Here is a 57671-nt window from a genome sequence, read left to right as displayed (position 1 = left end):
AACCAACAGGATACGCCATCCTTTCAGCCTGCTTCCATACACCAGAAATCACCATAACTCTGCCCTTGCGGCGAATAACCAAGTTTTGATTTTCTGCCACTCTAACTCATCTGTCATTGAGGGCGAAACTGCATTGCCCAGCAGTAGTATTGACTGTGCTGAAGGGAGCTCCGCACCTCTGGACCAAGAAGCGAGCATATCCTTCTGTTCTTTACTCAAATCTGAGAAATACGAATTCCAACCTGTGAAGCTGTCCTTGATCCAATCGAGTATTGTGCTGACAGTGCTTGCTTGGCTCGAAAACCAAATGCTCAAGTGAGGGCCCCCAAGGCGCGCATGCAGTTCCTGCATCAACTCGATCACTCGGTCTTTGAAGGTCGCTGTTGAAAGTATTGAAAGAGTAGTGTCTCGGCTTACTCCATCTACAGATATTTTACCTACGGTGCCATGCATATAGCTTTCAAGGAACCTGGTTAAGTTTTTTGATGCAATTGCTGCGGTGGGCTGCCCCATACATTTTTCTATAGGCGCAGAAACGTAAAGCTGAATGGCTTGGTCAAGCTCCCTTGGATCATAAGCCCGTTGGGCCACAAGCTCGTCTAACCGTTTGTTAGACTGCTTTAGGTCCAGAGACCGCAATACGAATCGCAAAATTTCAAATGGATTGGGATAAGGGTGTTCTTCGTGCATTGTGCTATCCATGTCGGCTGCTTATATGCTTTATGTCTCGGTTAAAGTTATACCATGCCCTATAGTCGCTCGGCGTTGAAGGGATGCAAAGGCGAATTCCACTGGGTGAAATGACAGATGAATGCTTTCGCCCGTTTCTGAAGGACCAACCGGACTTGATCAAACTGCGAATCGTTTGATTGATGTTTTTGTCGCTACTGTACCGCTTCACACTTCACCTCGCAGAGAAAGCCGGCTTCTCGTGAGAAGCCGGCAATATCATCAAGATTTATTTGTTTTTAGAGGGAGCGTTGCCTCGCCCACCGCCGGACTTGTTTCCTGTTGTGGCGGGCCAGTTACCACCTGGTCCTGGATGGTTTGATGGGCCGCGACTGCCTTTGTTTGATCCTGATTTGGCCATTTTCATATCCTCTTCGTTCAGTACCCGGGATTGGGTAAACGCAGATTACGATGTGAGGCTAAGCTCATCAGCTAGGCGAGTGGCGGGAAAATTTTGATTTTTGCAAGTGCGAAGAAAACGCCAAAATAACAGATGGTTAGATTTCTTAGGTCAAAGTGTGTGGATTAGTGTCAGCTATACCCGACGTGCTATTGCCTCTAATGCTAGGATGGGAGGCATCCTGCCGAGACAGGCAATACTAAAAATTATTGGAGATTCACGGGTGACCGCGACAGAGCAGTGCTACGGATTGCAAAGCATCATTCTTCATCATTCCTTCGACCAGGTTAAAGGCCGTACCGTCCGAATAAACTGCGCTGAACGGACACATATCGGCGGTGTTAACGGGGCAGGCAAAACCTCCGTACTTTCCCTGATCCCTGCATTTTTTGGTGAAGAGCCAGAGCGAATTGTTAGCAAGGGTTCCGGGCGTCTTTCTTTCGTGGATTACTACCTGCCGTCCCAACAGAGTCTGGTGATTTTCGAGTACACCCGATACTCGGGTGTTTGCTGCGCAATTATGTATCGCCACCCAACAGGTAAGCTCTGCTACCGATTCGTTGAAGGGGCTGCCGACGAGACGTTTTTCGCACCCGGCGTGATTGAAGAGCTGCAGGCGGGATCAACCCACGATCTGATATTCAGCAAGCTGCAAGAACTGGGCAAAAAACCGTCCCAGATGGTCGACACCATCACCAATTACCGAGCCATCATTCAACGCAATCAAAAACTAATTAAGCGGAACCCGGCTGATGCACGGAAGTTACGTGCCCTGGCTGCGGATTACGGGCTGGGCAGTGCCAATACGCAAATGAGTCACATTGACCGGCTCACCCATGTGGTTCTGAACAAGAACCGGCTAATGTCCAGCTTCAAGACCATGATCGTTGAAACCCAGTTCGAGAACATCCACCTTCACGGGCGCCCGAGGGCTATTGATGAAAAGGACCTGGTCAAAGACATAAAGAGCCTCAAGGCCTTTGAAAAGCAGGAGCCGAAAATTCGGGACTGTTTGGTAAAGGAGGCGGAACGAAAAGCCATTGAAACTCGGATGGGGCAAACGGTTTCCAACTTAGTTGAAACAGTGGATGTCGAGGAAGCAAAGCGGAAGGAATATTTACAGGTTGCAGAGCAGGTTGAAGAAGCGCTCCGAACCAAGGAAGACGCATTTAATCAGCAGGACGGGGAACTTGGTCGTCGGCAAGCTGAAAAGGAGCATCAATGGGAAGTCAAAGACAAGGACCTTCAAAGCATCTATGAGGCTCGCGATCAGTTCGAGACGGCTCAATTGCCGGAACTTGTGCAAGCCGCAACAACGGTAGGAGAGCTCCGAACTCGTCTCAGGAACGCGGAAGCAGATTTAGCCTCCCTCACTGACAAAGTTACTCAAATTGATTCTGAATATAACACCGAGACTGCGGCGATCACTCATCAGCACACCAAAGCTCAAGCCGGAAGGCAGTCGCGTATAGATGGCGCGAGCAACGCTCATAAAGATGCCAAAGGCGCTCACGAAAGCGCTATCGGCAAACTCGAAAGGGAAAAGCTCGAAAAGGTAGCTGAGTATAAAGAATCCCGTCGTGCTGACGAGCATGAGATCCGTGACGGTCTATCTCGAGGTAAAACTCTCCTAGAGCATCAAGGGCCTACGCAGCAGGAGCAGGGTAGTATTGAAGAGGCTGAGTCTGCGCTCAACCTCGCTAACGAGCAATTGACCAAAGTAGTTGATGAATTCAACGAAGCGAGAGAGCAATCCCAACATGCCAACCGCGATAGGGAGCACTCTCAGCGTTCACTTGGCGAAGCAGAAGACGCTCTCGAGGTGTTGAATCACAAGGTCGATTCTCTACAGCGCCAGATCACACCGGACGACAGTTCTTGGTTATCTTCGCTTCGAAAGGAGGACCCCAAATGGGCGCTCGGGCTTGCCAAGGTGATCAATCCCGACTTGCTGGAACGTAAAGACCTGAATCCTCAGTTTGAGCACACTGCACCAGAACAACAGAGTGCAGTGATGGGATGGAACCTGGATCTTACGGTTCTGCCAGTCCCAGAGTTCGCAGTCTCGGAAGAAGAGCTACAGGAGCGTTTGAAACAACTCGACGACAGACGCAATCAGGCACGAAAGGCCCGTGACGCAGCAGAGAAAGATGCTGAAACTTGTAATAAAGCTCATCAAGAGCGGGTGAGAGAAGAGGACCGGTTAACGACCGAACGTCGCCTGATGGACGACATGGTGGGTCGCCTTCGTGGGGAACTTAAGCAGATCCGCTCCGACGTTAAAACTGCCATTACCGACAGGCGTAGGTCTCAACAAGAGCTGGTGGCTGAGCTAGAGAAGCGGCTTGCCAGCTACAACGATGAGACGATATCCGAGGCAAAATCGATTGAAGGCAGATTCAGTCAACGCAGGATGGATTTAATCGGGCTTTGGGCTGATGAAGAAGAAAAACTCAAATCGCAGATCGCCGATGCTCAACGGCTATTCGATGAGGCAGAGGTTGATCATGAGCAACGACTGGCATCAAAGAAAACCGCATATGAGCAGCGACTGAGCGAAGAAGGCATTGACCCATTAGAAGTCAGGAAAGCAAAAAATAAGGTCGATGCCCTGAAAGCCCAATTGCAGCGGATCGAATCCGCTGAGGACGATATTCGAAGGTATCAGCATTGGCTGAAAAATGACTGGGCCAGGGTCGATGGCCTGACGGCAACCTGCCACCAGCTAAAAACGGAAGAGGAGCAACTTGCGCAGAAGCGGAAGGCCGCTGAGCTAGCCCAAGTAGACGTGCGAAAGGAGCATTACGCAAAGATTAAGAGTGCAAAGGAGCAAGCTCGAACTATCAAGGGCCAAATTGAAGAGGCAAACGGGATTCTGGGGAAAGTTCAGATTTCGACAGAGCTCCCTGGCTTACCCGGTAATATTCAGAACCTAACGCGGGAGCTCCAAGATGCATTCGGTAAGCTGACCGAGCTCAGACGGGACGTGCTAGCTGCGTTTAGGAGTGCCCAGGGCGTCCTCAATCAATACCCAGACTCCCAGATTCAGAAATCCTGGCAAAAACTGAGAGAGCTCCGCCGGAGTCGATTGTCTCCATCTGAAAGCGAGTTCGATGAGCCATTTATGTTGGCCCAGGTTGAGGATCTCCGCTATTTGCTAGACCAGGACATTCCCCATCTCCGACAGACGTTGATTGAACAGTTCTCGAATGAAGCCGGAAAAGTTTGTGATTACTTCGATGGCCTGGAAACGGTCATGCGGGAGGTGAGTTCTGTATCGCGCACACTGAGACAAAAAATTAATACTGACCAGCAGATTGATTCCCTAAGCGACATCCAGGTTGTGCTGAAACCACGAATTGAGGACGATGACAGCTGGGCACCGCTAAAGGCCTTTACCGTTCAGTGGCGCGACTGGCAGGCTTCTCACCGTAGGGAAATCCCCAGCGACGCAGTACTGTCTGCCTTCCAGTTGGTCACGGCCACGTTGAGTTCTGCCAATTTAGGTGAAAGCATAGAGTCCATGGTGGATATGCACCTCACCATGAAGGAAAACGGTAGGGATGCTGTCATTCGCAACGATAACGATTTCTTAAATGCCAGCTCTCAGGGACTAACCTATCTTGCCATCATGGCGGTATTCATGGGGCTAACGAGGTATCTCTGCCCCGATAACAATACCCGGATAACCTGGCCAATTGATGAGCTGGGCACATTAAGCCCGAATAACATTGCCCGTTTGGCTGACATGCTGGAGCACAACAACCTCACCATGGTCTCGGCTTGCCCCAAACTCGATCGACCACTGCGTAAATTCTTCGAGAATAAAGTCAGCATCCAGAAGGGACGTATTCACAACTTCGAACAAGCGGCGCCGGGAACGTCTCAAAAGGCGCTGTTGAGTCGCCTCACCAAACCATCCGCCAGCGCTGTATCAGAAGGAACCGACTATGCAGAATAATCCTTTGTTTGAGCAGACGGTTACGGCGTTGCTTGGTGGGAAAATCATCTGTGAATACAATTACAGCGATCTCTACAACTACTTGTCGTTACCGAATCATCAGCAAAAGGTTGCGGATTTTTTGCAACAGATGAACCGCACTCTGCGTCAAACCAGTAGCCATGATGCCTGGCTGTGCGCCTATAACGAGCTGAATACTCCAGATGCACAGGCTGCTGTCCGTCAGCAGTTCCGGGATGCAACCATGCATTTTGAAGCGCTGGTCCAGTTCCTGCGCCTACACATGATGGTGGAAGCTAGCCAGCGACCAATTGCGCCTGGCGAGGAGGTGCGGGAAGGGCAACTACTTGAAAGAATTTCATCAGCACCCTCTCTCGAAGCCAAGTTGAGATCCTTGACCACAAAGCAACCATTCAAGACGACTCGTACGGATAGTGCCGGCCAGATTCGAATGGTGATGACCCGGTTAGTGGAGGACGGCTATCTAAAACAGGTAGGCACCAGCGGAAGTGTTTATCAGGCGACGGCCAAATGGTCCTGGCTTTACGATTTGATGACCTTCATTAAAACCCATGAAGGCATCCGGGATGATAGCGATGAAGAAGACCCCCAGATGAGGTTGGCGTAATGGCTCGGACGCACGATGCTCAGTCAACACTTCGGGCACTCAATACCCACGCCGAAGCCATCCTGGAAGCTCATTTGAGTCAAGGGAACCGGATACCGGTGACCGATGACAACGTAGGGATGCTAGAGACTTTGGAGCATCATCGGCTGATCTGGCGGCTAGCCGAGGATGAAGATCCCCAATTGAAAAAGGTATTGGCTCACTTTCTCGACCATATCACTGAGTCAGACCGTAGACGCAAAGCCAGTGAACACGTCGACCAACTCTGGAACGAGTTGAATCAGTTGTTCGCGGAATACCGGGAGGCCAAGCGACTCGCCGCGTTCGAAGACAAAGAGCGAGTTGAAGGCACGATCAAAGAGGTCCTATCCGAAATCATTGAAGATATACGCATGGCTACTGTCACCTTTTCGGCATACATCACTAGCGGATTTAGCTATATCACCGACATTGAACTTCGCATACGCAAGAACGAGGAAGTGATCGATCAGGCTCATCGCCTGAGTAATCTTTTCGATAGCTTCAAGATCCGTGAACTGGAAGACCAAGCTGGAAACGACCCTTTCCTGAAGCGATTGTTGCTAAAGCATCTGCCAGCCACTTTGGAAGAGGGACGGCGGAACCTGTCGTATGCACTGAATCAGTTGCGAATTCTCTTAGTGCGTATGCGGGAAGATCAGCGGCTAAGCAAATTGATCGGTGGCTTTGAATCACATTACGCCAATAATCGTGGGTTTGAGCCGTCTATCGACGATCTGGACCTGGCGTACTGTCCACCAGTGTTAAATACAGTGGCACCGTTCAGGATTGTTTCCTATGGCGACATTTATGATCCAGCAGATGATCAAGACCTCATAGAAATCGCCCGTTGGGCCCGCCCCCTTGACTCCCAAGTGAATGAGCCCCATGCAGACGCAAAGGCGGTTTCATCCGTTGAATTTGACGTAGATGGAGCGACCGAGCAAGAAGAAGTTGATCCGGTAGACGAACTTGTCGAGCAGCTGCTCCAGCATTTACTGGATGGTGATATTGGCGGTTGCGAAATTCGGGCATTGGAAGTCCTCGCTCACAGCGATCTGGATCTCGATGCAGCAACGTGGCTACACACATTGGAGTCCGAATTAGATGCGTTGGCGCCGAACGATTACGACCTGATTGAAGTGGATTACCAAAGTGAGCCAGATCCACTCTACCCAGACAACCTTTATATCCTGGACATGACATTGAGGCGACGTAGTGACAGCCGACTTTAACGCCATCAAACGCCTTCTGGTCTCAGGGAAGAAAACCGCTATTAAGAACCAAACTTGGGCTCGCATTCACGAAGAAACATGCTGTGGAACCTTAGTGGGACGCGAATACCAATTCACGGAAGACGAGCTACACCGCCTGCGAAACCACGCACAAGCCTTAACTGGCCTGGACCCTCTATTTGACTCAATGGCTGTCAGTCGTTTGGAGATGGCCGAGAAAGTGCCGGACGAAAAGCTTGCCAGAGACTCGGTATTTGGTCAGTTGGTTGTTATGGCCACGGCTGGGAAAGGTGAGATTAGGGCAAGTGGAGAAGTTGCCTATGTTCCACCCGGCGCCGTAATCAGTGTTCCCTTTAAGATCTTGGATCTTGAACATCTCCGCCAACAGCGGCTGGTCGTAATTGAAAATGGGTCATTGATGCCGGAGTGTCACCGTATTCGGCTGCCTCAGGGTTGGAACGACTGCGTGTTTGTCTACCGAGGCCATCGTGAGAATGTTCGGCATGTCCAAAAGCTGGTTGATCGGCATCCGGCAGAGCTTCTTGGTTTATTTTTTGATTTTGATCCTGCTGGTTTGAATTTGGCGTTAGCTGTGGGGAAGGGAAAGATATTTGTCCCCCTGGAGTGCAGCGACAAGTTTCTATCAGTGTCCAACAACCAGTCTGCGCACCGACGACAAACTCGAGAAATGGCGTCATTGTTAGGGAAAGCACGAAATACCGCGTGCGAAAAGCTTGTCGATTGGATTCACCTCAATGAGGTTGCGGTTATGCAAGAACATATAGTGAGTCGCGATATCCAGCTTTCGGTGGTGGATGCATCCGTTGTGAAAGAGGGTCATTTAATCTGAGCTGATATAAGAGATTGTCAGTGGGAATGCGCGGCGCATGCGGGTCAGGGAACTTTTAGAGAGAGAGATCTCTTGACTGATTGCTTCAAACTAGCGGCTATCACTTGTTACATCAATTTATGCGACTGATATGAGCAATTACTAGGTTTACGTCTATATCCATCCCCCGAAATTTCGAAGAATTTTAATACGATAAGGGCAAAGGCTTGAATGCAACCGCTACAAAGGAATCTGAAATGCGATCTTTGAGTACGACGAGGATGAGATGAGCCAGTACCTTTTGAGCTTTGCCAGAGGTCATCTTGACGGCAAGTCCGACGCCTACTTGGCGCTCTTTTGGTGCCTCTATAAAGCGAATCAGAGTAAGGGCCGTTACTCTGATCACATAAAAGATCACTTGACCAAAGCCGCTGGTGAACTTCTTGAGAAGGACTATCAGCTTATCGCCTCACGCTTCAAGAAGGTGCTTGATGCAAAGCCCGAGCTTGATTGGGTCGCCCCGTCTGGGCTGAGTCCCTTGTCATATATGCAGCTGAAGAACTTCAGGGGATTTGGTGAGCTGGCACCTGATGACAAAGGAAGCTACCTGAGGTTTAGCAAGACCAAGAATATCTTTTATGCCCCTAACGGAGGCGGGAAGTCTTCGTTGTGTGAGGCTCTGGAATATGGCACCACAGGACATATCAAAGAGGCGGATCGACGCAAGACCAAGGTTAAACAATACATTGCAAGAGGGGATTCCAAGATGTCCCTCTCCCTGGTGGGAATGGATAATGCTCCCGTCACACGCAGCCTCTCTTGGGCAAGCTGCTTCATTGATCGCAATCGCCTGCAAGAGTTCTCCTTGCTTGGGTCCAAAGATACTGGTAGCCCTGAACATGACGTTATTGCTACGTTGTTTGGTCTCGAGGAATTCCAAGAAGTCCTAGCACGATTTGTAAAGCCAGAAAGCTTCAGCCTCAATACGTTCCTTAAACAAGACCAAACGCAGGCCCTGACTAACATCGCCAGGGCGAGAGAAGAGTTGATTGATGAGAGGCTAAGCCTTACCGAAAAGGTCACTGAAATCAATAATCAGGTATGTGGCCATCTTGGCTTGTCTTCCGCGCAGCAAAGCGCTGTGCGTGTCAGGTTTCTGCGACTAACGAAACTGGGTGAACTAAAGATCCGCAAGGCCGAGCGACTAAAGGTTGCTGAGGCTCCCAGCGCTATTTTGATGGATCGAATTCGCCGTGCGGGCCGCATCGCTAGCCGCTTACTTTTGAGAAGATCGAAGATTGGAGCTTCGTTTCTCAACAACGCGGCAGCTGTCAACTATAGTGCTGTTTATGAAGCCTTGGTAGCTATCGAGAGCACGAGAGAGGACGACGTCTGTCCCGCGTGCTCCACGCCCTTGAGTAGTGTTGCCGAAAACCCATTCGAGAAAGCGCGGCGTGAGCTTCAGTCCCTAGGTATCTTGAAAGAACTAAGAAGTGCCCAGCAGCGCAACGACCAACGAATCGTCCGGCTGTCCGCTAAAATTTCCAATGCCATCGCAGGTGTCGATAGGAATACTCGCCTAGGCGTGTCTTGTTCCCTGAGTTTGGGTGAACTCGAATCAGCCGTTGCTGATTTAGACGCAGCGACAGACAGAGCCGAGAGCGCGGCGCAAGTGCTTCATCACTTTAACCAGCTGCTTACCATTGATTCTGCAGGCGTCGAAACCTATGTGAATGCTTGCAGACGGAAAAGTGAAGAGGTTAAGCGTGCAGAGTCGCAGGTCAAGCGTCTCGAAGAGCAGGCACAAACTCTCAAGGAAACGGAAGGAACCGTCAGGGCGCTGTTTGCTGACAAGAGAGCCTCGCAAAGAGCTCACACTGTCGCAGGTGAAAAAATATCGGCCTTGCTGATCCAGCGAGACGGCCTTCGAGATCAAGATGCGGGTAACGTGAGATTCAATTCGTTCATTAAGCAGTTGCAACTGGAATACGCTAACCTATACCGCGACTTGCTTAACTATAAGCTTGCTTTGGAAAAAGAACGCATCACTGGTATTGAGGAAAAAGCTGCCGATCACTACAAAGCGATCAATGACCATGATGATGAGCATGAACGTATCGAAGCCATTCGTTTTGAAAAAACTGGTGATGGGTACCGAATAAAGATCTCGAACATTGATGGCACGTCCCTTGATGCCTTTTCTACTCTGAGTGAGGGCCATCTGCGAGCATTGGGGCTTTCGCTACTTCTAGCAATGGCCGAGAAAAACAAATTCCAGGTAATCGTTTTCGATGATGTGGTGAACGCGATCGACAGTGATCACCGATCCAACATCATCGACTTATTTTTTTCAGATCCGTACCTAAGGCGCACTCAGATGGTTGTCACGACGCATGACCGACTCTTCTGGGAGCGTTTCTGCATGATCGCAGAAAGGCATCCGCAAGCCGATCAACACTCCAGCTGCATACTCAGCTATACCAATAGAGGTATCGTGGTTGTCGACTACGCAGGTGGGTTTAAGGCGAAGATTCAGGAAGCCTTAGAGGTGTATGACGTAAGGCAGGCGTTGATCTACTGCCGTATTTGGTTTGAGTCGATGGTGGTTGAGTATTGCTTAGAGAACGAGGTCTTGATCACTGCTAAGTTTGGAAAATCCAACCTTAAGAAAAACATTTACCTGCAGATCAGTCTGGAAAAAACCTTTGCGCTTGTTGAGCCTCGTATCGCCTACGATCTCACGAATTTCAGTTTGATCAAGAAGGATCTTGTTAACTGGGGTGGTCAGAATCAAGAGCATCATGCGTTCGATGAGGCCAGCTTGAATTTTGTGCACTCTAAAACCAGCGCTGAAGTCATCAAAATCTACGATGCAATCCGCTTGCTCGAGTGCCAGCTTTTCCCAATTGAAAAACAAGCCTCGTGCCAGAGGCTGCTTCGCGACGTGAACGAGAGAATCGGCGTACAGGCTGGAAAGATCGAACAACTTACCAGGGCTCCTGCTGAGGTTCAGCAGGATGCTCGGCAGAAATTGAACCATCTGCGTAATCATGCCGGTGAGCTCTCCCAAGAGCTAGATTATGTTGAGGCTTGTCTAGCTCGAATGTGACATTATTTAAGCATGCGACGTGAGGTGGGCTTGTGACAAGAAAGAGCACAAGCTCCTCGAAATTGTTAACCAATTGATTGGATCAATGCTCCTGCGCTGTTTCGTATCGAATCAGGAGTGCTAGTTCGTTGAATGGGTCAAGCCGGAGCTGGTTGCAGGTTTCAATGTAGCGAGCGATATAGAGTTGTAGTTGGTCGGTCTTCGGCAAAATGAAGTCAATGCAGCTTTGTTTTCCTTCGCTTGCCGGACGAATCCCACTGAGGTTTATGTGCAGGGGTTCTATGGCATTGGTCTCCTCTAGCCAGGAAGGGTTTCTGCCAGCTTGAATAATAACGTAGATCGCTTTCACTTCAGGGAAGCTAAGTTGTTCCAGGAAACTCCTCAGCGACGCGGTGGCGTCTCTCGCACTTTCACTGACCGTATTTCTGGCAATGGCGTCCACGCGGTCGACGATCATTTTGAGAGAGGCTGTTGCAGATTCCAATTGGCTATTGTGGTTCACGCGTTCGGCCCTTGATATTCGTTGGATTGAACATTCATGATGCCACAAAAATTTCAATGTTGTATGCGGGGTAGGCCCTGTCCGGCATCCACTGGCTGCCACTGCCGTCCATTGGACCCACCGAAATACCTAGAGGCTCCAGCCTCTCGTTGCTCCATGGGCCATATCACATTCAACTTGCTTTTCCAGCAGCCGTTCGTGCACCTCGGCATCAATCCAGCCGGTGGCTCTGCCGCCAAGGTAGATAGGCCCTGGAAACGTGCCCGCATCAACATATTTGTACAGTGTGGACCTGGCAAGTCCGGTTTTATCTTGCACTTCCGTCAGTCTGAGCACTCTCATAGATCTTCCTCTTCAAATTGCTCAGAGTATTTGTCGGACACTTCAAGCGTTCATGCCAGACGGCTCAGTGTCCACATCCAGCTAGCCGTTATCGACGTTGACTCAGAGCCCAGAATTCAAAGGCCTGCTCTGATATAACCGAGGCCGCCCACGACGTGGTCCCTCCTGACTGCCCGGCTTGCGGCTCGTCTGAAAGGTTCTGCCGTTAACCAGCATAGCGGCGTATTCGTCGATCTTGGTCAGGTATTTGGCCAGCTTGAAAAGCCCTTGTTGTTTTGCGGTGTCATGGTAGTCGATGCATCCCATGGCGTTGTAGCGGTAGATTTGCTCGGCATCGAGATTGCAATTCCAAGGATGACCTTGGCCACCGGTAATGGCCTTGGCCCACATTTCATTAATGAGGCGAGCCTTTGTAATGTCCTCCTGGCATTGATGACCGTCGAAGAAGAATATGAAGTGGTAATGAAAGCCCTTCTTGGGCTGCCATTCCAGTTTCCAAGCGTACCCCAACAGATGGTTAAACAGGGAGTGGGTGTTAAATGCTTGGCAAAGTTGCTCTCTGTGATGACGTGCCGTCTCGTAATCGATGTAGGGGCTGTCGCATTCGCTGTAGCCTAGGTCTACCCTCACTACCATTAGGCGACTATGGCACAGAAAGAGGGCCTTCATGAGCTCGCACAGACGCTTGTAATTGTCGCGGCTGTTACGTCGGATACGACCGCACTCGTAGGCAAAGTTTGGCTTAATCATGCTCTGATACCAGGCTTCCAAGCGTTGATTGAGATCTATGACCACCTGTTCTGCCGCCTGATGGCTCATTGCTGGTAACTGACGGAATCCCGCATCGTGCAGATACTCACATTGGCCAAAGGCCCAGAGGAAGCTTGTCGCGTAGGGGCTTGGCCGATAATGCTGACCAATATTCGTCTCATGAAACATGGTCACTAATACAGTGAAAAGTGTGGTCAGTCTCTCTAGTAGCGGATCTGGGGCCAACACCACCGTAGCTGCGCCAAAGGTCTCTGGCTGAATGAGTCGCTGATGATCAAGGAACCGCCGCGTATTGGCCATAGCTTTCAACTGTCGGTCGACCCAGACCAGGTCGTGGCGCCAGTGGTAATCTGAGGGCATCGTAATTGGCTGGCCTGCTGCATTGGTAAGGATTTCACCGCCGTGTAATCCGCCCAACCACTCCAGCATATCTTCATCGGTCGGGGTATCGTCGTATGTGTATTGCTCCATAGTCGGCCTCCAGGTTAAATGGGCATGAGCGTTGTGCTCATGCCATGACCCGGGCATGTAGAAAGTTACATCTGTGTTCTTTAACGTAATTCGTTTAAGCCCCTTCTGATGCTCTTCTGAATTACTTAGTGCTGTTCATGGTTACCTGTATGCAGTGCATTGCTTGAAGGTGATGATTCTCTCAATAGAGGTATAACTGCCATCAGTACCGCAATAGGCTTTCACTATGTGAGCCCATGTCCTCTTTGCTACTCCAGTCGCTAATAAGGTCTACTGCTGATATCCAATAACATACAAACCCAAAAGGGGGTGGGTAACTTTGCTAAGACATTCGGGAACGCTGATTACTGAATAGGGGGCAACACTGGGGGGTAGGTTGATTGGTTGCTAAAAGAATTAGTGTCGGTAGCGGGGCTAGCCAGAGTCGTGGTTGAGAACGGTATATTGAGGTGGGGGTCAGGCAGCTTCGGAAAACGCTTCAGATTCATTGAGGGGCTCGTCGCTGCTGTCCTCGGCACAGGAAGCCAGCCAATACTCGATTTCGGCCAGTAGCCAGCCCACCGAGGCACCTGCCAGTGGTACCGGAAGCGGAAAATTTCTTATGTGAATGTATTTGTACACGGTCGCCCGAGCCAGGCCTGTTAGCGACATAACTTGCTTGATGCGAAGGACTCGAAGGCGCGTTTGGCCTTCGCCTTCTTTTCCAATAGTGACGTCCCATGGCGTAGTGTGTTCTGCGTTTCCGGCGACGGAATCACGCTCGCGAATGCGTTCAACAATCCATCGGTCTATTCGATCTGCTTTCCAGCCAATTGACATGCCACCAAGAGTTATGGGGCGGGGAAACAGGCCCTGGCCTGAAAACTTATATATTGATGAGCGGCCGAGGCCTGTTGTGTGAATGACGTCTCTAAGCCGTAAAATCTGCATGTTTGATCTCCTGACCTATTGGTTCAGAAGATTGGGAGGCGGTGTAAGAAATGATCAGATTTGCCAAAATGGAATCCGGACCAGTTGGGTTTTAGCTCATTGGGAGCAATATCTGTCCCCGCACTCTGATCTCGCCTGTGAAGTCTGCGATAGGCTGCTCGGTGGCGGATTCACTTCTTCGTTTTAGGTAGACTGGCAAGTATCGGGCACGCCAATGGAGGGGTGGCTAGCCCTGTCATTGCCAGATTGTTGTGCTTGAGCGCATAGACATCTGAAATGCTGTCAACAGTTATCTTTCCCCGCTTTGGGTCAAACCCAAGGGCCAGTACAAATTCATTTTTTTGATTCAATCGGGTTTCACTGCCTGCCGTTATTTCGACCGCGAAGAGCCCCCTTTCGCTTTTGTGTGGGATGGGCAGAATTTGGAAATGGTAGTTCTCGGCGTGATTGGGTAGGGCTTCCGAATCCGTGAGAGCGTTCTTTACCCCACGGGCAATATCGCGTACGGCAGTGCTCATACTCATTTCAATCAACGGAAGTATCGCTAGCTCGGGCTGTTTGCTACGAACTGCTTTTTTTTGTCTGGAGTTATTGTCGTCATCTACTTCTATGATTGCGCGATAGGCGGATAGCCACTCTCCACGAATTTTGTCGCCAATGATTTTGTTTAGCTGCCCGACGGTCAGTTCTGATAACTCTTTCCAGAGTTCAGATAGCGCTCTTGAGGCAAGGTCGTGGCACAGCCAGTTCAGGAAAATCCAGGTAGAAGATGCCTGCAAATTTCCTGCTCGGCTCGCGAGATTAAGAAGTTCGTCACGTTGGTCGATTTTTACATGCGAGGTACGCCTTTGCTGTAAAAGGCCCTTGCGTAATTCTCTGTATTGGAGGTGAAAATAGTTGAGGTACTCATCTGGGATGGACGGGACCGACTGCCTGAAAATCACAATTCCTCCGGATGAAGATTGCTGGTCGAAATCAGGGTGCCTCAAATTTAATGCGTGAACACTGTTATATCGCCCTGTCAGGCCCGTTGTGTTCCCGCCTGGGAGTGAAACTCGAACGTAGTGAAATTCTCGGAGCTTCGCCATCTGATTCTTGACCTGTCGTATCGCCAATCCAGTCCGTTGAGCAAGGTCAGAAAAACCGATATTTCTGATTATTCCTCCTGCATCAGCCTCTTCAAGCAAGGCAATCATCAGAACTCGCTGCGGTATCGTTAACTGATGCCGCCGCCTGCGGATTGACCGTGACTTCAAATTCAGTAACTCGTCGACTTTGTGTTGGTGTAAATGCGGTTGTTCGTTTAGGGCAAATGAGCATATTTCCGGTTCGTGAATACTGACTTCGTAACGGACCTCATGGAGCTCATTCGGTTTGGTCTCTTGGACTTCTAGAGCGCCCAATGAACGTAGCTCTTTGACGACTTCGTAGAATCGTGACTTCGGCAGTTCAATCGCATTAATAATCTCCGTCACCTGATTCAACCAGGGCGTCGTATTGCCATAGCGTGTGACGAATTTAAGCAGGAAAAATTTTGCAAAAGGTGAGCAAGGAAGCAATGAAAAGCGTAGAAGCATGCTGAACTCAATATATATAGTAGGTACCATATATAGTACTCGTGAAACATAACGTTTGCACAACGTTTGGCATGTGATAGTTTGATAGTTGAGCGACAGAAAAGTAAGTGGGTTTTATTTTCAGATGAGATGGAGTGCCAGTTGAGGTCAAAGGTTGAGAAGTGGGCTGATCGTCTTCAAAAGGAAGGGCTCGTGGATTTTGCGATTGAGCACCTGCAGAAAAACAATGTGCCCCTTCCAACTGATAACCGCAGAAGGTCCGCAGCAGGAATGCCGCGAAGGCAGCAGCTGGTAGAAATGGTCCTGGGGTTGCAAGGGTCAGACGCTGGCAAACTACGTTACCGATTACTCCTAGAGTCGGTTAGGCAGCAGCGGGCAAGCAGGGTCCGAAATAAGGAGGGAAGGCTAATCAAGCGCCTGGATTTGAGGGAGTCCATCTGTGTCAAGTTGGCGGCAATGTCTCGAGCAACCAGACAGCGTGAATCAACCGTGGTTGAGGAGCTTATAACCGATGAGGATGCAGTCAGAAAGGGAGAGAGCGTTGCCCTGAAACGGCAGCGTCAAAAGATAAAAGAGGGTTCCAAGAAATTGAGGGAAAGGGAAGGCGAGCTGAAGGCTGCCGGCATTGAACTATCCCGACGGGAGGAGAGCTTCGATAGGAGGCTGGCTCGGCTAGCTGCCTTCGAGAAGTTGCTAAGCGCAATCATTGAATGTGATGTGGATGATCTCGATGTCCAGATTAATATTGATCAAGGCGACGGAATAGAAAGCTTGATTGCATTTTCATCTTCGTCGGGCTCATCAGCTAGCGTGAAGCCTCTAGCCGATGCGTGGAATGAGCTTCTCGGTCAATTTGGCGAGAGTGCTCGCCATATTTGAGTTGAGGCTTAGGAGGCGCAGGTAATTATTCGGACTTCCTGGTTCGGTCTAGGTAATCGGCCCATTCCTGCATCATAGTCTTCCGATCTTCAAGGCGCGCAGAGCGGTTGTAGGCTGCTGCTACCTGGTTTCGTTGCTTATGAGCCAGCTGGAGCTCAATTATCTCTGGTGGCCAGCCAAGTTCATGCAAGAGTGTCGATGCGGTCGCTCGAAACCCATGACCGACCATGGTGGAACCATCGTAACCCATCGACTTGAGTGCCACGTTGATAGTGTTCTCGGACAGCGGCCGGCCCCGTTTAACGGATTCGAACACGAGACTTTGGTGACCCGTGAGGGATTTGAGTTCCTTCAGAATGGCTGCTGCCTGCGTTGACAGGGGCACGATATGGTCAGGCACTTGTCCTGTTCTCTTGGCCTTCTGAGTGCCTTTCATGCGTTGGCCAGGAACGATCCAGGTGGCATTGTCTATATTGATCTCGATCCATTCCGCGTTCCGTAGTTCGCCCGGTCGAAGAAATAGCATAGGTGCGAGCTTCAAGGCCGCTCTGGTTGTTGCATGTCCTCCATAGGCATCGATGGCTTTCAGTAGCTTGCCCAGTTCCTCGGGATTAGTGATGGCAGAACGGTGTCTGGTGGGGATGGTTTTGAGTTGACCTCTCAGCGTTGCTGTGGGGTCAATCTCGGCACGATCTGCTGCTACTGCAAAGCGAAAGATCTCGCCAATGCGTTGCCGGATTCGGTGCGCGGTCTCGTGCTTACCTTGGTCTTCAATGGGTCTCAACGTCTCCATGACAGTGGAGGCTTTGATTTCCCTGATCGGTAAATGGCCCAGTTTAGGGAAAGCCCATGTTTCGAGCCTTCTCTTCGCAACCTCCAGGGTACTGTCAGCAAGTTCTCCTTTCTTCAGTTTGAGCCAGTCTTCTGCGACAGCCTTGAAGGTGTCCGCCTGCTCTTTCAGGACCGCCTTCTGCTCTTTTCTGACTTCATTTGGGTCAATGCCGTCGGCAATCTGCTCCCGAGCCACCGTTCGACGCTCCCGCGCCAGTTTCAGCGAGACATCGGGGTAAACGCCGAGTGCTAGTGTTTTTTCCTTGCCGCCAAATCGGTACTTCATCCTCCAGTACTTCCCGGACGGCTGTATGTCCAGATAAAGTCCGGCGCCATCGGTAAGCTTGGTTCTCTTGCCGAATTTCTCGAACTTGGCGGATTGGATTTTTTTGTCGGTCAGGAGGTTTATAGGCCTGGACATGACAGATCTTGAGCTCTTTTGGGGGTACAAAATCTACTATAACGGGGAGTACTTCAGTTTGCACCCCAGATGTACCCCCAGAATATGTAGATTAGGGCGGAATGTTGTGGATCGATAAGGACGCCGATTTTAAATAAATGGCTTTTAAAACAGTCGATTGGGGTTTTTGTGGATCGATGCGGAAGGGTGGCTGGTGCCCCCGGCAGGACTCGAACCTGCTACCTATCCCTTAGGAGGGGATCGCTCTATCCAGATGAGCTACGGGGGCATTTCAGAAGAGGCGGTATGATAGCGGGCAAGGGCTTGTGGCTCAAGGGGCCACAGGCCCCCGCTTACGCAGTTGTTCCAGGATCTGCCTCTGGTTCTCGCCGTCTTTGCCGGTAACGACCATCAGTGCGCGCTCCCGATCAAGCAGGGTCTTGCGGTAGGTTTGCTGCAGGTCTTCCAGAGTTACCTTCCGAATGGCTTCCGCCAGTTGCTCCCGGCTGTCGAAGTCTTCGTTATTACGGTCGATTTCGCGCCAGTAGCGGCCAGAGACTTCAGCCAGCTGGCGATCCTGCTGCAGCAACTGGCTGATTACCGCCTGCTTTTCCCGGTTCAGGCGGTTGTCGTCCAGTTCAGTCAGTTGGCCTTCAAATTCTGCTGAAAACACCTGTACCGCCTGGTCAATGGCTTGTGCATCCGCTTCCGGTGATTGCACCACCAGGCCAAGGGCCGGTGTTTCCAGCATTTCAAAGGCGGTGGCGTACACGATGTAGCCGAGCTGGCGGGTGGTGCGGATCTCTTCATAGAAGGGGCTGCTGACAATCTGTGCCAGCAGGCGGAAGCGGGCCCGCTCTTCATAAGAGGTATCGTTGCCCTGCAGGTACAGGGTGTAGCCGGTGTCCTGGTGGGCAACATCCAGCACAGCCCGGGTCTGGCCTTCCGGTAGCTGGCGGATGTTGGAGCGCTCCACCGTTGTGCGTTCCCGGCCGTCCAGTACCATGGCTTTTACCTGCCGCGCCAGGTTCAGGGCCGAGGCTTCGGTCAGATTGCCGTGGGCCAGCATCACCGGGTCCGTCTGGCGCACCAGTTCCCGGCCGAAGGCTTTGAGTTCATCCAGCGTGACTTCCCTGGCAGCTGCCAGTTTGTCTGCCACCGGATAGGTGCCATCAATCAGCGCGGTCTGGATGAATTCAGAGGTTTGCTGCACAGGGCGGTCCTTGGCCTTGTTTTCCAGGCCATCCATCAGCTGCTGGCGAGCGATGTTGAATCGCTGGGTGGTGAACTGCGGGTCGGAAAACTCCAGCAGGATCCGGTTCACCAGCTTGTGCAGTTTGTCGTTATATCCGCCCACGCGGATGGTGATGCCCCGCAGGTGCGGGTACACGCTGTAATCCAGCCCTGCCAGGCTGGCGTAGTAGGCCCAGGCGTTGAGGTTGGTGTTGATGGCATCCACCAGAAGCTGGCTTAGCACCTCACTGCGGGCGGAGGCCCGGGCAGCGGGTGTGCGCAGGCTGATAAATACGTTGGCCTTCGGGGTATTGAACCGGGTGTCCCGGGCGTACCAGATATCCAGCCCGTCCAGCTCGCCCAGTTTTACCGGATGTTCCATGGTGTTGCCGGCTACCAGGTCGAGGTTCTCCGGTACAAAGGGGTTGGCGGCGGGCAAGGCCAGCTGTGCCGCCAGTTGGTTATCGGTGGTTTCGGGTACGGTGAGCGGCTCACGCTGCCACGGGGTTTCATACCAGTTGGTGAACAGGGGCGTGCCTTCCGGCTGGGCCGGGGCAGATACCCATACCATCAGGTTGTCCGGCGTCAGGCGATCCAGGATGGCCTGGTACTGTTCAGGCGCGTAGCGTTCCATCAGCCAGGGTGCGCTCAGAATATCCCGGGGCGGGTAATCCCGCAGCAAGCTGGACAGGCGCATGGCTTCCCTCATGGGTTCACTGCGTTCCCGGAAACGGAAGTCGATCACTGCCAGCTGTTTCATTTCATCAAAGCGGTTTTCAGTAACGCCCTTGTCGCGAACCTTGTCGATATAGCGAAAGCTCAGGGCCAGGATGTCATCCTGCCGGGCCAGGCCTTCCCGGGTCAGTGACATGCTGAGGTCCAGGGTGGCGTGTTCGCCGGTGTCCATGCCTAATCCGGCAGACAGGCTTTCCACCAGCCCGGCTCGCTTGAGCACATCAAACAGGCTGCCGTGGCCTTCATGGCCGAGCAGGTTGGCCACGTAGGAAGCGGGCTTGGTCTGGTAGTTATCCCGTTGCGACGGAATCGGGAAAGACAGGGTCATGTTGCGGCTGTCTTTGAGGGTCTGGGCGGTGACTTTTTCCGGCAGCTGCGCCAGGTCATAAAGCGGTTCCGGGTGGGTCCTGGCTGTCAGGCTGCGATTTGCGATGGCGGAAAAACGCTCGCGAACCATGGTTTCCAGCTCGTCCAGCGGCTGGGGACCATACACCGCCAGGGTCATGATGTTGGCAGAGTAGTTTTGCTCCCAGAACTCGATCAGGTCTGGCCGCAGGGGGTTGTCGTCGGTGTTTTCCAGGGTGCTCAGGTTGCCTACGGCGAACTGGCTGAAGGCATGGTCCGGGTTGCCGGCGGCCTTGCGTACTGACAGCAGGCGCCGGCCGTCTTCTTTCAGCTTGGCGCTGTATTCGGAGTGCACCGCGTTGCGTTCCCGGTCCACCAGCTCCGCGGTAAACAGCGGGTGGGAGAACTGCTGGGCAAAGCGGTCCAGTGCCGGTTCCAGGAATTCTCCTTCCACGTCGAAGAAGTAGTTGGTGTCTGCAAAGGCGGTGAAGGCGTTGTGGCTGCCGCCGTGGCTGCGGATGAACTGCTGGTATTCGCCCGGGTCCGGATATTTTTCGGTACCCAGAAACAGCATGTGCTCCAGAAAATGGGCGAGACCCTCACGGTCTTTCGGATCGTTGCCGCTGCCCACTGCGACATTCATGGAGGCGGCCGCTTTATCGGCGGCGGGGTCTGAGGCCAGTACCACTCTCAGGCCGTTGTCCAGTTCCAGGTAGCGGTATTCGTTCGGATCGTTGGGGCTTTTAACGGGCGATACGCTGGCCAGCGCCAGGGGGCTGAGCAGCAGGTAACCCAGAAAAAACAGGGCCAGGATCTGGAAACGGAACAGTCTATGGAACAGAGAACGTTCGGCAGTCATGGGGCCTCTTTACTGTGCTATGGACGAAAGTGCAGCGGGAAATCCGGGGTCAGTGCATCTGACCAGTTTTGGTGTTCGCCGGCTGCTGGGCCAGGGTTTTCCGGGCCAGGCTGGCAGCTTTTTCAGCATCCAGGTCACCGGTGGCAATCCGTTCGAGTACGGTGGCCATAATCGCGGTGGCTTGGCGGTACTCTGCAAACTCGGCCTGGAACGCCTTGTCGATGGCCTGGTATACGGCATCGATTTTCTCTTCCCGGCTGCCACTGTTGGCGGCGGTATCGTTGATGGCCTTGAGGCAGGCACGGGCAATGGCGATGTAGCGTTCGGTGTTGGGGCTGTCGTTCTGCATGCTGTTTGGCTAAACCTTGGTAGATTGATGTGATTGGATGCGCCGATGCGCTGGAAGTTCCTGATTATCGCATTGCTGCCGGCTGCTTGCATTGCCCGTTGGTAACCCGGCTGTTGCGACGCCAGCGACCAAATCCTGTGCTAGTCTGAAAAGCTGGTGTGTCGGTATTCCGGACATTCCCCGAGCGGGGCTGCCGGTTTTTAGAGTAATAGCTCTATTAAAAACAAAGGGTTACAGAGTAAAAGCTCTAAAAAAGTTCGATACATGAAGGTTGCAAATAAGTAGAATGCCCGCGAATGGAACAAGGCTAAGACTTTGGTCTTATGGTTCGTTGGTGAACAGACAATAACAGAGCAACAGGCAGGATGGAGTATTTATGAATTATTTCCTGACAGGCGGCACCGGTTTTATCGGTCGTTTTCTGGTAGAAAAACTGCTGGCCCGGGGCGGTACCGTACACGTTCTGGTGCGCGAGCAGTCGCAGGACAAGCTGGCAGAGCTGCGCGAGCGCTGGGGTGTGGATGACAGCCGGGTAAAGGCGGTTATCGGCGACCTCACCAGCAAGAATCTCGGCATTGATGCCAAGGCCATGAAAGCCCTGAAGGGGAATGTTGATCACTTCTTCCACCTGGCCGCTGTGTACGACATGAGCGCCGATGAAGAGGCCCAGGCAGCAACCAATATTGAAGGCACCCGGGCTGCTGTTCAGGCTGCCGAAGCCATGGGCGCAAAGCATTTCCACCACGCTTCGTCGATTGCCGCTGCCGGCCTGTTCAAGGGTATTTTCCGCGAAGATATGTTTGAAGAAGCGGAAAAGCTGGATCATCCGTACCTGCGCACCAAGCACGAATCCGAGAAAGTGGTGCGTGAAGAGTGCAAGGTGCCGTTCCGTATCTACCGCCCCGGCATGGTGGTCGGCCATTCCAAAACCGGCGAAATGGACAAGATCGACGGGCCATACTACTTCTTCAAAATGATTCAGAAGATCCGCCACGCGCTGCCGCAATGGCTCCCGACGGTCGGCATCGAAGGCGGCCGCCTGAATATTGTTCCGGTGGACTTTGTGGCGAATGCCCTCGATCACATTGCCCACCTGGACGGTGAAGACGGCAATTGTTTCCACCTGGTCGATTCTGATCCGTACAAAGTGGGCGAGATTCTCAATATCTTCTGCGAAGCCGGCCATGCTCCGCGTATGGGCATGCGCATCGACTCCCGGATGTTCGGCTTTATTCCGCCGTTTATCCGCCAGAGCATCAAGAACCTGCCTCCGGTGAAGCGTATTACCGGTGCGGTGCTGGAGGATCTGGGCATTCCGGCATCGGTGATGTCGTTCATCAACTACCCGACCCGTTTTGATACCCGGGAACTGGAGCGCGTGCTGAAGGGCTCCGGAATTGAAGTGCCGCGCCTGCCGGACTACGCCCCGGTTATCTGGGACTACTGGGAGCGCCACCTGGACCCGGACCTGTTCAAGGATCGCACCCTGAAAGGTACGGTGGAAGGCAAGGTGTGCGTGGTGACAGGCGCAACCTCCGGTATTGGCCTGGCGACCGCAGAGAAGCTGGCCGAGGCCGGCGCTATTCTGGTGATTGGTGCCCGCACCAAGGAAACCCTGGATGAAGTGGCCGGCCAGCTGGAGGCCAAGGGTGGAAACGTGCACGCCTACCAGTGCGACTTCTCCGACATGGAAGACTGCGACCGCTTTGTGAAAACCGTGCTGGATAACCACGGCCAGGTGGACGTGCTGGTGAACAACGCCGGTCGTTCTATCCGTCGCTCACTGGCGTTGTCGTTTGACCGCTTCCACGATTTCGAGCGTACCATGCAGCTGAACTATTTCGGATCTGTGCGCCTGATCATGGGCTTTGCGCCGGGCATGCTGGAGCGCCGTCGCGGGCACATGGTGAATATCTCTTCCATCGGTGTGCTGACCAATGCGCCCCGCTTCTCCGCCTACGTGGCGTCGAAGTCTGCGCTGGATGCCTTCAGCCGTTGCGCCGCGGCCGAGTGGTCAGACCGCAACGTTACGTTCACCACCATCAATATGCCGCTGGTGAAAACGCCGATGATTGCGCCGACCAAGATCTACGATTCAGTCCCCACGCTGACGCCGGACGAAGCCGCGCAGATGGTGGCAGATGCCATCGTTTACCGGCCCAAGCGCATTGCTACTCGCCTGGGTGTGTTTGCTTCGGTGCTGCATTCTCTGACGCCGAAAATGGGCGAGATCATCATGAACACCGGTTACCGGATGTTCCCGGATTCGCCCGCCGCAGCAGGCAGCAATTCCGGAGAGAAGCCGAAGGTGTCCACCGAGCAGGTGGCCTTTGCCGCCATCATGCGGGGCGTGCACTGGTAACAGTATGCCCGCCATGAAAAAACCCGCCTCGGCGGGTTTTTTCGTTTTGGCTGATCAGCTGGCCGGGGTTTCTTCCGGTTCGATCAGCGGAGGCGGAAAGCCGCCCAGCTCTTTCCAGCGATTGACGATGCCACAGAACAGGTCTGCGGTTTTTTCGGCATCGTAGGCCGCAGAGTGGGCTTCCTTGTTGCTGAACGGAATTCCCGCCAGCTTGCAGGCCTGGGCCAGCACGGTATGGCCATAGGCAAGGCCTGCCAGTGTGGCGGTATCGAAGGTGGAGAACGGGTGGAACGGGTTGCGCTTGATATCCGCCCTCAGCGCTGCCGCAAACACAAAGTTGTGATCGAAGGTGGCGTTGTGGCCCACCAGCACGGCGCGCTTGCAGTCGAAGGCTTTTACCGCCTTGCGGATAGGCGAAAAAATCTCGCTCAGGCCTTCGCGCTCCGGCACCGCTTCCCGCTCCGGGTTCCACGGATCAATGCCGGTGAAATCCAGGGCAGACTGTTCCAGGTTGGCGCCTTCGAATGGATCGATTTGCTGCACGTGGGTTTCGCCCCGGCGCAGCCAACCGTCTTCGTCCATGGTCAGCAGTACGGCGGCAATTTCCAGCAGGGCATCCCGCTCGGGATTGAAGCCTGCGGTTTCAACATCCACAACCACCGGCAGAAAGCCGCGAAAGCGTTGGGACAAAGGGTGTGGCTGTTTGTTTTCTTCTGACACGCGAACTCCGGTGTTCGTGTAATGAATGGAAAAGGTTTTACGCCAGGCGCCAGTTTACGGTTTCACCGGCTTTCAGGGGCACGATGGTGCCATCGGCCAGGGGCAGTTGCTCTGGCATGGTCCAGGGTTCCCGCACCAGGGTGATGGTGTCGGTGTTTCTGGGCAGGCCGTAGAAATCAGGGCCGTTAAAGCTGGCAAAGGCTTCGAACTTGTCCAGAATGCCCAGCTCTTCGAATACGTCTGCATACAGGCCGATGGCACCATAAGCCGAATAACAGCCGGCACAGCCGCAGGCGGCTTCTTTCTTGTCTCTGGCATGGGGTGCGGAATCGGTGCCCAGGAAGAAGCGCGGGTCGCCACTGGCAACCGCTTCACGCAGCGCCAGCTGGTGCTTGTTGCGCTTCAGAATGGGCAGGCAGTACAGGTGTGGCCGAACGCCGCCCACCAGCATGTGGTTGCGGTTGTACATCAGGTGCTGTGGCGTCAGGGTGGCGGCCAGGTTGCCACTGGTGTGGCTGCGCACAAACTCGGCGGAATCTGCCGTGGTGATGTGTTCCAGTACCACTTTCAGCTGGGGGAATGCCTGCAGGGTAGGGGCCAGCACCCGTTCCAGGAAGACTTTTTCACGGTCAAAGATATCGATGTCGGCATCGGTTACTTCCCCGTGTACCAGCAGCAACATGCCGCAATCGGCCATGGCTTCCAGTACCGGGTAGATGTTGCGGATATCGGTGACACCGGAGGCAGAATTGGTGGTGGCGCCCGCTGGATAGAGCTTGGCAGCGATAACCCCGGCGGCCTTGGCTTCGCGGATGGTTTCCGGGGTGGTGCTTTCGGTCAGGTACAGGGTCATCAGCGGATCGAAGCCGGTATCAGCAGCTGCCGCCAGAATGCGTTCACGGTAGGCCATGGCCATGGAAGCATCGGTTACCGGAGGCACCAGGTTGGGCATGATGATGGCGCGGCCGAAACAGGCTGCAGTGGCAGGCACCACGTTGTTCAGTACAGCACCGTCCCGTACATGCAGGTGCCAGTCGTCCGGGCGGGTGATGGTCAGTTCTCTGGTCATGGAAGTATCCGCAAGGCAGCCAAAAATTTTGCGGATTATACCAGAAGGTGCCGGCTATTGATCAGCCCGTTCCACGCGGAAGTCAGTAAACCGCGTTCAGCACGTCCAGGTGGGCGGCTACGCTTTCAGCCAGGGCTTTAAGGTGATACCCGCCTTCCAGGGTGGAGATGATCCGGTCGTTGGCATGGTCGTGGGCAACGCTGACCAGCATTTCGGTCAGCCATCGGTAGTCTTCGGTTTCCAGGTTCAGCTCGCCCATGGGGTCTTTCTTGTGGCCATCAAAGCCGGCAGAGATCAGCACCAGTTGGGGCCGGAAATCCTGCAGCTTCTTCAGCCAGGCGGCTTCCACGATCTTGCGGTACTCGGTGGAGCTGCAGTTGGCCTCGATGGGGGCATTAACGATGTTGTCTGCCTGCCGGTGCACATGGGAGTGCGGGTAGAACGGATGCTGGAAGCTGGAGCACATCAGAATGCGCTCGTCGCCACTGACGATATCCACCGTGCCATTGCCCTGATGCACATCGAAGTCGATGATGGCGACCCGCTCCAGGTGGTGGAAGGTGAGGGCGCGCATGGCCGCCAGTGCGATGTTGTTGTAGAAGCAGAAACCCATAGACTTGGTGCGCTCGGCGTGGTGTCCGGGCGGGCGGGCACAAACGAAGGCGTTGGTTACCTGGCTGCTCATCACCATGTCTACCGCTTGTACGTTGCCACCTGCGGCCAGGCGCGCCGCGTGCAGGGTATCTGGCATCATGGCGGTGTCCGGATCTGTAAAAACGCGGCCACGGGTGGGCTGCATCAGGTCCAGTTGCTGCAGGTAGGTTTCGGGATGCACGGTCAGAAGCTGGTCGCGGGTGATTTCTTCTGGTCTTACCCAGTCGAGATCCTCCTGCAGATGGGTGTCTGCAAGGTAGGCCAGGATGCTTGATATGCGCTCAGGGCTTTCCGGGTGTTCCGGGCCCATGTTGTGCTTCATGCAGTCATCGTGGGAAAAGAATGCCGTGGTCATACGTGTAGTCTGTGCCTGAATCTGCTTCTTATTAAAACCATGTTATCAGGGATACCCGAAGTATGTTGTATTTCTTTGGTCTAATGGGCGTGATACGGATTTACATCAGGAAATCCCCATCTAAGATAAGGTATACATTGATAAGCATCCTGTATTACTGGGATTTTTAACCTGAAGCCCGTTGTATCACTCTGGGAGAGTCGCGTTGAGTACCCGCTATCTGGAAAGCCTGTTTAACCCCGAGTCTATCGTCGTGATCGGTGCATCCGAACGGGCAGATAACCTGGGTGGTATGGTTCTGCGTAACCTTCTGGGTGGCGGTTTTCCCGGCCGGCTGGTGGTGGTCAACCAGAGTGAATACGAGAACGTGCACGGGGTGCCCTGTGTCGAGAAGGTGTCGAAGCTGGACTTCACGCCGGATCTCGCCATCATCTGTACGCCGCCCAACACCGTGCCGAAAATGGTGCGCAAGCTGGGCGAGCGGGGTGTGCGCACGGCTATTGTGATGACCGGCGGTATGTCCCGTACCCACAGTAAGACGGGGCAGCCGCTGATGTACTCGGTGCGGGATGCCGCCCGTGAAACCGGAATCCGGGTACTCGGCCCCAACACCATCGGGCTGATGGTGCCGGCCCGGCACCTGAACGCCACCTACGCCCACATGGGTGCGATTCCCGGCCGGGTGGCCTTTGTGGGGCAATCCGGCACCATTGCCAGCTCGGTACTGGACTGGGCATTTGCCCGGGGTGTGGGGTTTTCCTACTTCCTGACCCTCGGCGACGGCATGGATATCGACCATGACGACCTGATCGATTACCTGGCCCAGGATACCCAGACCCGCGCCATCCTGCTGCACATTGAAAGCATTCCGAACCCCAGCCGCTTCATGTCGGCGGTACGGGTAGCCTCCCGAACCAAGCCGGTAATTGCCGTTAAATCCGGCCGAGTGCCGGAATCCGAGTGGTTCTCCCACCAACTGCCGGCGGGGATTCGCCGGACAGACCCGATCTACGATGCCATGCTGCAGCGCGCCGGTGTGCTGCGGGTGGATGGCCTGGGCCAGATGTTCGACGCCCTCGAAACCCTGACCCGCATGCGCCCCCTGCGCCGCGAATCCCTGGCGATTATGGGGAACGGGGTAGGGCCGGGTGTGCTGGCGGTAGACCGGCTGGCGGACCTGGGTGGGGAGCTGGCGGAACTGTCTCCGGGCAGTATTGATGCCCTGGCGGAATTGTTGCCGCCGTACTGGACGCGCAAGAACCCCATCGACCTGAACTACGATGCCTCGCCGGAGCTGTATGCCCAGGCTATCAAGATCCTGGCGAAGGATCCGAATGTCGCCAACGTGCTGGTGATGTACGCGCCAACCCTGGTGCAGGACAGCCTGCAGATTGCCGATGCCGTGGTGCAGGCCTCCAAGGGCACGCGCCTGAACATTTTCACCTGCTGGCTGGGCCAGAGCACGGTGATGGATTCCCGGGAGGAGTTCTACCGGGCCGGTATTCCTTCGTTCTTCAACCCGGAAAAGGCCGTGATGGCGTTCATGCAGCACGTGCGTCACCAGCGGGTACAGCGGCTGCTGACAGAAACGCCGGAATCCTTCACCGACCACTTTGCTGACAGGGCCAATACCCGCGGGCTGGTTGCCAAGGCCCTGCGTGACGGCCGCAATCATCTTTCAAGCCGGGAAGCCCGCCGGGTTATCCGTGATTACGGCGTGCACACCATCGACACCATGTACTGTGACGATATGGAAGAAGTGCTGGAGATGTTCTCCATCGAGCGCCGCCCGATCGACGTAACCGTGATCCACGAGCAGGTGTGTCATCCGTTCCTGGATCTCAGCCCCACCCAGCGCCGCTACAAGGGCACCTTAAAGAAGCTCAACAGCGAGCAGGCCATCATTGATGCCTGTCGTTTCCTGGAAGAGGAATACCAGGAGCATTTCCCGGACAGCGGCTTCCTGGGCTTTGCCGTTCAGCACTCCTACCAGCACGTGGGCGGAATTGAATTCAGCGTGGGCATTACCCGGGATGATGTGTTCGGGCCATTGGTGGTGTGTGGCGCCGCCGGTGCCCAGGTAAACATCATGACCGACCGGCAGATTGCCTTGCCGCCCCTGAACATGGTGCTGGCCCGTGAGCTGCTGCGCCGTACTTACATGTACAAGTTGCTGAAGGAACACAGCCTGAAGCCGGAAGAGGATATCCGGGCGGTGTCCGAGACGTTGGTGAAACTGTCCCAGATCGTGATCGACATTCCCGAGATCCGTGGTTTGGAAATTTCTCCGCTGCTGTTCAACGAGCAGGGTGCGGTGGCGGTTAACATTGCCATCAACCTGGACAGCAAGCCGGGTAAGCCGGTAATCCAGCCCTATCCGAAGGAGCTGGAAGAGTGGATTGTGCTGCCGAAATCCGGCCGTCGGGTGGTTATCCGGCCGGTACTGGCCGAAGACGAGCCGGCGCACCGCCAGTTCCACGAACACCAGTCACCGGAGTCCATCCGCTACCGTTTCTTCCAGTACCGCAAGAACTTCTCCCGGGAAGACGTGGCCCAGATGGTGCAGATCGACTACGACCGGGAAATGGTCTTTATCGCCAACGCCCCGAAGCAGGATGGTGAGGGTGAGGAAACCCTGGGCACCGTGCGTACCTGGACAGACGCCGACAACCTGCGCTGCGAGTTTGCCGTGATGGTAGACGATCGCATGAAAGGCGAGGGCTTGGGCGTGGCGCTGATGCAGAAAATGATTGAATACTGCCGGGCCCGGGGCACCATGGAAATGATTGGTAACGTATTGCCGGACAACCGCCCGATGCTGCAGCTGGCGGAGCATCTGGGTTTCGAGATCAAGTTCAATCCGGAAGAGGAAGTGATGGATCTCCGGCTGGTACTGAACGAGCCGGAGAAGGACTGGCAGAAGGAACGGTTGAAGAAGGGGGGGCACCTGTAGCCCCCCCTGTCTGATTATTCTTCGACGATGGCGGAGCGGTCTTCTCCGCCCAGTGCTTCCAGCAGTCCCGGAATCAGCCGGGACAGTTCCAGCGTCATGATGGTGAAGGCGGCGTCAAACTTGGCCATAGCGTCGTCTGCGTCCACATCATCCAGCTGGTCTTGCAGGGTTTCGCCGAATTTCAGCCGGCGGATGCCCAGTTCTTCATCCAGCACGAACGATACGTTGTCGTCCCAGGTCAGGGCCAGCTTGGTTACCTGCATGCCTGTTTCCAGGTGGTTGCGGATTTCATCGGCTTTCAGGTCCAGGCCCTTGCAGCGCACCACGCCGCCATCTTCTGACGGGTCTTTCAGCTCGCACTCGCTGCCCAGCACAATGGTAGCCGGGTGGTCGATGCTTTCATTCAGCCAGCCGGTGAAGGTAAAGGCCGGGGCCTGTTCCACCGCCGGCGGGCGAACCGGCAGGGAACCCAGGCTTTTGCGCAGGGTAGACGCCAGGTCTTCCGCTTGCTTGGCCGAGCCGGCATCCACCACCAGCACACCGTCCTGGGGTGCCAGGTAGGCAAAGCAGCGGCGGTTGCGGGAAAAGGCCTGGGGCAGCATTTCCAGCATGACCTGTTCTTTGATCTCTTCTTTCTCTTTCTTGCGAACTTTGCGGCCCTGTTCCACTTCAATGGCTTCGGCCCGCTCTTCCACGGCTTCCTTGACCACCGGGCCCGGCAGAATCTTTTCTTCCTTGCGCAGGGCAATCAGGTGATAGCCGTTGGCGCTGTGTACCAGTTGATCGCCGTGCTTGCCCAGCGGTGGAACCCAGCCCTGACGGGTGGTTTCCTGTGGGCCGCACGGTTTGAAAGCATCGGCCTGAAGCTTCTCTTCCAGTGCTTCGGCGGAGATATCAAAATGCTTGGTAAAACGGAAAATCCGGGCGTTGCGGAACCACATGGGGCTAAATCCTTGCTAGAGGCTGTTGGTACAAAAAGGAGGGGGATGATACGGCTACCGCCGGTAGCCGTAAAGTGACGGCCGAGTGGTCAGATGTGCATGATCTCGACCAGCACGGTCTTCACAAGAAAGCCTACAACGCCTGCGCCCAGCACGGTAAACAGGGCGATGGTGCCAAACTTGCCGGCCTGGGATTTCTTGGCCAGGTCCCAAACGATAAAGCCCATCCAGACAATCAGGCCGGTCAGAAACACCAGCATGGCGATCTGGGAAAATACTGCTTCGTTCATGGTTACTCCGATATCAACTGAAACTGATCTTTGCAGGTTGGAACAAGCCGGTTACTGCTCGTCTCTCAGGAACACCCAGTTGTTGGTATCGGACTGCTCTTCACTGAAGTAGTAGCCTTCCAGGTTGAATCCTTTCAGGTCATCGGCCTGGGTAATCCGGTTCTGGATGGCATAGCGGCACATCAGCCCGCGGGCTTTCTTGGCGTAGAAGCTGATCATCTTGTACTGGCCGTTCTTCCAGTCTTTGAACTGGGGGGTCACCAGGCGGCCGTCGATGTCTTTCTTCTGAACGCTCTTGAAGTATTCGTTGGAGGCCAGGTTAACCAGCACCTTGTCGTCTGCTGCGAGCAGCTCGTTCAGGGCCTTGGTGAGTTTGCTTCCCCAGAAGGCGTAGAGGTCTTTGCCACGCTTGTTCTCGAACTTCGTGCCCATTTCCAGCCGGTAGGGCTGCATCAGGTCCAGCGGCTTGAGCAGTCCATACAGGCCGGACAGCATACGCAGGTGCTGCTGGGCAAAGGCGAAGTCGTCTTCGCTGAAGCTTTCAGCATCCAGCCCGGTATAAACGTCGCCCTTGAAGGCCAGGATGGCCTGGCGGGCGTTGTCCGGTGTGAACGGCGTGTGCCAGCTGCGGAAGCGCTCGGCGTTGAGCTGGCCGAGCTTGTCGCTGATGCTCATCAGGTTGCTCACCTGATGGGGTTCCAGTTCCTTGAGCTGGTCGATCAGCTCGCAGGCATCATCCAGGTAGTCCGGTTGGGTATAGGTTTCCGTGGCCAGCGGGCTCTCGTAATCCAGAGTCTTGGCGGGGGAAATGATCATCAGCATGTCAGCGGATCCTCATTGCAGAAACGTCAGTAACTGGTCCCTGGTAAACGGCCAGCCAAGTTCCGCACCGGTGTCGCTGCGGCGCAGCACCGGAATGCGGGTGCCGTAGCGTTCCACCAGCTCTTCAGACTGGGCAATATCCACCACATCTACCGGGATGGGCTCCGGCATGGGCGTGTTCACCAGCAGGGCTTCTGCCAGTTCACACAGGTGGCAATTGGAGGTGGTGTAAAACAGTAATTCCATTATTTTTTCGGCTGCGCGTCGATTTGCTGGCCGTTTACACCCCGGCTGTCCTTGCCCATCAGGTACAGGTACACCGGCATCAGAGCTTCCGGTTCCGGGTTTTTCTTCGGATCTTCCGCCGGGTACGCCAGCAGGCGCATGCCGGTGCGGGTCGCACCCGGGTTCAGGCTGTTCACCCGAATATTATTGCGCTCGTCGTCCAGCTCGTCGGCCAGCAACTGGGCCAGGCCTTCCACGGCGAACTTGGATACCGCATAGGCACCCCAGTAGGCCCGCGCCTGGCGGCCGACACCGGAGGAGGTGAAGATCATCGACGCATCATCGGATTTGCGTAGCAGCGGAATCATTGCCCGGCTGAGCAGGAACGGGGCGGTGGCGTTAACGTGCATCACCTTGTTCCAGGTTTCCGGGTCGTACAGTTCTACCGGGCTGCGGGAGCCCAGAATGCCCGCGTTATGCAGCAGGCCATCCAGCCGACCGAAGTTTTCCTCGATGGTCATGGCCAGTTCTTCGTAGTCCTTGACCGCCGCGCCTTCGAAGTTCATCGGCACAATGGCCGGTTGCGGATGGCTGGCGGCTTCGATTTCGTCGTAGACCTCTTCCAGCCGGCCTACGGTGCGGCCCACCAGAATCACGGTGGCGCCGTGGGCGGCGTAGGCTTTGGCGGCAGCGCGGCCAATGCCGCTGCCGGCTCCGGTTACCATGACAATGCGGTCTTTCAGAAGATCGGCGGGTGCCTGGTAATCTTGCATAACCTGTCTCCGTGTTCAGGCGTTTTCCGGCCCGAATAGTGCCGGGATTGAACGAAAAAGGGGGCTTATTGTAACAGCTTTGCCAGGTCGCTGACGGTGTCGGCAATGATATCGGCTTGCCACAGATCAACCGTGTGGGGTTGCTCGATGTAACCGTAGCGCACAGCGATGGTGCGCATGCCGGCGTTACGGCCGGCTTCGATATCCCGCTCGTGGTCGCCAACATACACGGCCTGTTCCGGCGCAGCACCAATTCTCTGGCAGGCCAGGAACAGCGGCTCCGGGTGTGGTTTGCGTTCGCTGACGTGGTCCGGGCAGATCAGGGTGGCGCAACGTTGGGCCAGCCCCAGTGCCTGTACCAGCGGCTCGGCAAAGCGTACCGGCTTGTTGGTGACAATGCCCCAGGGAATGCCACGGGCTTCCAGGTTTTCCAGCAGTGAGTCCATGCCCTCGAACAGGGTGGTTTCTACCGCTACGCCCGCCTCGTATAGGTCCAGAAAAGCCGTGTGCTTTTCCACGTAGCCGTCATGCTCTGGCTCCAGCCCGAAACCGACCCGGATCATGGCCCTTGCGCCATTGGACACCGAAGGGCGGATTTGTTCGGCCGCCAGCGGTTCAAGGTTATGGAGCTGGCGCAGCTGGTTCAGGCAGCGGATGAAATCCGGTGCGGTGTCGATCAGGGTGCCATCCAGGTCAAACAGTACCGCAGAGGGTTTTTGATCAGTCTTCACGAATATCCCGCGCGTGCATCAGGTAGTTGACGTCGACATCACGGCCCAGCTTGTAGCTTTTGGTGATGGGGTTGTAGGTCATACCGGTAAGCTCGCGCACGTCCAGCCCGGCGTGGCGCAGGTAGTCGGACATTTCCGAGGGCCGGATGAACTTCTTCCACTCGTGGGTGCCCTTGGGCAGCATGTTCAGCACGTATTCCGCGCCCACAATGGCAAACAGGAAGGACTTCGGGTTGCGGTTGATGGTAGACACAAACAGGTGCCCGCCCGGGCGCAACATGGCCGCGCAAGACTTGATGACCGAGCCCGGGTCCGGAACGTGCTCCAGCATTTCCAGGCAGGTGACGGTGTCGTACTGGCCGGCATGTTCCGGGTCCCGGGCCAGCTCCTCGATGGTGGTCTGGCGGTAGTCCACCTTCACACGGGATTCCATGCCGTGCAGCCGAGCTACGTTCAGCGGGGCTTCGCCCATGTCGATGCCGGTTACGTGGGCACCACGCAGGGCCATGCCTTCAGACAGCAGACCGCCACCACAGCCAACATCCAGTACTTTCTTGCCTGCCAGCGATACCCGCTCGTCGATGTAGTTCAGGCGCAGGGGATTGATGTCGTGAAGCGGCTTGAATTCGCTGCTGGGGTCCCACCAGCGGCTGGCCAGTGCTTCAAACTTGGCAATCTCGTTCTGGTCTACGTTCTGGTTGCTCATGGAGTGCACCTGGTTGAGATAATTAACTGAGAATCTTGTTGCGCCAGTCGCTGACACGCAGCATCAGGTCTGGCACATCGATACGGGTCAAACGGCCGTCTTGTACCTGAGGTACGCCGTGAATCCAGCTGTGGCTTACTGCCCGGCCATGGTTGCTGTACACCAGGTGAGAGGCCGGGTCGTACACGGGCTGCAGGAACGGGTCGCTGAGATCAACGGCAATCAGGTCGGCCAGTTTGCCCGGCACCAGCGAGCCCAGTTCGTGGTCGCGGCCCAGGGCCCGGGCGCCGTTAATGGTCGCCATCTTGAGTGCGGTGTGTGCCGACACGGCGGCAGCATCCCCGGCCACCACCTTGGCCACCATGGCCGCGGTTTTCAGTTCGCCGAACAGGTCGAGATCGTTGTTGCTGGCAGCCCCGTCGGTACCGATCGTGACATTGATGTTGCTGTCGATCAGCTTCTGAACCGGGCAAAAGCCGCTGGCCAGCTTCAGGTTCGATTCCGGGCAGTGGACGATGTGCCCTCCGGCCCGGGCCAGATGCTCCAGATCGGAATCGTCAATCTGGGTCATGTGCACATACTGGCTGTTCGGGCCGAGTACGCCCAGTTCTGCCATCCGGAATACCGGGCGCTTGCCGGTGGCCTTTACGGCTTCGTCCACTTCGAAGGCGGTTTCGTGCAGGTGTATTTGCAGGGCCGCACCGGTTTCCTCTGCCAGCTTAACGGCTGCCGTCAGCGGTTGGTCAGACACCGTATAGGGTGCATGGGGGCCGATGGCGGGCATGATGTAGTCGTCGTGCTGCCACAGGGCAATCAGGTCGGCACCTTTGCGCAGGTAATCCTCCGGGCCGGAGCCCCACACCGTCGGGTTGTCCAGCAGGGGGAAGCAGATCTGTGCGCGCATGCCAACGTCGTGGGCCACCTGGGCAGTCACTTCCGGGAAGAAATACATATCCGAGAAGGTGGTGGTGCCGGTGCGCAGCATTTCGGCCATGGCCAGGCGGGTGCCGTCCAGAACAAAGGGTTCGCTGACAAAGCGGCCTTCGGCCGGCCAGATGTGGTCGTTCAGCCAGGTCATCAGTGGCAGGTCGTCGGCCATGCCCCGGAACAGGGACATCGCGGTGTGGCCGTGCAGGTTGATCAGCCCTGGCAAGACCACGTGCTGGTCCAGGTTGATGGTTTCCCGGGTGCGGAACTTCTGGTCTGCTTCGCTCTGGGGCAGGACATCGGCAATACGGCTGCCCTGAAGGATAACAGCCTGGTGTTCCAGAACCACGCCAAAGGGTTCCATGGGTATCAGCCAGCGCGCGTTGATCCGGGTGTCGGCCGCAGTAATGGTGTCTGCCGTCATTAACCTGCCTTGTCAGCTATTGGCACGGTTGATCGTGCCGGAAAATTCAACTCGGAAGTATAACCAGCCCGCTGCAACAGAACTACCCCGGCCACCGGGCCAATGGAGGTATAAACGAAGTAGGAAAAAGCTATACTGCGTTTTTTTCACCCCCTGCGGAGCTGTTTATGGCCAATTCCACTTCCTCCCGTTCCATGGGCACTGTAGCCATGCGCTGGCATGGTTACCGGCTTGAGCTGCTGGACCAGCGATTGCTGCCGGGGGAAGAGCACTGGATTACCTCGGAGGACGCTACCGGCGTGGCCCAGTGTATTGCCGATATGGTGGTTCGGGGGGCGCCCGCTATTGGTATCAGTGCAGCCTACGGGGTTGCCCTGGCTGCACGCCATGCCGGTACTGACGATTGGCAGGGAGAGGTTGAGCGGGCGATTGATGAACTGGCCCGTTCCCGCCCGACCGCGGTAAACCTGTTCTGGGCCCTGGAGCGCATGGGCAGGGTCTTCGGGGCCTGCCAGTCCTTGCCCGAAGCAGCGGAGCAACTGGCTGCCGAAGCGGTACGTATTCACGAGGAAGACCTGGCAGCCAACCTTGCCATGGCGGACCATGCGCTGGAGGTCATGGACATACAGGCGCCCATGTCCGTGCTGACACACTGCAATACCGGAGCCCTGGCCACTGGTGGTTATGGCACGGCACTGGGGGTAATCCGTCGCTTGCATGAGAAGCAGTTGCTGGAACGGGTATACGCGGATGAAACCCGCCCCTGGCTGCAAGGCAGCCGGCTGACCGCCTGGGAACTGACCCGTGATGAAATCCCCGTTACCCTGAATGCCGATGGTGCAGCCGCCGCCATCCTGGCCAGCGGTAAGGTGAAGTGGATTGTGGTGGGGGCAGACCGTATTACCGCCAATGGTGATGTGGCCAACAAGATCGGTACCTACAACCTGGCGGTGCTGGCCCGTTATCACAGTGTGGGCTTTATGGTGGTGGCGCCGTCCAGCACCGTGGACATGGCCCTGGCGTCTGGCGCGCAGATTCCCATTGAAGAGCGGGAAGGTACGGAAGTCCGGGAAATTCGGGGCATTGCGCTGGCGCCGGCGGGCGTGGAGGTGTTCAACCCGGTGTTCGATGTTACCCCGGCCAGCCTGATTGATGCGATCGTAACCGAGAAGGGCGCTGTCCGGAATCCGGACCTGGCGGCCATGCAGGCGCTATTTGCCTGAGTCTTTGCCGGCCCCGGATTTTCCTGCGGTGGCCTGGCCGGCCTGGAGGTTTGCTTTCAGGTCGGCCACCTGCTTTTCCTGCTCTTCCACGAAGTGCATGGACATCTCAAAGCTGTGGCGGGTGAATTCCAGAACCTTGCGGAAGCCTTCATCCGACAGGGTACGGGCATCGTCGTGGCGCCGGAAAATATTGATAAATTCCCGTTCCCGCTCGAACTGCAGCGGTAGGCGCCCGATGCCCCAGTCGTTCAGCAGTTGCCACACCTCCGGGTTGTAGTTGCGGGTAGTGCGCATGATGAAGGGAATCGGGTCGTTACGGGCAATCAGTGCCGCAAGGCGCAGAATAAGCTCGAAGGACAGGGTAGACGTACCGTTCTCGATGGCTTCCAGCAGCGACTTGTCTTTCAGGTTGAGGGCTTCGCTCATTTCCGAAAGCGTAAGCCCGGCCACTTCGCGGATGTCTTTCATGGACTGGCCGGCGGTGAGCATGGCCCGCAGCTGATCCTGGGAGTTGATCAGCGCGCGGCCCACCCGCAGGGAGGTATCGGTGGCCTTGGCACCCAGCCGAAGGGCAGAACCGGTAAATCCCGCTATCCGCTCCAGTATGCCTTCCGGGCTCCTGGCCTTGTTATCGCGGCCTGCCAGGCTTTCCACTTCGTCCATGGAGCGCATGGCGTGCAGGGCATCCAGCAGCATGTCCCGGAACAGGGCGGCGCGCTGCTGGCTATCCTGGTTGGCTGGCTCCCGGTCGGTGTCTGCCATGTGGTTACCGGGTTTCGGCTTTGGCCGCGAACTGTGTGGGCGACAGGATAGAGGCGGTGCGCTGGTCCAGTTCCAGCAGGTCGGCCATGATGTGGCCGCCTTCACGGATCACGAAGTCCAGTTCGTCATCGGTGGTGTCCAGGTCTGCGGCCTGCTCGTCCTGCCATTGCTCGAGGTCTTCCAGGGTGTCGAACGGCTCTTCACCGCGCAATTCCCTGCGGGCGTTGGCAATGGTCAGCCGGGTATTTTCAATCTGGCTGTGCTGGTCCTTCCGCTCGGCGTGGTTCAGGCTTACGTAGTCCATCTGCCGCTGCTGGGTAAGGAATTCGATTTCTTTCTGCAGCAGGCTGAATTCCGGGTTGGTCGCAAACCGGTCTTCATGGCGCTCGCGCAGTTCATCGATAATGCCGCTGAAGTCGAAGTAACGGTTATGGGGCACCGCTTCAATCTGGTCCCAGGGCAGGGCGTGGTCCAGGGCATCTTCGCCGATGCGGGTTTTGTCGATGCGTGACGGAATCTCGATGTCCGGAATCACCCCTTTATGCTGGGTAGAGCCGCCGGATACCCGGTAAAACTTGGACTGGGTAATCTTCAGCTGGCCGTGGTTCAGGGGCCGAACCGCCTGTACCGTACCCTTGCCGAAGGTTTGGGAGCCTACGACCAGGCCGCGACCATAATCCTGGATGGCGCCGGCAAAGATTTCCGAAGCCGAGGCACTCATGCGGTTAACCAGCACCACCAGCGGGCCGTCGTAAACCACGGTGGGGTCTTCGTCGTTCAGCACCTGTACATCGTTGTTGGCGTTACGGATCTGCACTGTCGGGCCTTTGTCGATAAACAGGCCTACCAGGTCGTTGGCTTCGTGCAGGGCACCGCCACCGTTGTTGCGCAGGTCCATCACCACGCCATCGACACCGTCTTCTTTCAGTTCGCTGATCAGCCGGCGAACGTCCCGGGTGGTGCTTTTGTAATTGGGATCACCTGCCTGCATGGCCTGGAAATCGGCATAGAAGGTAGGAATGGTGATCACGCCAATGCGATAGTCCTGGCCCTTACGTTCCAGTTCGATCACTTCCTTGCTGGCGCTCTGTTCTTCCAGCTTGACCTCGTCCCGGATGATATCGATCGAGCGGGTAACGCTTTCGTCCGAGGCGTTGGCCGGAATCACTTCCAGGGTGACGGTTGAGTTGCGGGGGCCGCGAATCAGGTCCACCACTTCATCCAGGCGCCAGCCGATCACGTTGACCGGTTTTTCGCCCTCCTGTGCTACCGACACAATACGGTCGGCCGGTTGCAGCTGGCCTTGTTTGGAAGCCGGGCCGCCGGGAACCAGTCGCACCACCTTGGTGTATTCGTTGTCGGACTGCAGCACCGCGCCAATGCCCTCGAGGGACAGGCTCATGTTGATGTTGAAGTTCTCCGAGGTGCGCGGAGAGAAGTAGGAGGTGTGCGGGTCCCACATGCCGGTGAAGGCGTTCATGTAGGCCTGGAAGGCATCTTCGCTGCGGGCCTGGTAGGCGCGCTTCAGCTGGCCTTCGTAGCGGCGGCGCAGGTTCTCTTCGATGACGTCGTCTTCAGTACCGTTCAGGCGCTGGGCCAGCACCGCGTTCTTGATGCGCTTGACCCAGAGCTGGTCCAGCGCGGCGCTGTCGGCTTCCCAGGGTGCTTCGGAGCGGTCAACGCGGATTTGATCGTTGCCTTCGAAGTCCAGGTTATCAATGCCCTCGTCGATCAGCGACAGGGCGAACTGCAGGCGCTGGATAACCCGCTGCTGCACCAGGTTATAGATATCAAAGCCTGGTTGCAGCTGGCCGGTTTTCAGGGCCGAACCCAGGCGGTTACGGACGTTGGAGAGTGCGTCGATGTCCTGCTGGGTCAGGTAAACGCGCTGGTTGTCCAGGTAGTCCAGGTAGGCATCAAACACATCGCCAGAGAGTTCGTCACTGATACCCAGGTTGCGGAAATGGGTGAACTGAAGCTGGCGGGCAATCAGGATGTTGGCCCGGGCCTGGTCAATGGTGGGCGCGACCGGCTCGTAGATAGCCGATTCATCCAGCTTTGCCTGCAAACCGGACAGTCCCGGCACCAGCAGGGCAAGGCCCAGTGCTGTGCAAAGCCCCGCTTTTTTCAGGGTGGCCGGCCGGGGGCTGTGTTGTCTGATTCTTTCCGCAATGCTCATAAATGCATACCTGGCGATACTGGGTGTCTGGTAACGCGTAAGCCGCTGTTCTACCCGTGACTGATAAATTTATTGTAGGCAACCGCTACACCTGTTGCCATAGGCCTTGGGTATAGCTTCGTGACAATATGTCCATATACGTTGCGCCCCGGGGTAATAGATTGGGGCAGGTTGCGGGAAGTAAAGTGGCCGGAGGGAGGCCCCCTCCGGCCGGCAGGGTCAGGAGAAGGTTTCGTTGTTCTCTGCCTTGCCCATCAGCAGCGCAGGCGGTGCGAAGCGCTCGCCGTACTGGTCAGCCAGTTGCTGTGCCCGTTCGGCAAAGGCCCGAACACCGTACTGATTGACGAACTGGATGGCGCCGCCGGTCCAGGGCGCGTAGCCAATGCCGAAGATGCTGCCGATGTTGGCATCTTCCACGGTTCTCAGCACGCCTTCTTCCAGGCAGCGGATGGTCTCGATAGCCTGGATGAACAGGATGCGGTCTTTCAGGTCCTGAAGCTGCACGCTGCGGGCCTTGGCCTGGTCTACGAACAAGTTCTCCAGCTCCGGCCAAAGGTATTTTTTGCCCTTCTCCGGGTACTCGTAGAAACCGGCGCCGGCGGCTTTGCCTTTGCGGTTGTGGGTATCCACCATCGCATCAATGACGGCTTCGGCCGGGTGTGGCTGCCAGGTGCCGCCGGCGGCTTCGGTGTCTTTCCGGCTCTGGGCGCGGATGTGCTGCATCAGGGTCATGCTGACTTCATCAGAAATCGCCAGTGGCCCCACCGGCATGCCGGCTAACAAACCTGCGTTCTCGATACTGGAGGGGTGAATGCCCTCGGCCAGCATGCTGATGCCTTCGTTCACGAAGGTGCCGAACACCCGGGAGGTGAAGAAGCCGCGGCTGTCGTTCACCACAATGGGGATCTTGCCGATCTGCTGCACGTAGTCGAAGGCGCGGGCCAAGGTGTCATCGGAGGTTTTCTCGCCCACGATGATTTCCACCAACTGCATCTTGTCCACCGGGGAGAAGAAGTGCAGGCCGATGAAGTTATCCGGCTTGGCGGAGGCCTGCGCCAGTTGGGTAATGGGGATGGTGGAGGTGTTGGAGGCAAAGATGCCGTTGGCCGCCATTTTCGGCTCGGCTTCCTGGGTAACCTTTGCCTTCAAATCGCTGTCTTCGAACACGGCTTCGATGATCAGGTCACAACCTTCCAGATCGTCGGCGGAAGCCGTGGCTTTAATTCGGGCCAGCACCTCGTCTTTCTGGGCTTCGGTCATCCGGCCGCGGCTGACTTTCTTCGTCAGCAGGTTCTCGGAGTAGCGTTTGCCTTTCTCGGCGTTTTCAACCGAGACATCCTTCAGCACCACCTCAATGCCGCGGCTGGCCGTGGAGTAGGCAATCCCGGCACCCATCATGCCTGCACCCAGTACGCCCACTTTCTTGAAAGTTTCTTTTTCCACACCATCCGGGCGACTGCCGCCGGCCTTGATGGCGTTGAGCTGGAACCAGAAGGTGCCGGTCATGTTCTTGGCTACCTGACCGGTGGCCAGCTCGGCAAAGTATCGGGTTTCAATCAGGCTGCCGTTGTCGAAGTCCACCTGGGCGCCTTCCACGGCTGCTGCCAGAATCCGCTCAGGGGCAGGGTAGCAGCCCTTGGTTTTTTGACGCAGCATGGCTGGGGCGATGGCCAGTTTCTGTGCCATGGCTGGATGATGTGGGGCGCCGCCGGGGAATTTGAAGCCTTTCTGGTCCCAGGGCTGCTGGCACTTGGGGTTGGCTTCAATAAAGGCACGGGCCTTGGCGATCATGTCTTCCGGAGAACTGGCCAATTCATTCACGATGCCGGCTTTCAGGGCCGCTTTCGGGTTGATCTTTTTGCCTTCCATCAGGAACGGGAAAGCCGCTTCCAGTCCAATCATCCGGGGCAGGCGCTGGGTGCCGCCACCGCCGGGCAGCAGGCCCAAGGTCACTTCCGGCAGGCCCAGCTGGGTGCGGTCGTCATCAATGGCAACGCGGTAATGACACGCCAGCGCGAGTTCCAGGCCACCACCCAGAGCGGTGCCGTTGATGGCAGCCACCACAGGTTTGCCACAGGTTTCCAGCGCACGCATGTCGGCTTTCAGGCCGTTGACCATGTCTTCAAACTCTTTGGCCTGTTCGCGGGTCACTGAGTACAGCTCATTCAGGTCGCCGCCGGCAAAGAAGCTTTTCTTGGCGGAGGCAATGATAATGCCTTTGACATTATTCAGGTCGCTTTTGACCTTATTGACGGTTTCGGTCAGTGCAGTTCGAAACTCGCCGTTCATGGTGTTAGCGGACTGGCCCGGCATGTCGATGGTCAGGGTCAGAATCTGGTCTGAACCCAGGTCGTATTGGATGGCACTCATGGTCGGTTCCTTTTATTTGAAAGTGGCGTTCAGACGCGCTCGATGATGGTGGCAATGCCCATGCCGCCGCCCACACACAGGGTGGCCAGGCCGTAGCGCAGTTCACGGCGTTCCAGTTCATCCAGCAGGGTGCCGAGGATGATGGCACCGGTAGCACCCAGCGGGTGGCCCATGGCGATGGCGCCGCCGTTCACGTTCACTTTCTCGTCCGGAACGGACAGTTCTTTCTGGAAGCGCATCACCACTGATGCGAAGGCTTCGTTCACTTCAAACAGGTCGATCTGGCCCACGGTCATGCCCGCTTTCTCCAGCGCCTTGCGGGCGGCGGGGGCCGGGCCGGTGAGCATGATGGTGGGGTCTGTGCTGGTGACCGCGGTGGCAACGATGCGGGCGCGGGGCTTCAGGCCCAGTTCCTTGCCCTTGGCTTCGCTGCCAATCAGCATGGCGGTGGCACCGTCGACAATGCCGGAGGAGTTGCCGGCGTGGTGCACGTGGTTGATCTTCTCCACGTAGTGGTATTTTTCCCGGGCGACGCCGTCAAAGCCCATCTCGCCTATCATCTGGAACGAGGGCTTGAGGCCTGCCAGGGATTCCACGGTGGTGTTGCCGCGCACATGCTCGTCCCGATCCAGTATGACAACGCCGTTCTGATCAGTAACCGGAACGATTGATTTGGCGAAATAACCCTTTTCCCAGGCGTTGGCGGCTTTTTGCTGGGATTTCACGGCAAAGCCGTCGACATCTTCACGGCTGAAGCCTTCCAGAGTGGCGATCAGGTCAGCCCCGATGCCCTGGGGCATGAAGCCTGTGTGCAGGTTGGTTTCCGGGTCGGTAGCCCAGGCGCCGCCGTCAGAGCCCATGGGCACGCGGGACATGGCTTCAACGCCGCCCGCTACCACCATGTCTTCCCACCCGGAGCGTACTTTCATGGCGGCCAGGTTGACGGCTTCCAGGCCGGAGGCGCAGAAACGGTTCAGGGTGACGCCGGCCACTTTCTCATCCCAATCAGCGGCCAGTGCCGCCGTCTTGGCGATATCCGCGCCTTGGTCACCCACGGCGGTGACGCAGCCCATGACGACATCATCTACCTGAGAAGTGTCGAGCCGATTACGCTCTTCCAGAGCCTTGAGCACGGTAGTGAGCAGCGTGATCGGCTTAACGCTGTGCAGTGAGCCATCTTTCTTGCCGCGTCCGCGGGGGGTGCGAACGGCATCGAATATGTACGCCTCGGTGGTCATATCTGTTCCTCTGATTGTTATCCGGGCTTGTTTTCAAAGAGTGATAACCATAGCGGTTCAGTGTAGTACCCGGTAATGACAGCCGCTGCCAATCCCATTGGCGAAATTGCTCAGCCCGGAAACGAAAAATCCCCGCCGGAGCAGGGATTTTGGATCGGGGAAGCGGCGCGACTGTTTAATCGCTGCCGAGCATAACCTCCAGTGCGCGATTCAGGCGGTCGGCGTTGCTGGCGGATACGTCCTCTACCTCCGGGTGCAGGCACCACAGGGCAATCAGTTTTTCCAGCTCCTGTGCCGGCGCTTCTGTTTCTGTGTTGCCCATACCTTCGGTCAGGCGCTGCACCTGGATTTCCATCCTGCGAGGCTGGTCCTGTTCCGGGGTATCGGCGCCGGCGAGGATCTCCGCACGAATGGCCAGGTCCCGGCCCGACACTGCTGGCTGGTTCTGTGCCAGGCGGGCCCAGCTCTCAGGCGCGGTTTGCGGATCCAGGGAGTTGTCTACCCGGCCTGCCACCAGGCTTTGCCAGTCGTTGATTTTCTGTTTCAACTTACGGGTGCGGGCGGTCTGGGCCAGGCGCTTTTTCAGCTCCTGAACCTGTTCCCGAACCGGCTTGGACAACGGATTACCGGCCAGGCCGTTCAATTGTTCGATGGCGCCGGCGATGGACTGGTCATCGGAGTCAGTGCCAAGTTCCCGCAGCTGGGCAACGGTTTCGAGTGCCGCCTGGTCTGCCTGTTCGGTTGCCTCCTGCTGTGCGGAGCGCTGGGCATCGCGGCGGGCAAAGATCTGGTCACAGGCTGTGCGGAACGCCTGCCAGAGTTTGCGGTCTTCCCGGTGCCGGGTGATGCCGATGGCTTTCCAGTCGTTCTGCAGGGCCTTGGCTTGCTCCATGGCTTCCTGCAGGGGCTCGTGGCTGATCAGCGCCTCGGCTTTTTCGACGATGCCTTGTTTGAGGGTTTCGTTCTTTTTGCGCTCTTCGTCCAGCGGGCGCTCAAGCTGCTTCAGCAAGTCGTCAAAACGCTTCTGGATTTGCCGGTTGTCGCGGAAGTCCACGGGCCAGGCCGATTTCCACTCCTGCCGGGCAGTCTGGTGAATGCGCTCGGCGCCTTTCCAGTCGATGGCTGTCCAGTCTGCGTTGTCCAGGAAAGTAGCCAACTGGTCGCAGATGGCCTGGCGCTTCTGCAGGTTGGCCTGTTTAAGGTCCGATTTTGCCTCGAAGTAGGCTTTGCAGGGTTCGTAGGCCTTGTCAGACGCGGCCTTGAACCGGCTCCACAGGGCCCGGTCAGACGAACCGCCCAGTTCACGCCACTCGCTCTGCAGCTCCTTGATGCGCTCCGCCTTGGCTTCCGGCTCGATGGGTTGTTCTGCCAGGTATTCCATTTGCTCGCACAGGGATACCTGCTTGGGTTCGGTGGCAAAGCCCTGCCAGTCGCTGAGCTCCCGGAACTGGCCGGCAAGCAGTTGCATGCGGGCCTGGAAGCCACGACGGTTTCGGCCATCCAGTTGCTGGAACTGGTTCTGGGCGGTTTTCAGAAGTTGCTTTGATTCCTTGAACTGCCTGGCTTCCAGGGCAGCTTCCAGGTCCGGAAGGGTGGCCTTCAGAGCTGACATAACCGCGCTTTGCTGTTCCTGGTTGGCATCTGCCGGTTTCGCGGCTCTGGGTTTGCCGGCCAGCTTGCGTACAGGTTCCAGCCTGGCGGGCTGGGGGAATTCTGCCGGCCACTCCAGTTCCTTGAGCAGTTGCCTTGCAGCATCACGTTGCTCGTCGGTTGCCTCGTCTGATCCGGCCGCTTCACCCAGGCTGGCAATGCTGTCTTTCATGGTTTCCAGGCGGCGCACGGCACTCAGGTAGTTGCGCAAGCCCAGCATCTGCTGCTCGTATTCTTTCTGCTCCTGCTTGCTTACCTGGGTGTCACGGGTGGCCTCCAGCCAGCGGTTTTCCTGGGTTTTCTGCAGGGCGTCCAGGGCCGAGGCCGAAGGCAGGTCTTCTGCGGAGGCAGTTTGCAGGTCTGTCAGGGTCTGCTGGAGCAGTTCCAGGGTCTCGGTTCTCTGGCGGGCCTGCTCCTGGTGGCGCTTTTCGTCTTCCTGTACCTGTTTAAACTGTTTCAGCCGCTCCCGGCAGTCGTGCACGGCAGCCAGGAATTGCCCGGCCTGTTCGGCACTGGCGCTGGCTTCAACGCTGCGCCAGCTTTCCTGTGCTGCGTCGAGCCGGGCTTCGTAAAGCTTGGTGTCTTCACTGCGGGCCTGGTCCTGTACCTGGGTGATCAGGGCTTCGATACGCTGTTGTACGGCGGTTTCGGCGGCCTGCTGGTCTTTCACGGTTTGCAGGCTTTGCTTGATTGCCTGGTAGACACCCTTGTCCCGGCCCTTGGCCTGCTTGAGCACCTGCTGCAGGAGCTCTTCCTGCTGAAGGCCGTTGGCGGCTTCCAGGCGAATGGCAGCGGTTACGCCGTCAATGGCAAGCTGGGCGAGTTCGGGCTGTGGCGGATTGTTTCTGAGCTGGTTTTCCTGGGATTCCCGCAGAAGCTGTCGTTCGTTTTGGGCTTCCTGCTGGCTGGCCTCGGCCGCTTTTGGCGTGCTGTTTTTCGGAGCGCTTGCCGGGGTTGCCTTGCGGGATTTGAACAGTCTCTGAATGAATGCAGCCATATAAAGGTATCCTTCGGGATTGAAACCAGTCTGCGGTGGCGGCAAAGTGTGCTGCCACCGGCCACAAGCACGGTCGGGTGTGCCGGGCGGTGTGTGAAATCGGCCGGTAGTCTAGCGTTTTGCAAGCCATCGCGGAAAGGGGCTGTATGGCAAAAAGAGATGAAAATCCCGAAGACCAGGATTACAAGGCCCGCTCGGTGGCGCTGCGCCTGCTGGCTCGGCGTGAACACAGTCGCCACGAGCTGGCGCTGAAACTTCGCCAACGGAAGATTGAGCCGGCACTGATCAACACAGTCCTCGATGAATACGAGGATGAAGGATGGCTGGATGATCACCGTTTTGCCGATGTGTTTGCCCGGCAACGGATGGATGCGGGCTACGGGCCCCTGAGAATCCTGGCGGACTTGCAGCAGCGTGGGGTGAATTTCAGCCCCGGGTGCCTCAGTGAAACCACCGAAGAGCAATGGCTGGCATCGGCCGTGCGCCTGAGGGAAAGGCGGTTCGGGCTGGCAAGGCTGGATGATGACCTGAAAGAAAAGTTGCGACAGGCACGGTTTCTGGCCGGGAGGGGCTTTTCCCATTCACAGGTTGAGCGGGCACTGGAAGCGCGGGCTCCCGAAGACGAGTAACCCGGTTGGCCGGATTACAGTGTGGGCGGGATCAGCCCCAGCTCAGGTGGCAGTGCGGCTCGCAGGCTGGGTGAGCCCGATTCTGTATTGTCCGCGTTGTCGGAACCATTGGTTCCATCTTCGGCGCTTTCATCTCTGGCATTGAGGGCGGCCAGGTCTACATCGGTTTCAGACGGTTCTGGCAGCTCCGGTTCCGTGACCCTTACCAGCACATCGTAGTAGCGACGGATGTTCTGTACGTAGGCCACCGGCTCGTGCCCACGGGCATAGCCAAAGCGGGTTTTGGTGTACCACTCCTTCTGGGCCAGCAACGGCAGGAATTCCTTCACATCCATCCAGCGATCCGGGTTTTTACCTGCCGATTCCGTTAACCGTCGGGCATCTTCAAGGTGGCCATAGCCCACGTTATAGGAGGCGAGGGCAAACCAGGTGCGGTCCGGTTCCGGAATTCGGTCGGGAATTTTCTCGAGCACCCGGAGGAAATACAGGGCGCCACCTTTAATACTTTGCTCCGGGTCCAGGCGGTTACTCACGCCGATATAGTTGGCAGTGGTGCGGGTAAGCATCATCAGCCCGCGCACGCCGGTGGGGGAGACCGCATTGGCGCGCCAGTGGGATTCCTGATAGCCGATGGCTGCAAGCAGGCGCCAGTCCAGGCCGGTTTCCCGGGCGTAGCTTTCGAAGGTGGTCTGGTAGGTGGGCAGCCGGTTGTCCACGTGGGCCATGAAGGTTTGGGCACCCACAAAATTGAGCCGGTCCAGGTGGCCATAAAAACGCTCGGCCAGCTGCTCCATCTGGCCGCTATCACGCTGGGCTTCCATGAAGCTGGCGGCGGCATTGGCCAGCGAATCGTCCTGTTCCGCCGGGAACAGCCAAACCAGCTCTTCCGGCTCGTTCAGGGCGAAACCTTCGTAGACATCGGGGAAGAAGACGTGGTTCAGGTCGAGCTCGTTCGATGAAACCACCGCGTAGGCGAATTCCCCGGTTTCCACCCGGGCCAGAAGGCCAGCGGCATCGATTTCAGCGTGAACGGCAATAACCGGCGCTGGTTCGCCTTCCTGTGCTTCAAGCAGATGTTCGTGGTTGCTGTCAGCCAGCATGTGGACAGTATCGCCCTGCAGGTCGTCGAGGGTTTCTGGCCTGTCTGCATCCCGGTGGTAGACCACTACGGACTGAACACTGATGCCGGTGGGCACGGTGTGGAACTTGCCTTCGAACTCCGGCAGTCTGGCGAGCCCGGCCATGCCGATGTGGGCGTAGTTTCGGGACAGTACCGAGAGGATTTCGGAGTTGTCTTCAGCAACACGGACTCTCAGTTCTACGCCCAGTTCCCGGGCAAAGTCGCTGGCCAGTTCGTAGTCGTAGCCGGTTGTGGTTTGCCGTTCCTGGTAATAAATAGAAGGAGCTATACGGGTAATGACGTGTAGGACACCTTCGTTGCGAACGTCCTGAAGGGCAGTCGGCCGGGAGCAGCCGCTGACCGCCAGTGCAGCCAGCAGAATCAGGGCCACAGGCCTGTGGCTGGTTTTAAAGGTGCTGATCAATCGTGACAAATCCCTGCGCTCCGCATCATTCGACGTTCCATGCAGTCAGGTGAATGATCCCTCCTTGCCGGAAGGTGGTCAATTGATCTGTTCAATCCATGTGCAAAACAATGTCAATTGTACGCTTTTCCGGCCGGCTACCTGATGCTGTATCCCGCCGCCCGTTTCGAGTATCATGGCCGCCTTTCAGACGTCTCCCGATTTCGCGCGATACAGGTTGATATCATGCTTGAACTTCGCGGCGCTCCCGCGCTCTCGCCTTTCCGTTCCCGCAAGCTGCACTCCAGGATCCAGGATATTGTTCCGGATGTAGCCCATGTGTATGCCGAGTTCATGCACTTTGTGGATCTCGATGATGACCTCTCCGACGCGGAACACGCGATTCTGGACAGGCTGCTGACATACGGCCCCAGTGTACAGGTTGAAGAACCTGAAGGGGTTCTGTTCCTTGTGGTGCCCCGGCCGGGCACGCTGTCGCCCTGGTCCAGCAAGGCAACGGACATTGCCCGCAACTGCGGCTTGCGCCAGATTCGCCGGATCGAGCGTGGTATTGCCTATTATGTGCAGTCCAGCCGTAAGCTGGGACTGGAGCAGCGGGAAAAAATTGCCGCCCTGCTGCACGACCGCATGACCCAGACCGTCTTCCACGAAACCGGCGGTGCCGTGCTGCTGTTCAGCCACGATGAACCCCGCCCGCTGGGCCGTGTACCGGTGTTGTCCGGCGGCCGTGATGCCCTGGTTGAAGCCAACGCCCGGCTGGGCCTGGCGCTGGCGGAAGACGAGATTGACTACCTGGTGAAGTCGTTCACCGGCCTTGAGCGTGATCCGACCGACGTGGAACTGATGATGTTCGCGCAGGCCAACTCGGAGCACTGCCGCCACAAGATTTTCAATGCGTCCTGGGATATCGACGGGCAAGGCCAGGAGAAATCCCTGTTTGCGATGATCCGCAACACCTTCGAGATGAACAGCGAAGGCGTGTTGTCGGCCTATAAAGATAACGCGTCGGTTATCGAAGGCAGTGTGGCCGGGCGCTTCTTCCCGGATCCGGAAACCGGTGTGTACGGCTACAACAAGGAGCCGGTACATATTCTGATGAAGGTGGAAACCCACAACCATCCCACCGCTATCTCACCGTTTGCCGGTGCCGCTACCGGCTCCGGTGGTGAAATCCGTGATGAGGGCGCGACCGGTCGGGGTTCCAAGCCCAAGGCCGGCCTGTCGGGCTTCACGGTTTCCAACCTGAATGTTCCCGGCGATGAGCAGCCCTGGGAGATCGGCTACGGTAAGCCGGATCGCATTGCCTCACCGCTGGATATCATGATTGAAGGCCCGATTGGCGGCGCTGCGTTCAACAACGAATTCGGCCGTCCGAACCTGGCCGGCTACTTCCGTACCTTCGAGGAGAAGGTGCCCGGCGCCGCCGGTGAGGAAGTGCGCGGTTACCACAAGCCCATCATGATTGCCGGTGGTCTGGGTAACATCCGGGAAGATCATGTGGAGAAGGGTAATATCCCGGTTGGCGCCAAGCTGATTGTGCTGGGTGGCCCCTCTATGCTGATCGGCCTGGGTGGTGGCGCGGCGTCTTCCATGGACTCTGGCTCCAGTAACGAGAACCTGGACTTTGCCTCGGTTCAGCGGGACAACCCGGAAATGGAACGCCGCTGCCAGGAAGTGATCGACCGCTGCTGGCAAATGGGCGATGACAACCCGATCTGCTTTATTCACGACGTAGGTGCGGGTGGTTTGTCCAACGCCATGCCGGAACTGGTGAAAGACGGCGGCCGTGGCGGCAAGTTCGAATTGCGGGATATCCCGAGCGACGAGCCCGGAATGTCGCCCCTGGAAATCTGGTGTAACGAATCCCAGGAACGCTACGTAATGGCCGTGGCGCCGGAGAATATCGACCTGTTCGATTCCCTGTGCCGTCGTGAGCGTTGCCCCTATGCGGTGATCGGTGAAGCCACCGAAGCGCACCACCTGGAACTGGGCGATTCCTACTTTAACGACAAGCCGGTGGACCTGCCGATGGAAGTGCTGTTCGGCAAGCCGCCGAGAATGCACCGCAGCATTACCCGCTCTTCGTTCACCAAGCCGGTGTTCGATTCCACCAAGATCGATATCCAGGATGCCATTCGCCGTATTCTGCGTTTGCCGTCTGTGGGTTCCAAGAGTTTCCTGATCACCATCGGTGACCGCACAATTACCGGCCTTGTGGCCCGTGACCAGATGGTTGGCCCCTGGCAGGTGCCGGTGAGCGATGTGGCGGTTACCGCTGCCTCTTTTGATGTACGTACCGGCGAAGCCATGGCGATGGGCGAGCGCACACCGGTTGCCGTCATTGATGCGCCGGCTTCCGGCCGTATGGCGGTGGGCGAGGTAATTACCAACCTGGCCGCGGCGCCGATCGAAAAGCTTTCGAATATTCGCCTGTCTGCGAACTGGATGGCTGCAGCCGGTCACCCGGGTGAAGACGAGAATCTCTACGAGACCGTGCGCGCAGTCGGTATGGAGCTGTGCCCGGAGCTGGGTATTACCATCCCGGTGGGCAAGGACTCCATGTCCATGAAAACCACCTGGGAAGAAGACAACGGCGAGCAGAAGAGTGTGACTGCACCGCTGTCTCTGATTGTCAGCGGCTTTGCGCCGGTTACCGATGTAGCCCGCACACTGACGCCCCAGCTGAGAACAGATGCCGGTGAAACCGACCTGATCCTGGTTGACCTGGCTGCCGGCCAGAACCGCCTGGGTGGCTCTGCACTGGCGCAGGTTTATCGCCAGGTAGGTGCCGTAGCGCCAGACCTGGACGACCCGGAAGACATCAAGGCCTTCTTTGCGGTGATTCAGGGCCTGAACGGCGACGGCAAGTTGCTGGCGTACCACGATCGTTCTGACGGCGGCCTGTTTGTCACGCTGGCAGAAATGGCGTTTGCCGGCCGCACCGGTGTGGATATAAAGCTGGACGGCCTGGCGGAAGACAGCTCGCAATTTGCTCGCGAGCTGTTTAACGAAGAACTGGGGGCAGTCATCCAGGTGCGTCGTGACGACACCGAGTTTGTCCTGCAGCAGTTCTCGTCGGCTGGTCTGGGCGACCACACCAGTGTGGTGGGTACCCTGAACGATAAAGACCGCGTGCGCCTGACCTTTGCCGGCGACAACGTGGTGGATGAGTCCCGCACAGAGTTCCAGCGCCTGTGGGCGGAAACCAGCTATCGCATCCAGTCTCTGCGCGATAATGCGGACTGTGCCCGGGAGGAGTTTGATAACCTGCTGGACGCTGAAGACCCCGGCCTGAACGCCGAGCTGACCTTCGACATCAACGAAGACGTTGCTGCTCCGTTCATCAATACCGGTGCCCGGCCGAAAGTGGCTGTCCTGCGCGAGCAGGGCGTAAATGGCCAGGTTGAAATGGCCGCTGCCTTCGATCGTGCCGGTTTTGAATCAACAGACGTGCACATGAGCGACCTGCTCTCTGGCCGCATCACCCTGGATGATTTCCAGAGCCTGGTGGCGTGTGGCGGGTTCTCCTACGGTGACGTTCTGGGTGCCGGTGAAGGTTGGGCCAAGTCCATCCTGTTCAATGACCGCGTTCGGGATCAGTTTGCCGCGTTCTTCAATCGCCAGGACACGCTGGCATTGGGCGTGTGCAACGGTTGCCAGATGCTGTCGAACCTGCACGAGCTGATTCCGGGTAGCGAAGGCTGGCCTCGCTTTGTCCGTAACCAGTCTGAGCAGTTTGAAGCTCGCCTGGTGATGGTGGAAGTAGCGCAGTCTCCGTCTGCATTCCTGGACGGCATGGCCGGTTCCCGGATGCCGATCGCTGTGGCCCACGGTGAAGGTCGGATTGAATTTGCCGCAGCTAATAACGCCCAGGCGCTCATCGAAAATGAGCTGGTAGCCATGCGTTACGTGGACAACCGGGGCGAGGCGACGACTCGTTACCCCTACAACCCGAACGGTTCCGAGGCGGGCATTACCGGTGTTACCACCCGTGATGGCCGGGTGACCATCATGATGCCGCATCCCGAGCGGGTATTCCGTGCGGTTCAGCACTCCTGGCGCCCGGATGGCTGGCAGGAAGACGGCCCCTGGATGCGTATGTTCAGAAATGCGAGACGCTGGTTGGCTTGATCAACCCCTGAGTCCGTCTTGACAAAGCCGGCCTGAAGAGCTTCTGTTGGAAGCACCCTTCAGGCCGGTTTTTTTGTGTAAAAAAGTCCGAAAACTTGTCAGTCAAGGTCTTGACTCGCGAACTTTATGCACATTTTGCGGGTGCGTTGTGTGATCTGTGAACAGAGTCAGAGATTTACGCCTGATTTTTGTTCGACAAACATAACTTATTGAAAGATAACGATTAAATTAAATGGGCGATTTTGTCGCCAGTTTAAGGAAAGGTCAGTAACAATGGGGCTCAGGGACGGATTCCCAGAAAATATCCCCAGAGTTATCCACAGAAACTGTGGGTAAGTTTGGAAACCCTAATGCTGAGCGAAGCTTGATCAATCTGGAGCGGGCTATGTACAAGTTGTGTTACTTCGTGCCGGAGAGTCATTTGAGGCAAACCAAGCAGGCCCTGTTCGATGCCGGTGCGGGGAAGATCGGTGATTACGATCAGTGTGCCTGGCAATGCAAAGGGCAGGGCCAGTTTCGTCCGCTGGCAGGAAGTGATCCTTTTTTGGGCAGTCAGGGCGAGCTGGAGACCGTATCGGAGTACAAGGTCGAGCTGGTTTGCGATGATGCGGTGATCGGCAAGGCGGTTGCGGCGCTGAAGCAGGCTCACCCCTATGAGGAGCCTGCGTACGAGGTTTTCCGGCTGGAAAACTTCTGATCAGCCCTTCTTCGCCATCGGGTGGCGAATGTCTTTAATGTGCACGCCATAGCTTTCGCTTTTCATATCCTTGAGGAACAGCTCAAGGGTTTTTCGTACGGTAGGAAAGGAAATTTCGTCCCAGGGGATATCGTCGGGGGTGAACAGCTTTGATTCCAGGGACTCTTGCCCGGCGCCGAATTGCCCGTCTGTAAGGGTGGCGCGATAAAACATGTGCACCTGGTTGATGTGGGGAACATCAATAATCGAGTACAGGCCATGGATGGTAACTTCCGCCAGGGCTTCTTCCCGGGTTTCCCGGGCGGCTGCTTCCATGGTGGTCTCCGCGTTTTCCATAAACCCTGCAGGCAGGGTCCAGTAGCCATAGCGGGGTTCGATCGCGCGCTTGCATAACAGAATCTGGCCTTCCCACACCGGAACCGTGCCGGCAACAATGCGCGGGTTCTGGTAATGTATGGTCTCGCAGCTGACGCAAACATAGCGATGCCGGTTATCTCCCTCTGGAATACGTTGTTCAACCGGCTGGCCGCATGTGCTGCAATACTTCATTGTTTTCCCCGTATACTGAGTGTCCGTTGGTAGTCAGTTTAACGATCCGGACTGCCTGTGTCTCACTCAATATTGGCAAGTAACCGGAGTAAAGAGTGGAAGACCTGCTAACCGAACGGTTGTCCAAATACGCCCCCAGGCAACTGGCCCTGGATTACCCCGAAGCCGGCGTGCTCGTTCCGGTCACCGATGATCACCGCAACCCCGAGATCATTTTCACGCTCCGGTCCGAGCATATGAAAACCCATCGCGGGCAGGTTGCTTTCCCGGGGGGTAAACGGGATCCCGAAGATGCTTCCCTGGCGGAAACCGCGCTGAGGGAGACCCATGAAGAGATCGGCCTGCCGCCGGATCAGGTTCGGCTCATTGCGCCGCTCAGCCAGGTGATGTCTTTGCACCGGATTGTCGTAACTCCATACGTAGGCCTGGTGCCGGTTGATCACCCGTTACAGGCCAATCCGGCAGAAATTGAAAGTATCTTCCGTGTTCCGGTTTCTTTTTTCCTCGAGGACAAGCGGGAACGAACGGATACCCTCAGCTTCCAGCACAATACCCTTTACGTGCCATGCTATCGCTGGGAGCGTTATCAGATATGGGGTTTGTCGGCCGTGGTTCTGGTCGATTTTCTGAATGCTGTGTACGATGCCGGCATCGATATTCTTGAGCCGCCCCGGTAGGGCGACGGAGGAGTTCTATGTTTTATAGCCTGGGTCAGCGAAAGCCCGAAAAAGACGGCGATGGCCAGTTTGTCGCCCACAACGCCACCGTGATTGGCAGCGTCAAGCTGATGGAGAAATCCAGTATCTGGTTCAATGTGGTGATTCGTGGCGATAATGAGTTGATCACCATAGGCCCGGAATCAAACATCCAGGACGGTTCGGTTCTGCATACCGATCCGGGTATTCCGCTTACTATTGGGCGTGGTGTGACCGTCGGGCACAAAGCGATGCTGCATGGCTGTCAGATCGGGGATTATTCGCTTATTGGCATTAATGCGGTGGTGCTCAATGGTGCAAAGATCGGCAAGCATTGCCTGATTGGCGCGAACACCTTGATCCCGGAAGGAATGGAAATTCCGGACGGCTCCATGGTGATCGGTTCCCCGGGCAAGGTTCGTCGTGAGCTGAATGAAAGCCAGAAGAAAATGCTGGAGTTCGGTGCGGCTCACTACGTGAAGAATGCCGAGCGTTACCTGGCTGATCTGCAGCAAGTCGAGATTTAACCATGAAAACTGCCGATAAAGTGCGCTCCCCCTGTGTCAGCATTTGTGCGCTGGACCAGAATGACACCTGCATAGGCTGTCAGCGAACCGGGGATGAAATACTGCGCTGGACCATGATGACAGACGAGGAGCGCCGGGAGGTTCTTCGAAAGGTGGCTGAGCGTGAAAAGAAAGTTGCTATCTAATCTATACACAGGAAGACAGATTCAATGACTGGTTCAGAGCAGACTGTCCGGATTGGTACACCGCTGAAGCCTGGTGCAACACGCGTGCTTTTTTGCGGCTCAGGCGAGCTTGGTAAAGAAGTGGTAATGGAGTTGCAACGCTACGGTGTGGAAGTGATTGCCGTGGATCGCTACGAAAATGCACCGGCCATGCAGGTCGCCCACCGCAGCCATGTGGTTGATATGCTCGATGGCGCGGCACTGAGGGCGGTCATTGAAAAAGAACGCCCGCACCTGATTGTTCCTGAAATCGAGGCCATCGCAACCGCTGAGCTGGTGCGGCTTGAAGAAGAAGGATACAGGGTTGTTCCGACCGCGCGTGCCGTCAATCTGACAATGAACCGCGAAGGTATCCGCCGCCTGGCTGCGGAAGAGTTGGAGTTGCCCACTTCAGCCTACCGGTTTGCCGGCAGCCGCGAGGAGTACCTGGCTGCCGTCGAAGAAATCGGGCTGCCACTGGTGGTCAAGCCGGTAATGAGTTCTTCGGGTAAGGGGCAGAGCCTGGTAAGAGACAATGCGGAGATAGAAGCGGCCTGGGAGTATGCCCAAACCGGTGGCCGGGCAGGGAAGGGGCGTGTCATCATCGAAGGCTTTGTGGACTTCGATTATGAGATCACCCTGCTGACGGTTCGCCACCGTGATGGCGTTTCGTTCTGCGATCCCATCGGGCACCGCCAGGAAGATGGTGATTACCGGGAATCCTGGCAGCCGCACCCTATGGCTCCCAAAGCACTTGAACGCTCCATGGAAATTGCCCGGGCGGTTGCCGACAACCTGGGTGGTTACGGTGTCTATGGTGTGGAGCTGTTTGTAAAAGGCGATCAGGTCTGGTTCTCGGAAGTATCCCCGAGGCCACACGATACTGGCCTGGTTACCCTGATGTCCCAGGACCTGTCCGAGTTTGCCCTGCACGCCCGGGCTATTCTTGGTTTGCCTGTTCCGGTAATTCGCCAGCAAGGACCAACGGCTTCGGCGGTCATTCTTCCTGAAGGCGAGTCAGTTGATGTCTCATACAGTGGAGTAGAGCTGGCACTTGCTGAGCCGGATACCCAGTTGCGGTTGTTTGGCAAGCCGGAGTTGAAGGGGCGTCGTCGCATGGGGGTGGCGCTGGCAAAGGGGAACTCTATAGAGGAGGCCCGGCAGCGTGCTTTAGCTGTTGCGGATGCTGTTAAAGTAGAGCTTTAATGATGTGCCTGTAGCCGGAGTGTTGGCGGCGAAAAGGACTTTTCAAAAAAGTTTAAGGCAACCGTTGACACCTGTGCTGAGGTCTGTAGAATGCGCATCTCGCTTGAGGGGCAACGCCGGAAACGGAGCAAAACCTCAGCGATAACCGATTGAAAGTATTCGAAAAATTGCTTCAGAAATTATTCGAAATCAACGGTTGACAAGGCGGCGGAACGATGTAGAATGCGCGGCCTTGATTGAGCAACAGCTCAAACGCTCTTTAACAAGTTAACCAAGTAATTCGTGTGGGCGCTGGCCGAGGTATTTCGGATACGAAATATCAGGACAGTGACTCGTCGAAAATTGAGTTTTGTCTTGAGCAAGAATTAAGAACTTTCGGGTTCTTGTATGATTTAAACTGAAGAGTTTGATCATGGCTCAGATTGAACGCTGGCGGCAGGCTTAACACATGCAAGTCGAGCGGTAACAGGGGGTGCTTGCACCCCGCTGACGAGCGGCGGACGGGTGAGTAATGCTTAGGAATCTGCCCAGTAGTGGGGGACAACAGTCGGAAACGGCTGCTAATACCGCATACGCCCTACGGGGGAAAGCAGGGGATCTTCGGACCTTGCGCTATTGGATGAGCCTAAGTCGGATTAGCTAGTTGGTGGGGTAAAGGCCTACCAAGGCGACGATCCGTAGCTGGTCTGAGAGGATGATCAGCCACATCGGGACTGAGACACGGCCCGAACTCCTACGGGAGGCAGCAGTGGGGAATATTGGACAATGGGGGCAACCCTGATCCAGCCATGCCGCGTGTGTGAAGAAGGCTTTCGGGTTGTAAAGCACTTTCAGCGAGGAGGAAGGCCTTAAAGTTAATACCTTTAAGGATTGACGTTACTCGCAGAAGAAGCACCGGCTAACTCCGTGCCAGCAGCCGCGGTAATACGGAGGGTGCAAGCGTTAATCGGAATTACTGGGCGTAAAGCGCGCGTAGGTGGTTTGGTAAGCGAGATGTGAAAGCCCCGGGCTTAACCTGGGAACGGCATTTCGAACTGTCAGACTAGAGTGTGGTAGAGGGTAGTGGAATTTCCTGTGTAGCGGTGAAATGCGTAGATATAGGAAGGAACACCAGTGGCGAAGGCGGCTACCTGGACCAACACTGACACTGAGGTGCGAAAGCGTGGGGAGCAAACAGGATTAGATACCCTGGTAGTCCACGCCGTAAACGATGTCAACTAGCCGTTGGGACTCTTGAAGTCTTAGTGGCGCAGCTAACGCACTAAGTTGACCGCCTGGGGAGTACGGCCGCAAGGTTAAAACTCAAATGAATTGACGGGGGCCCGCACAAGCGGTGGAGCATGTGGTTTAATTCGACGCAACGCGAAGAACCTTACCTGGCCTTGACATCCAGAGAACTTTCCAGAGATGGATTGGCGCCTTCGGGAACTCTGAGACAGGTGCTGCATGGCCGTCGTCAGCTCGTGTCGTGAGATGTTGGGTTAAGTCCCGTAACGAGCGCAACCCCTATCCTTGGTTGCTAGCAGGTAAAGCTGAGAACTCCAGGGAGACTGCCGGTGACAAACCGGAGGAAGGTGGGGATGACGTCAGGTCATCATGGCCCTTACGGCCAGGGCTACACACGTGCTACAATGGCGCGTACAGAGGGCTGCCAACTCGCGAGAGTGAGCCAATCCCTTAAAACGCGTCGTAGTCCGGATCGGAGTCTGCAACTCGACTCCGTGAAGTCGGAATCGCTAGTAATCGCGAATCAGAATGTCGCGGTGAATACGTTCCCGGGCCTTGTACACACCGCCCGTCACACCATGGGAGTGGATTGCACCAGAAGTAGTTAGTCTAACCTTCGGGAGGACGATTACCACGGTGTGGTTCATGACTGGGGTGAAGTCGTAACAAGGTAGCCGTAGGGGAACCTGCGGCTGGATCACCTCCTTAAACGAAGCCGAATGCTTCGGTCAGAGTCCACACGAATTACTTGGTTGGCTA

Annotated in this window: 43 protein-coding genes, 1 tRNA gene and 1 rRNA gene; 17 read left to right on the top strand and 28 right to left on the bottom strand. The window is 56.3% G+C overall.

Features of this window, described 5'->3' with window-relative positions:
* Positions 1-48: 48 nt before the first annotated feature.
* Positions 49-690 carry a hypothetical protein gene (locus tag B9Q17_RS14690; protein ID WP_094625778.1) on the bottom strand — a complete coding sequence of 214 codons (642 nt, stop codon included), beginning with the start codon at positions 688-690 and terminating at the stop codon, positions 49-51.
* 662 nt (positions 691-1352) lie between these two features.
* Here B9Q17_RS14690 and B9Q17_RS14680 point away from each other — a divergent pair.
* From B9Q17_RS14680 to B9Q17_RS14660, 5 genes are all read left to right on the top strand, one after another.
* Positions 1353-5090: an ATP-binding protein gene (locus tag B9Q17_RS14680; RefSeq protein WP_167373032.1), complete on the top strand. Its 3738-nt coding sequence runs from the start codon at positions 1353-1355 to the stop codon at positions 5088-5090.
* Positions 5080-5718: a condensin complex protein MksE gene (locus B9Q17_RS14675; protein WP_094625775.1), complete on the top strand. Its 639-nt coding sequence runs from the start codon at positions 5080-5082 to the stop codon at positions 5716-5718. Before B9Q17_RS14680 ends, B9Q17_RS14675 begins: the two co-directional genes overlap by 11 nt.
* The gene (locus B9Q17_RS14670) at positions 5718-6971 is read left to right on the top strand and encodes a hypothetical protein (protein WP_094625774.1); all 1254 of its coding nucleotides are present in this window, start codon (positions 5718-5720) and stop codon (positions 6969-6971) included. The genes B9Q17_RS14675 and B9Q17_RS14670 overlap by 1 nt, the downstream gene beginning before the upstream one ends.
* Positions 6955-7821 (top strand): DUF7281 domain-containing protein, encoded by an 867-nt coding sequence (locus B9Q17_RS14665; protein ID WP_094625773.1) that lies wholly within the window; start codon positions 6955-6957, stop codon positions 7819-7821. Before B9Q17_RS14670 ends, B9Q17_RS14665 begins: the two co-directional genes overlap by 17 nt.
* Positions 7822-8086: 265 nt before the next feature.
* A complete protein-coding gene (locus B9Q17_RS14660) occupies positions 8087-10909 on the top strand; it encodes an AAA family ATPase (protein ID WP_094625772.1) in 2823 nt (940 codons plus the stop codon).
* Positions 10910-10991: 82 nt separating this feature from the next.
* Here the strand turns inward: B9Q17_RS14660 and B9Q17_RS14655 are convergent, their stop codons facing one another.
* The 5 genes from B9Q17_RS14655 to B9Q17_RS14635 all read right to left on the bottom strand — a co-directional run bounded on the left by B9Q17_RS14655 (position 10992) and on the right by B9Q17_RS14635 (position 15502).
* The gene (locus B9Q17_RS14655) at positions 10992-11411 is read right to left on the bottom strand and encodes a hypothetical protein (protein WP_094625771.1); all 420 of its coding nucleotides are present in this window, start codon (positions 11409-11411) and stop codon (positions 10992-10994) included.
* A 129-nt stretch (positions 11412-11540) separates the two neighbouring features.
* Positions 11541-11753: an AlpA family phage regulatory protein gene (locus B9Q17_RS14650; protein WP_094625770.1), complete on the bottom strand. Its 213-nt coding sequence runs from the start codon at positions 11751-11753 to the stop codon at positions 11541-11543.
* Between the two features lie 102 nt (positions 11754-11855).
* A complete protein-coding gene (locus B9Q17_RS14645; protein WP_094625769.1) occupies positions 11856-12995 on the bottom strand; it encodes a YagK/YfjJ domain-containing protein in 1140 nt (379 codons plus the stop codon).
* 456 nt (positions 12996-13451) lie between these two features.
* Positions 13452-13925 carry an AlpA family phage regulatory protein gene (locus tag B9Q17_RS18520; protein ID WP_208618792.1) on the bottom strand — a complete coding sequence of 158 codons (474 nt, stop codon included), beginning with the start codon at positions 13923-13925 and terminating at the stop codon, positions 13452-13454.
* A gap of 170 nt (positions 13926-14095) precedes the next feature.
* Positions 14096-15502, bottom strand: a complete 1407-nt coding sequence (locus tag B9Q17_RS14635) for a hypothetical protein (protein ID WP_154707646.1) — start codon at positions 15500-15502, stop codon at positions 14096-14098.
* A gap of 81 nt (positions 15503-15583) precedes the next feature.
* Between B9Q17_RS14635 and B9Q17_RS14630 the strand changes: the two genes are divergently transcribed.
* Positions 15584-16381, top strand: coding sequence for a hypothetical protein (locus B9Q17_RS14630; protein WP_154707645.1), 798 nt, complete (start codon positions 15584-15586; stop codon positions 16379-16381).
* A gap of 25 nt (positions 16382-16406) precedes the next feature.
* On the opposite strand, the gene B9Q17_RS14625 is transcribed toward B9Q17_RS14630, so the two are convergent.
* From B9Q17_RS14625 to B9Q17_RS14610, 4 genes are all read right to left on the bottom strand, one after another.
* Complete coding sequence (locus B9Q17_RS14625) at positions 16407-17633, bottom strand: tyrosine-type recombinase/integrase (protein ID WP_094625766.1); 1227 nt, start codon at positions 17631-17633, stop codon at positions 16407-16409.
* Positions 17634-17824: 191 nt separating this feature from the next.
* Positions 17825-17901 (bottom strand) — tRNA-Arg (locus B9Q17_RS14620).
* A gap of 42 nt (positions 17902-17943) precedes the next feature.
* Positions 17944-20784, bottom strand: a complete 2841-nt coding sequence (locus B9Q17_RS14615; protein WP_094625765.1) for an insulinase family protein — start codon at positions 20782-20784, stop codon at positions 17944-17946.
* 49 nt (positions 20785-20833) lie between these two features.
* Positions 20834-21133, bottom strand: a complete 300-nt coding sequence (locus tag B9Q17_RS14610; RefSeq protein WP_058340674.1) for a hypothetical protein — start codon at positions 21131-21133, stop codon at positions 20834-20836.
* 376 nt (positions 21134-21509) lie between these two features.
* Here B9Q17_RS14610 and B9Q17_RS14605 point away from each other — a divergent pair, with 376 nt between their 5' ends.
* The gene (locus B9Q17_RS14605) at positions 21510-23495 is read left to right on the top strand and encodes an SDR family oxidoreductase (protein ID WP_094625764.1); all 1986 of its coding nucleotides are present in this window, start codon (positions 21510-21512) and stop codon (positions 23493-23495) included.
* 54 nt (positions 23496-23549) lie between these two features.
* Here the strand turns inward: B9Q17_RS14605 and rnt are convergent, their stop codons facing one another.
* From rnt to B9Q17_RS14590, 3 genes are all read right to left on the bottom strand, one after another.
* On the bottom strand, positions 23550-24215 hold the full coding sequence (gene rnt, locus B9Q17_RS14600) for a ribonuclease T (RefSeq protein ID WP_058340676.1): 666 nt from the start codon (positions 24213-24215) through the stop codon (positions 23550-23552).
* Between the two features lie 37 nt (positions 24216-24252).
* Positions 24253-25284: a dihydroorotase gene (gene pyrC, locus B9Q17_RS14595; protein ID WP_094625763.1), complete on the bottom strand. Its 1032-nt coding sequence runs from the start codon at positions 25282-25284 to the stop codon at positions 24253-24255.
* 82 nt (positions 25285-25366) lie between these two features.
* Positions 25367-26293 carry a histone deacetylase family protein gene (locus B9Q17_RS14590; RefSeq protein WP_058340678.1) on the bottom strand — a complete coding sequence of 309 codons (927 nt, stop codon included), beginning with the start codon at positions 26291-26293 and terminating at the stop codon, positions 25367-25369.
* 205 nt (positions 26294-26498) lie between these two features.
* Here B9Q17_RS14590 and B9Q17_RS14585 point away from each other — a divergent pair, with 205 nt between their 5' ends.
* Positions 26499-29246: a bifunctional acetate--CoA ligase family protein/GNAT family N-acetyltransferase gene (locus tag B9Q17_RS14585; RefSeq protein WP_094625762.1), complete on the top strand. Its 2748-nt coding sequence runs from the start codon at positions 26499-26501 to the stop codon at positions 29244-29246.
* 14 nt (positions 29247-29260) lie between these two features.
* Here B9Q17_RS14585 and rdgC read toward each other — a convergent pair whose 3' ends face one another.
* From rdgC to B9Q17_RS14545, 8 genes are all read right to left on the bottom strand, one after another.
* On the bottom strand, positions 29261-30187 hold the full coding sequence (rdgC, locus tag B9Q17_RS14580; RefSeq protein WP_094625761.1) for a recombination-associated protein RdgC: 927 nt from the start codon (positions 30185-30187) through the stop codon (positions 29261-29263).
* 89 nt (positions 30188-30276) lie between these two features.
* A complete protein-coding gene (locus tag B9Q17_RS14575) occupies positions 30277-30477 on the bottom strand; it encodes a DUF2788 domain-containing protein (protein WP_058340681.1) in 201 nt (66 codons plus the stop codon).
* Positions 30478-30528: 51 nt separating this feature from the next.
* Positions 30529-31299 (bottom strand): peroxide stress protein YaaA, encoded by a 771-nt coding sequence (yaaA, locus tag B9Q17_RS14570; RefSeq protein ID WP_094625760.1) that lies wholly within the window; start codon positions 31297-31299, stop codon positions 30529-30531.
* 12 nt (positions 31300-31311) lie between these two features.
* The gene (locus B9Q17_RS14565) at positions 31312-31545 is read right to left on the bottom strand and encodes a glutaredoxin family protein (RefSeq protein ID WP_022989631.1); all 234 of its coding nucleotides are present in this window, start codon (positions 31543-31545) and stop codon (positions 31312-31314) included.
* Positions 31545-32297 (bottom strand): YciK family oxidoreductase, encoded by a 753-nt coding sequence (locus tag B9Q17_RS14560; protein ID WP_094625759.1) that lies wholly within the window; start codon positions 32295-32297, stop codon positions 31545-31547. The genes B9Q17_RS14565 and B9Q17_RS14560 overlap by 1 nt, the downstream gene beginning before the upstream one ends.
* 65 nt (positions 32298-32362) lie before the next feature.
* Positions 32363-33028 (bottom strand): phosphoglycolate phosphatase, encoded by a 666-nt coding sequence (gph, locus tag B9Q17_RS14555; protein WP_208618791.1) that lies wholly within the window; start codon positions 33026-33028, stop codon positions 32363-32365.
* Entirely contained in the window at positions 33018-33734 is a 717-nt protein-coding gene (gene ubiG, locus B9Q17_RS14550) for a bifunctional 2-polyprenyl-6-hydroxyphenol methylase/3-demethylubiquinol 3-O-methyltransferase UbiG (RefSeq protein WP_094625757.1), read from the bottom strand. Before ubiG ends, gph begins: the two co-directional genes overlap by 11 nt.
* Positions 33735-33756: 22 nt before the next feature.
* Positions 33757-35085, bottom strand: a complete 1329-nt coding sequence (locus B9Q17_RS14545) for a TRZ/ATZ family hydrolase (protein WP_094625756.1) — start codon at positions 35083-35085, stop codon at positions 33757-33759.
* 167 nt (positions 35086-35252) lie between these two features.
* On the opposite strand from B9Q17_RS14545, the gene mtnA reads away from it, so the two are divergent.
* Complete coding sequence (gene mtnA, locus B9Q17_RS14540; RefSeq protein WP_094625755.1) at positions 35253-36308, top strand: S-methyl-5-thioribose-1-phosphate isomerase; 1056 nt, start codon at positions 35253-35255, stop codon at positions 36306-36308.
* Here mtnA and B9Q17_RS14535 read toward each other — a convergent pair.
* The 5 genes from B9Q17_RS14535 to B9Q17_RS14515 form a co-directional block, all read right to left on the bottom strand.
* A complete protein-coding gene (locus tag B9Q17_RS14535) occupies positions 36297-37070 on the bottom strand; it encodes a helix-turn-helix domain-containing protein (RefSeq protein ID WP_094625754.1) in 774 nt (257 codons plus the stop codon). The two genes, mtnA and B9Q17_RS14535, sit on opposite strands and share 12 nt — an antisense overlap.
* 4 nt (positions 37071-37074) lie before the next feature.
* On the bottom strand, positions 37075-39249 hold the full coding sequence (locus B9Q17_RS14530; protein WP_094625753.1) for a carboxy terminal-processing peptidase: 2175 nt from the start codon (positions 39247-39249) through the stop codon (positions 37075-37077).
* Positions 39250-39468: 219 nt separating this feature from the next.
* Positions 39469-41619 carry a 3-hydroxyacyl-CoA dehydrogenase NAD-binding domain-containing protein gene (locus B9Q17_RS14525; protein ID WP_094625752.1) on the bottom strand — a complete coding sequence of 717 codons (2151 nt, stop codon included), beginning with the start codon at positions 41617-41619 and terminating at the stop codon, positions 39469-39471.
* Positions 41620-41648: 29 nt separating this feature from the next.
* Positions 41649-42857, bottom strand: coding sequence for an acetyl-CoA C-acetyltransferase (locus tag B9Q17_RS14520; RefSeq protein WP_094625751.1), 1209 nt, complete (start codon positions 42855-42857; stop codon positions 41649-41651).
* Between the two features lie 175 nt (positions 42858-43032).
* The gene (locus B9Q17_RS14515; protein WP_094625750.1) at positions 43033-45504 is read right to left on the bottom strand and encodes a DUF349 domain-containing protein; all 2472 of its coding nucleotides are present in this window, start codon (positions 45502-45504) and stop codon (positions 43033-43035) included.
* 146 nt (positions 45505-45650) lie between these two features.
* Here B9Q17_RS14515 and B9Q17_RS14510 point away from each other — a divergent pair, with 146 nt between their 5' ends.
* Positions 45651-46133: a regulatory protein RecX gene (locus tag B9Q17_RS14510; protein ID WP_022989620.1), complete on the top strand. Its 483-nt coding sequence runs from the start codon at positions 45651-45653 to the stop codon at positions 46131-46133.
* Positions 46134-46147: 14 nt separating this feature from the next.
* Here B9Q17_RS14510 and mltF read toward each other — a convergent pair whose 3' ends face one another.
* Positions 46148-47686 (bottom strand): membrane-bound lytic murein transglycosylase MltF, encoded by a 1539-nt coding sequence (gene mltF / locus B9Q17_RS14505; RefSeq protein ID WP_094625749.1) that lies wholly within the window; start codon positions 47684-47686, stop codon positions 46148-46150.
* 216 nt (positions 47687-47902) lie between these two features.
* On the opposite strand from mltF, the gene purL reads away from it, so the two are divergent.
* Both purL and B9Q17_RS14495 read left to right on the top strand, forming a co-directional pair.
* Complete coding sequence (gene purL, locus B9Q17_RS14500; protein ID WP_094625748.1) at positions 47903-51808, top strand: phosphoribosylformylglycinamidine synthase; 3906 nt, start codon at positions 47903-47905, stop codon at positions 51806-51808.
* Positions 51809-52193: 385 nt separating this feature from the next.
* Positions 52194-52505 carry a YqfO family protein gene (locus tag B9Q17_RS14495; RefSeq protein ID WP_094625747.1) on the top strand — a complete coding sequence of 104 codons (312 nt, stop codon included), beginning with the start codon at positions 52194-52196 and terminating at the stop codon, positions 52503-52505.
* Here the strand turns inward: B9Q17_RS14495 and B9Q17_RS14490 are convergent, their stop codons facing one another.
* Positions 52506-53054 carry an NUDIX hydrolase gene (locus tag B9Q17_RS14490; protein WP_022989616.1) on the bottom strand — a complete coding sequence of 183 codons (549 nt, stop codon included), beginning with the start codon at positions 53052-53054 and terminating at the stop codon, positions 52506-52508.
* Between the two features lie 95 nt (positions 53055-53149).
* On the opposite strand from B9Q17_RS14490, the gene B9Q17_RS14485 reads away from it, so the two are divergent.
* The 5 genes from B9Q17_RS14485 (at position 53150) to B9Q17_RS14465 (ending at position 57620) form a co-directional block, all read left to right on the top strand.
* Complete coding sequence (locus tag B9Q17_RS14485; protein ID WP_094625746.1) at positions 53150-53731, top strand: NUDIX hydrolase; 582 nt, start codon at positions 53150-53152, stop codon at positions 53729-53731.
* Between the two features lie 17 nt (positions 53732-53748).
* Complete coding sequence (locus tag B9Q17_RS14480; protein ID WP_094625745.1) at positions 53749-54276, top strand: gamma carbonic anhydrase family protein; 528 nt, start codon at positions 53749-53751, stop codon at positions 54274-54276.
* Positions 54277-54278: 2 nt separating this feature from the next.
* On the top strand, positions 54279-54461 hold the full coding sequence (locus B9Q17_RS14475; protein ID WP_058340698.1) for a DUF1289 domain-containing protein: 183 nt from the start codon (positions 54279-54281) through the stop codon (positions 54459-54461).
* Between the two features lie 24 nt (positions 54462-54485).
* Positions 54486-55685, top strand: a complete 1200-nt coding sequence (purT, locus tag B9Q17_RS14470) for a formate-dependent phosphoribosylglycinamide formyltransferase (RefSeq protein ID WP_094625744.1) — start codon at positions 54486-54488, stop codon at positions 55683-55685.
* Positions 55686-56079: 394 nt separating this feature from the next.
* A 16S ribosomal RNA gene (locus tag B9Q17_RS14465) occupies positions 56080-57620 on the top strand.
* Positions 57621-57671: the final 51 nt, after the last annotated feature.

Source organism: Marinobacter vinifirmus (assembly GCF_002258215.1).
In the GTDB taxonomy this organism is placed as follows: Bacteria; Pseudomonadota; Gammaproteobacteria; order Pseudomonadales; family Oleiphilaceae; genus Marinobacter; species Marinobacter vinifirmus.
The sequence above is the reverse complement of the archived record's forward strand: the minus strand, read 5'-3'. Positions and strand labels throughout refer to the sequence as shown.

Coding starts and splice junctions, on each gene's coding strand:
- B9Q17_RS14690 (WP_094625778.1), bottom strand. CDS start 690: ATGCACGAAGAACACCCTTATCCCAATCCATTTGAAATTTTGCGATTC.
- B9Q17_RS14675 (WP_094625775.1), top strand. CDS start 5,080: ATGCAGAATAATCCTTTGTTTGAGCAGACGGTTACGGCGTTGCTTGGT.
- B9Q17_RS14670 (WP_094625774.1), top strand. CDS start 5,718: ATGGCTCGGACGCACGATGCTCAGTCAACACTTCGGGCACTCAATACC.
- B9Q17_RS14660 (WP_094625772.1), top strand. CDS start 8,087: ATGAGCCAGTACCTTTTGAGCTTTGCCAGAGGTCATCTTGACGGCAAG.
- B9Q17_RS14650 (WP_094625770.1), bottom strand. CDS start 11,753: ATGAGAGTGCTCAGACTGACGGAAGTGCAAGATAAAACCGGACTTGCC.
- B9Q17_RS14645 (WP_094625769.1), bottom strand. CDS start 12,995: ATGGAGCAATACACATACGACGATACCCCGACCGATGAAGATATGCTG.
- B9Q17_RS18520 (WP_208618792.1), bottom strand. CDS start 13,925: ATGCAGATTTTACGGCTTAGAGACGTCATTCACACAACAGGCCTCGGC.
- B9Q17_RS14635 (WP_154707646.1), bottom strand. CDS start 15,502: ATGCTTCTACGCTTTTCATTGCTTCCTTGCTCACCTTTTGCAAAATTT.
- B9Q17_RS14625 (WP_094625766.1), bottom strand. CDS start 17,633: ATGTCCAGGCCTATAAACCTCCTGACCGACAAAAAAATCCAATCCGCC.
- B9Q17_RS14615 (WP_094625765.1), bottom strand. CDS start 20,784: ATGACTGCCGAACGTTCTCTGTTCCATAGACTGTTCCGTTTCCAGATC.
- B9Q17_RS14610 (WP_058340674.1), bottom strand. CDS start 21,133: ATGCAGAACGACAGCCCCAACACCGAACGCTACATCGCCATTGCCCGT.
- B9Q17_RS14605 (WP_094625764.1), top strand. CDS start 21,510: ATGAATTATTTCCTGACAGGCGGCACCGGTTTTATCGGTCGTTTTCTG.
- pyrC (WP_094625763.1), bottom strand. CDS start 25,284: ATGACCAGAGAACTGACCATCACCCGCCCGGACGACTGGCACCTGCAT.
- B9Q17_RS14590 (WP_058340678.1), bottom strand. CDS start 26,293: ATGACCACGGCATTCTTTTCCCACGATGACTGCATGAAGCACAACATG.
- rdgC (WP_094625761.1), bottom strand. CDS start 30,187: ATGTGGTTCCGCAACGCCCGGATTTTCCGTTTTACCAAGCATTTTGAT.
- B9Q17_RS14575 (WP_058340681.1), bottom strand. CDS start 30,477: ATGAACGAAGCAGTATTTTCCCAGATCGCCATGCTGGTGTTTCTGACC.
- yaaA (WP_094625760.1), bottom strand. CDS start 31,299: ATGCTGATGATCATTTCCCCCGCCAAGACTCTGGATTACGAGAGCCCG.
- B9Q17_RS14565 (WP_022989631.1), bottom strand. CDS start 31,545: ATGGAATTACTGTTTTACACCACCTCCAATTGCCACCTGTGTGAACTG.
- B9Q17_RS14560 (WP_094625759.1), bottom strand. CDS start 32,297: ATGCAAGATTACCAGGCACCCGCCGATCTTCTGAAAGACCGCATTGTC.
- ubiG (WP_094625757.1), bottom strand. CDS start 33,734: ATGAGCAACCAGAACGTAGACCAGAACGAGATTGCCAAGTTTGAAGCA.
- B9Q17_RS14545 (WP_094625756.1), bottom strand. CDS start 35,085: ATGACGGCAGACACCATTACTGCGGCCGACACCCGGATCAACGCGCGC.
- mtnA (WP_094625755.1), top strand. CDS start 35,253: ATGGCCAATTCCACTTCCTCCCGTTCCATGGGCACTGTAGCCATGCGC.
- B9Q17_RS14535 (WP_094625754.1), bottom strand. CDS start 37,070: ATGGCAGACACCGACCGGGAGCCAGCCAACCAGGATAGCCAGCAGCGC.
- B9Q17_RS14530 (WP_094625753.1), bottom strand. CDS start 39,249: ATGAGCATTGCGGAAAGAATCAGACAACACAGCCCCCGGCCGGCCACC.
- B9Q17_RS14525 (WP_094625752.1), bottom strand. CDS start 41,619: ATGAGTGCCATCCAATACGACCTGGGTTCAGACCAGATTCTGACCCTG.
- B9Q17_RS14520 (WP_094625751.1), bottom strand. CDS start 42,857: ATGACCACCGAGGCGTACATATTCGATGCCGTTCGCACCCCCCGCGGA.
- B9Q17_RS14515 (WP_094625750.1), bottom strand. CDS start 45,504: ATGGCTGCATTCATTCAGAGACTGTTCAAATCCCGCAAGGCAACCCCG.
- B9Q17_RS14510 (WP_022989620.1), top strand. CDS start 45,651: ATGGCAAAAAGAGATGAAAATCCCGAAGACCAGGATTACAAGGCCCGC.
- purL (WP_094625748.1), top strand. CDS start 47,903: ATGCTTGAACTTCGCGGCGCTCCCGCGCTCTCGCCTTTCCGTTCCCGC.
- B9Q17_RS14495 (WP_094625747.1), top strand. CDS start 52,194: ATGTACAAGTTGTGTTACTTCGTGCCGGAGAGTCATTTGAGGCAAACC.
- B9Q17_RS14490 (WP_022989616.1), bottom strand. CDS start 53,054: ATGAAGTATTGCAGCACATGCGGCCAGCCGGTTGAACAACGTATTCCA.
- B9Q17_RS14480 (WP_094625745.1), top strand. CDS start 53,749: ATGTTTTATAGCCTGGGTCAGCGAAAGCCCGAAAAAGACGGCGATGGC.
- B9Q17_RS14475 (WP_058340698.1), top strand. CDS start 54,279: ATGAAAACTGCCGATAAAGTGCGCTCCCCCTGTGTCAGCATTTGTGCG.
- purT (WP_094625744.1), top strand. CDS start 54,486: ATGACTGGTTCAGAGCAGACTGTCCGGATTGGTACACCGCTGAAGCCT.